The organism is Actinocorallia sp. API 0066 (genome assembly GCF_020991275.1).
Taxonomy (GTDB): Bacteria; Actinomycetota; Actinomycetes; order Streptosporangiales; family Streptosporangiaceae; genus Actinocorallia.
This window is the reverse complement of the sequence record NZ_JAJLQY010000006.1, coordinates 169,783-225,550: the sequence shown is the minus strand read 5'-3', so window position 1 is coordinate 225,550 and position 55,768 is coordinate 169,783. Positions and strand designations below refer to the sequence as shown.

Here is a 55,768-nt window from a genome sequence, read left to right as displayed (position 1 = left end):
CGGACGGTGGGCAGCCGTCCCGAGGGCCCCCGATAGGAGATGGAGAGGTCGCGCAGCGAAAGCAGGGGAGCGTCCTTCATCGGTGCAGCCTTTCGCCGTCGAGCGCGCGCGCTATCCGGTTGAGGGAGAGCACGGTGGCCACCACCACGAGGCCGGGCAGGGTGGACAGCCACCAGGCGTTCGCGAGGTAGTCGCGGCCGCCGGAGATGAGGGTGCCCCACTCCGGCGCGGGCGGAGGCGCCCCGTACCCGAGGAAGCCCAGGGACGCGACGGCCAGCACCGCCGTCCCGAGGTCGAGGGTGGCCAGCGCGATCACCGGCCCCCGCGCGTTCGGGAGCACGTGCCGGAACAGCACGCCGCCCCAGCGCACCCCGCAGACCCGCGCGGCGTCCACGTAAGCGGCCTGCCTTACTCGCAGCACCTCGGCCCGCATGACGCGGGAGAAGGCCGCCACACTCGCGGCCCCGACCGCCACGGCGACGTTCAGGGTGCCGCGGCCGAGCGCCGTCACGAGGGCGAGCGACAGGAACAGCGCCGGGATGGACAGCAGCACGTCCACGGCACGCATCAGGACGCCGTCGATCCGGCCGCCCGCGAAGCCCGCGACGCCGCCGATCGCCCCGCCCGCGACGAACGCGACGGCGACGGCCACCAGCGTCGCCTTGAGCGAGAGGGCGGCGCCGTGCACGACGCGGGCGTACAGGTCGCGGCCGAGCTCGTCGGTGCCGAACCAGTGGCTCGCGCTGGGCGGCTGGAAGCGCTGCTCGGGGACGCCGCGCAGCGGGTCGGCCGGGGCGAGCAGGCCGGGCAGGCACGCGGCGAGGACGACGAGCGCCACCACGAGGACGGAAAGGGCGAGCCCGGGACGTCTCAGGAGGGATGTGGTCATGTCCGGCCTCCCGTACCGGTCAGCACGATGCGCGGATCGACCAGCGGGGAGAGCAGGTCGACGATGAGGTTCACGACGACGAAGACGGCGGCGCTGAGCACGACCACGCCCTGGACGACGGGCACGTCCTGGGCCGTGACGGCCGCGACGATGACGCGTCCCAGGCCGTTGCGCGAGAACACCGTCTCGACCAGCACGGAGTTGGCCAGGAGGCCGCCGACGAGCAGGCCCGCCACGGTGAGGGCAGGCAGCGACGCGTTACGCAGCGCGTGCCTTAGATGGACCCGGACGGGGCCAGCCCCCTTGGCCCGTGCGGTTCGCACGTACGGTTCGGCCAAGGCCGTCGTCAGGCTACGGGCGAGGACCTGCGCGACGATCGCCGCCGTCGGCACCGCGAGGGTGAGCGCCGGAAGCACAAGGCCGCGCCATCCGTCGTCGCCGAACGCCGGGAAGATCCGGAAGCGGAACGACAGGAACTGGATCAGCATGAGCCCCACCCAGAAAGCGGGAACGGAGCCTACGAGGGGCGGGAGCGACAGCAGGAGCTGACGCAGCCAGGGCCGCGACCCGTAGGTCGCGGCGAGGGCGACGCCCGCGCCCAGGACGAGCGCGAGCGCCAGTGCGGTCAACGTCAGCGTCAGCGTCTGCGGGAGCGCCTCGGCGATGAGGGAGCCCACCGGGCGGCCGGTGGCGAACGACGCGCCGAAGTCGCCCCGGACGGCGTCCGCGAGGTGCGTGCCGTACTGGACGAGGACCGGCTTGTCGACGCCGTACTCGCGCCGCAGCTCGGCCAGCCGCTCGGGGCTGACCGAGGCCGCGGCGCCTCCGGCTCCGGTGAGCGCCGCGATGGCGTCACCCGGAAGGAGCACCAGGATGAGGAAGGAGACCGTGTAAGCGGCCCAGAGGACCACGGCCGCCTGCCCCATCCGGTGAAGGACGTACAAGCGCATTCAGCTCTTCCAGGCGTCGTGCAGGTGGATGTCACCCGAGCCCGCGAACCGGAGGTCGTGGACCTTGCCGGAGACGCCCAGCACCGTCCGCTGGTCCACCACGGGCACCACGTAGGCGTTCGTGACGATCAGCCGCTGCGCCTCGGCGACAAGACCGTCGCGCCGGGCCGGGTCGGGCTCGGCCGCCTGCTGGTCGAGCAGGGCGTCGAGGGGGGACGCCGGGACGCGGTAGGCGTTGACGAGCTTGGTCGAGTACAGGGTGCGCAGGGCGTCCGGGTCGGCCCGGTTGTAGTTGCCGCCCCAGAAGGCGTCGAAGTCGCCCGACTTGAGCAGCGCCGGGAACTGGGCGACCTGGAGCTCGGTGAGGGCGAGGTCGATCCCCACGTCCTTGAGCTGCTGCTGGAGGAGCTCAAGGGCGGGCTTGAAGACGGCGACGTTGCTGAACCAGACCGTCTTGAGCGTCAGCTTGGCGCCGTCCTTGGTGCGGATGCCGTCCGGGCCGGGGGTCCATCCGGCGTCGTCCAGGAGCTTCTTCGCCTGCTCGGAGTCGTAGGCGAGCTCCGCGCTCAGGTCGGTGTAGCCGGGGGTGTTCTCGGCCAGGACGCTCGTCGCGGGCCGGGTGCCGCTGGAGAAGACCGTCTCGACGATCTGCTTGCGGTTGATCGCGACCTTGACGGCCTGGCGCACCTTGACGTCCTGCAAGGCGGGCTTGCTGCTGTTGAGGCCCAGGTTGTAGCCGATGCCCGGGATCGTGTAGCCGACCAGGCCCGCGCCCGCGCCCTTGATGGCGGCTTCTTCGGCTTGCGCGAGCCTGCCTATCGCGTCCACCTGGCCGGAGGTAAGGCTGCCGGTGCGCACGCCCGACTCAGGTACGACGGTGAAGACGAGCTTGTCCAGGTAGGCCGCGCCCTCCTTCTTCCAGAGGGACGAGCCCCAGGCGTAGTCGTCGCGCCGGGTGAGGGTGGCCGACTGGTTGGGCGTGTAGTCCGCGAGCACGAATGGACCGGTCCCGACGACGCCGTCGGTGCAGCGCTCCTGCGGTGTCCTCTTGGCGCTCGCGGACGAGACGACGGCCAGCGCGGACGTCGTCGTCGCCTGGAGGAACTGGGCGTTGGGCTGCTTGAAGGAGATCGCGGCGGTGAGGTCGTCGACGACCTCGGTGCCCGCGTAGCCCTCCACGTAGCCGGTCGCCTGGACGGCGAGGGCGCCCAGCTTCGGCACGGCGTCGAAGCTGTCCTTGACGGCCTGGGCGGTCAGCGGCGTGCCGTCGCTGAACGTGACGCCGGGACGCAGCCGGAACGTGAACGTCTTGGCGTCCTTGCTGACCTCCCAGCTGGCGGCGAGCCAGGGCACGATCTCGCCGGTCTCGGGGTTCTGGTCGGTCAGCGAGTCGACCGTCTGGCGGAGCGAGTACAGCGTGTCGCTGCTGCCGACCTGCTGGGGGTCGGCGCATCCGGCGTCGGTGGCGACGGCGAACGTCAGGGTCCCGCCCGGCCGCGCGGTGGTGGCGCCGCCGTCGTCGTCGGCCCCGCCCGAGGCGCAGGCGGCGAGGGGCAGCAGCGCCACGAGCGCGATCGGCAGGGCGTGAAGCCGCCGCCCACGACGGGCGGTCCGGCACACAGGGGTTCGACTCACGGGTCTTCCTGTTCGTTGAGCTAATTGAACTTTTCAGACCAAATAAGTTGACTTACTGGTCCAGCCTGAAAGTAGTCCCGACTGGACTCATGAGTCAACATTCATAGACCCCTAGTTCTACCCCAGGATGTGACAAGGCCCGCACCCCCTCGGGGCGCGGGCCTTGGCTGACGGCTCGGGTCAGGCGTCGGTGACGGGCAGGTAGACGCGGTTGCCCGCCGCGTTGAACTCGGCGGACTTCGCGCGCATACCCGCTGCCGCCGCCTCACGCAGGTCGGCCGAGATGCGCATCGAGCAGAACTTCGGCCCGCACATCGAGCAGAAGTGCGCCGTCTTCGCGGGCGCCGCGGGCAGCGTCGCGTCATGGAACGCGCGCGCGGTGTCCGGGTCGAGCGCCAGGTTGAACTGGTCCTCCCAGCGGAACTCGAACCGCGCCTCCGACAGCGCGTCGTCCCAACGCTGCGCCCCCGGATGCCCCTTGGCCAGGTCGGCCGCGTGCGCGGCGATCTTGTACGCGATGACGCCCGCCTTGACGTCGTCCTTGTCCGGAAGCCCGAGATGCTCCTTGGGCGTGACGTAGCAGAGCATCGCGGTACCGAACCAGCCGATCATCGCCGCGCCGATCGCGCTCGTGATGTGGTCGTAGCCCGGCGCGACGTCCGTGGTGAGCGGGCCCAGCGTGTAGAACGGCGCCCCGTCGCACAGCTCCTTCTGCAGGTCCACGTTCTCCTTGATCTTGTGCATCGGGACGTGGCCGGGACCCTCGTTCATCACCTGGTTGTCGTACTCGGCGGCGATCTTGGTGAGTTCGCCCTGGGTGCGCAGCTCGGCGAACTGGGCCTCGTCGTTGGCGTCCGCGATGCAGCCAGGACGCAGCCCGTCACCGAGCGACCAGGTGATGTCGTAGGCGGCGAAGATCTCACACAGCTCACGGAAGTGCGTGTAGAGGAAGTTCTCCTCGTGGTGCGCAAGGCACCAGGCCGCCATGATGCTCCCGCCACGCGAGACGATGCCCGTCTTGCGCTCGGCCGTCAGCGGGACGTACTCCAGCAGCACGCCCGCGTGCACCGTCATGTAGTCCACGCCCTGCTCGGCCTGCTCCACGACCGTGTCGCGGAACAGCTCCCAGGTGAGGTCGGTCGGATCGCCTCCGACCTTCTCCAGCGCCTGGTAGAGCGGGACGGTGCCTACCGGGACGGGGGAGTTGCGGAGGATCCACTCGCGGGTGGTGTGGATGTCACGGCCCGTCGAGAGGTCCATGATCGTGTCGGCGCCCCAGCGGGTCGCCCACGTCATCTTGTCCACCTCCTCCTGGATCGAGGACGCCACCGCCGAGTTCCCGATGTTGGCGTTCACCTTCACCAGGAACCGCGAACCGATGATCATCGGCTCGATCTCGGGATGGTTGACGTTCGCGGGCAGCACCGCCCGTCCCGCCGCCAACTCCTCGACGACGACGCTAACGTCAACGCCCTCCCGCAGCGCCACGTACTCCATCTCAGGCGTCACGACCCCCCGCCGCGCATAAGCCCGCTGCGTGACAGCCGCCCCCTTCGCCCGCCGCGGCCGCCTCTCGGAGAACGCCTCCGCGGGCTTCTCCCAGTTCCTCCTCCCGTCATCAAGCGCCTGACGTTCCCGCCCCGCATACCCCTCGGTGTCCCCCCGCTCGGCGATCCACCCGGCCCGCAACGCGGGCAGCCCCCGCCGAACATCGATGCTCACCCCAGGATCGGTGTAAGCCCCCGAAGTGTCATACAGCTCAACAGCCTCCCCATTCGTCAGATGCACCACCCGATGCGGAACCCTCAAGTCGTCCCTGGACCCAATGCGATACGCCTTATGCCACGAAACAGACAAAAAGCCCGCCTCTCCCTACGCCGGCATGACCCGGTCAGGTTCAAGCGGTCGGAGGCCGCAACAGCCACCCTCTCAGCCCGGTGCACCGGACTCCCGCGGTATCGGTCCCCCCGACGCTAACCCACCCACCCCACCCCAAACCACCCCACCCCCCGAGCAACCGGACACGCCGCCCGGTGTCGATCCGCCGCGCCCCGCCGCCTCACCGACGCCGGGCCAGCCCCGAGAAGCCTTCACCCACCACCGTCGTCAACGACGCCGCCCGGCCATGGGACGGCGTCCAGCGCCAGATGCCAGGGAAAGGCCGCGAGCCGACTGCCACCCGCACCCGGCGCGTGGGGCTCGAACTGCCCAGCCCCGTACAGCACGGTGACGCCCAAACGCCGCAGGTAGGCGATGCTCTCCGAGAAGACCGGATTGGAGGCCAGCGCCGAGTTGACGAACGGCAGAACCGCTGTCGGAACGCCCAGCGGCACCAGTTCGGCCAGCAGGGTGAGCGCGTAGGTGTCGGCGATGCCATGCGCCCACTTGTTGACGGTGTTGTAGGTGGCAGGCGCGACGACGACCGCCCGCGCCCGCGGCAGCCCCCGCGCCTCTCCCGGCCTCCGGTGACGGCTGCGCACGGGATACCCGGTGAGCGCCTCAAGCCCGGCAACGTCCACAAACCCCACCGCCGAGGGCGTAAGAACCACACACACCCTCCACCCCCGCTCCTGCGCCCCCCGAACCGCGTCGGCAACCCGCACCGCCGGCCCAGCAGCACACACCACGAGGTACAGAACAGAACCGTGCCGCGTCACCTTCACGCCACCAGTCCAGCGCGCACCGCGACCTGACGCAAACTCACCGACCGACTGGTCTCCTCCTCAGCGAGCAGCGCCGCAATGAGGTCCCGGCCGAGCGGACGACGACGTACTTCCTGCGGAGAGGTCAGGTCCGCGAGCACCAGCGCTTTGACGGCCGGTGTGGGTTGCCCGCACTGGCGGTGCGCCTCGGCCAGGTCGAGAAGGTAGTTGGCCTTCCGTTCCCGCGGAAGCCGGTTGAGGTGCTCGTCGCTGACCTGCTCGGCGTAGGCGACCGCTAGGGGCCCGTTCCCGAGCCGGACGAGCGATGCGAGGCGATGGGCTTCGACGTTCGGCATGCCGAACGCCGTCAGAGGGTGGTCGTAATCGTCACCCAGACGGGCGGCGAGCGTTGCGGCCCTCTCATGCATGTCCATGCAGGTCTCGGCGTCGCCCTCCCTCGCCGCGGCGATCTCGGCCGCGAGCAGCATCATGCCCACAAGCGCCAGGAGTTCGGGTGAGGCTGTGGCCAGGTCCGGTTCAAGCTGCCCGAAGGCTGTGTTGACGAGTTCGACGGCTTCTTTGCGCTGACCCACCGACATCAACGCACGAGCGGCGCACCGGGTACCGCGAGCGAGCGAGACGGGGTCTCCGGCCTGGGAAGCCGCACTCATGGCCCGGTCGGCGGCCAGCCAAGCGATCTCGTGAGACCCGAACTTGTGCAGCGTAGAACTTGCGATCTTGTAGACCATGACGGCGAGGGCGGCGGCTTCTCGGCCAGCTCCGCCACCGTACCCCAGCGCTTTCTGGGCGTCGGTGATCAAGCTGGGGAGCATTCTGCCGACCGTCGCGAAGTCGGAAGCGAGGAAGGCGGTGTTCGCGTATTCGATCCTACGTTTGAGGGACTCGACATCGACCGGTGGGCCGGCGTCCGCAAAGAGCACGCCGTAGGAACCGAGCGCGGACTTGATCGCTGAGACCTCCACAGCGCCGGGCTTGGCCTCGGCCTCCGTGGCCGCGTCGCTGATCAGCGTGGTGACGTTGACCTGGAGAACCTCGGCCACCCGCTCCAACATGGGCAGGCGGACAACCTCACGCTGACCACTTTCGATCTTCTCGGCCCAGCTCTGGGATCTGCCGACCAGATCCGCGAAGTGGCGCACAGTCATGCCCCGCTTCCGGCGCCAGTAAGCGATACGGCGAGCGATGTCTTGGCTTCTTGTCATCGGTTCCAAGCCTCCTGCGGGGCCGCCAGGACAACCACACAAATTGTACGGTCACGCCCTGTCGCCAATCCCTAACTTCAGACCGAACAAACGACGATGGCCGCACATCGCGGCCTCCGTCAACAGAACGGCCCCGAAAGTGGTGATCTCACGCACCGGCCGGGGCCGTGACCAGTCGCTGAGATTCTCGGGAGGGCGTGATGGCCGATGCGGGGAGGCAGGGGGAAGCTGTCGACTTGGCGGTGTTGCAGGAGCGATTTCCTGGGTGGACTTTTGCGGCCACCGCCACGGATGTGTCGGCTCGGCGGCGGCGGGCGCTCACGTGGGATGAGATGCACGCCGGGCTCGTCGTCTACGTGGCGGCTGTGACCGTGGGCGAGTTGGAGGCGTTGTTGACGGTGCAGTCCGGGATTGAGGCGCGGGAGGCGGGGCGGTGACGGATCTGATCGTGGTGGGGATCATCGGTCTGTTGCTGTGGGTCGTCCTGGTGGTCGGTCTGGTCGTCTACGTGAGGTCAGGCCGGTGAGACGCGGTGAGCCGGAGCCGTCGTTTCGGCGGGGGGTGGCGGCGGTGGAGTTGCTGCGGCGGGTGCGGCAGAAAGCGGGTGTTACCGCAGAGTTCGGGTGGGCGGTTTCGGTGGATTCGGTGGTGGTGGCCGGGCCGGGTGGGACGTTGTTGGTGTGGGTGTCGCAGCCGGACGACGAGCCCGCGCGGTATTGGGCGGACGTGCCGGGCGGGGAGGTCAACGACTACCTCGGGGCCGGTGAGGGGGCCGACGGGCTTCCGCAGATCCTCGGGATCATCTGGCGGCGGGTGGGCTGCGACGGGTGACCGCGTGGAAGGGGCAGGGGGCCGGGGTGGGTTTTCCACAGGGGGAAATGCGGTGGGGGCGGGTTGGTGATAGGTGTGGGGGGTGGGTGAGGACGGGTTGATTCCGGGGACGGAGGGGCTGGCGGCGGCGGGTGAGGGGGGCTTGGAGCGGGAGTCGGCGGGGGGTGGCGAAGGGGTTGTGGCGCGGGTTTTGGTGGATGTTGGGTTGGTGCATTTGGATCGGGTTTTTGACTATGTGGTGCCGGAGGGGATGGGGGTGGGGGTGGGGTGTCGGGTTCGGGTGCGGTTTCGGGGGAAGTTGCGGGATGGGTTTGTGGTGGGGGTGGGGGAGGGGAGCGGGTATGAGGGGAGGCTTGTGCCGCTGGAGCGGGTGGTGTCTTCGGAGGCGGTGTTGGTGCCGGAGATCGCCGGGCTGGCTCGGGAGGTGGCGGACCGGTATGCGGGGACGTTGGCGGATGTGGTGAGGCTGGCGGTGCCGCCACGGCACGCGCGGGCGGAGAAGCGGGAGCGGGGGGAGGCGGCGCCCGTGCCGGAGGCGCCGGACGGGCCGGGGCACTGGGCCGAGTATCCGGCGGGGCCGTCCTACCTTGCGGCGCTCGCGGAGGGGAGGTCGCCGCGGGCGGTGTGGACGGCGTTGCCGGGGCCGCACTGGCCGGGGGCGATCGCCAGGGCGGCGCGGGCGGCCGCGTCGTCGGGGCGCGGCGTGGTTGTGGTGCTCGCCGACGGGCGGCAGGCCGACCGGGTGGCCGCCGCGCTCACCGCCGAGTTCGACGGGGCGAGCCCACACGTCGTGCTGCGCGCCGACGACGGGCCGGAGAAGCGCTACGGGCGCTGGCTGCGCGCGCTCAGGGGCGAGGCGCGGATCGTCGTCGGCACCCGGGCGGCGATGTTCGCGCCCGTCCACGACCTGGGCCTCGTCGTGTTGTGGGACGACGGCGACGACGTGCACGCCGAACCGCACGCGCCCTACCCGCACGCCCGCGAGGTGCTGGCGCTGCGCGCGCACCGGAGCGGCGCGGCCGTCCTGTTCGGCGGCCTCACCCGCACCGCCGAGACGACCCGGCTCGTCGAGACGGGCTGGGCGCACCCGCTCACCGCGCCGCGCGAGACGGTCCGGAGGTTCATGCCGCTGGTCCGCCCCACCGGCGAGGACGCCGAACTGGCCCGTGACGAGGCGGCCCGCACGGCCCGGCTACCGGCGCTCGCCTTCCGCACCGCGCGCGAGGCGCTGGCCGACGGCCCGGTTCTCGTCCAGGTGCCACGACGGGGCTACCTCCCGGCGCTGGCTTGCGCGCAGTGCCGGGAGCCCGCCCGCTGCCCGGCCTGCGCGGGCCCGCTCGCGCTCGGCTCGGCGGGCGGCGCGCCCGCGTGCCGCTGGTGCGGCGCGATCGCCGGGGCCTGGCGCTGCGCCGAGTGCGGCGGGACGCGGGTGCGCGCGGTCGTCGTCGGCGCGGGCCGCACCGCCGAGGAGCTGGGCCGCGCCTTCCCCGGCGTGACGGTCCGCACCTCCGGACGGGACGCGGTGCTCGCCGAGGTCGGCGCGGAGCCCTGTCTCGTCGTGGCGACGCCCGGGGCCGAGCCCGTCGCGGCGGAGGGGTACGCGGCGGCGCTGCTGCTCGACGGCTGGGCCATGCTGGGCCGTCCCGACCTGCGCGTCAACGAGGAGGCGCTGCGCCGCTGGCTGACCGCGGCCGGGCTGGTCCGCCCCCAGGGCAGGGTCGTGCTGGCCGCCGACGCGGGGCTCCCGGTCGTCCAGGCGGTGGTCCGCTGGGACCCTGTGACGTTCGCCGAACGCGAGCTGGCCGAACGCCGCGAACTCCGGTTCCCGCCCGCCGCCCGGATGGCGTCGCTCACCGGCACGCCCGCCGCGATCCGCGACCTCCTCGACCACGCCCGCCTCCCCGAGACCGCCGAACTGCTCGGCCCCGTCCCGCACGGCGACCCCCGCCACGGCGAGACCCGCGAACGCGCCCTCCTGCGCGTCCCCCGCCGCGACTCCACCGCCCTCGCCCGAGCCCTCAAGGAGGCCCAGTCCATCCGAGCCGCCCGCCGCGCCCCCGACCCCGTCCGCATCCAACTCGACCCCCTCGAACTCCTCTGACCCGGCCGACCACCCGAAAGACGGAGGCCAACAGCCGAGCGGTACCGCCTTCTTGACCGACACCAGCGGCCCGCCTTCGGCCGAGCCGGGCCGCGACAGGTGGCGCTCGGCGGCGGAGGATCGGGTCAGGTCGCTTTTGGGCGGTGGCTGGCGGCGTGTCTTCGTTCGGGCTGGGCCGCGACAGGTGGCGCTCGGCGGCGGAGGATCGGGTCAGGTCGTTTCTGGGTGGCGGCTGGTGGCCTGGCTTCGGCCGGGGTTGGGCCGTCGTGTGATGGTGGGGGTGGGGGGACTGACGTGGGGACGGGGGGTTAACGGTTGGGTGGGGAGAGAGCGGGAGGGTGGGGAACTCCTCTAGGGTTGTCGGGTGGCTGAGAAGTGGGTGGAGAAGACCGTCGCCGGGTTCGAGAAGTGGGCCGGGGAGCGCGGCGGGACGGACCTGCACGGGGCACGGATCATCGTGTCGCTGCTGGATCTGAACGAGACGGGCGAACTGACCGTCGAGCTGCTGGAAGAGACGCTGCTTGAGGACTTCCCCGAGAACGTCCTCGCGGGGCCGGACGACGCGCCCGCCGTGCTCAGCGCGGCCCGCGCGCTGGTGGAGTACCTGGCGCGCGGCGAACTCGACGCCGCCGTCGCCCAGGGCTGCCGCGAGCTCCTCGACGGGATCGGGCCGCGCCTCACCGAGGCGCTCGCCCAGTCCGGCGGCGACGAGGGCGACGCGATGGAGTTCCTCGGCCGGATGATGGCCGCCGAAGGCATCGACCTCGACGACGAGGCGGCGGTGTCGGCGTGGATCGCCGAGTTCGAGTCGCTGTCGGAGGAGGAGCAGATGGCGCGCGGCATGCGCCACTTCGCCTCCGAGAACGTGGTGCCGCCGGTGAAGCTCGCGCCCGTCCCGGAGCTGGCCGCCGCCGCCCGCGAGTCGAACCTGCTGCGCGAGGCGCTCGGCCTCGCCGACTGGATCGGCGAGCGCCCCGTCGTGAACGGCCGCCTCACCGCCGCCGACGCCCAGGCCGCCGCGCAGGCGCTGGCGCTGCCGGCCCCCCGCGCGGGCGGCGACGTGGTGCCCGAGGTCGAGCGGATGTGGGACGCGCTCGGCGAGGTCGGCCTGATCGAGAGGGACGGCGCGGCCGTCGCCCAGGGCAAGCGCCCCGACATCGCCGTGGACGAGGAGGTGCTCCGCCTCTGGATCTCCCTGCTGGACGGCCTCGTCGGGCAGGAGTACGCCGAGGGCGAGGCGCTCAGCCCCGTCGAGGTCGTGTGGAGCGAGCTGCCCGGCGTGCTGCTGCGCCTGTACGAGCACGGCACCCCCGTCGCGATCGGCCAGCTCGTGACGGACCTGCTGGAGCACATCCAGGCCGGATACGACGTGGCCGACGGCGAGGTGTTCGCCGAGGGCGTCCCGCAGGCGCTCCGCCTCGACCTGGAGGACCTCGCCCGCTGGGGCGCCGTCGAGTTCGTCACCGCCGACGAGGCCCGCCTGACGCCGCTCGGCGTGTTCGCCGTCCGGGAGCTGCTGCTGGCCGAGGGTTACACCGCGCCGCTGATCGGCGAGCTGGCCGCCTCGACGGCCGCGGACCTGGTGCAGGGCCTGGCCTTCCACCGGGAGGATACCGCCGAGGAGGAGGTCGCCCTCTGGCTGGCCCGCCGCTCGGCGGAGGAGGCGGCCCAGCAGCTCCTCACCCTCATGCGGGAGGGACGCCCGTCGCAGCGCAACATCGCGGCCGTGGTGCTCAGCCAGGTGGACCGCCCGGCCGAGCAGCTCATCCGGGGCGCGCTGGACTTCCCCGAGACCCGCCCGTACGCGCTGATGTGGCTGACCGGCCAGGGCCACGAGGACGTCGCCCCGTCGGACGCCGACATGCAGTGGATGTTCGTCGACACCGTCGCCGGGATGACCGAGGCGCTCGGCGCGCACGACGCCGTCCACCTGGCCCTGTCCGACACCCCGCCGGACGCCGACCTCACCGGCCTGATCTCCGACATCTGGCGCCTCCCCCACCCGGACGTCGCCGACGTCCTGGAGGCCATCGGCGACCACCACCACGACCGCGAACTGGCCAAACTGGCCCGAAAGTCCGTCTTCAAGGCAAGGTCCAAGTAAGACTTCAAGGCGAGGCCGAAGTCAGACGAAACCCGGGAGGGTTCTTCGTCCACCCAAGCCACAGGCTCGTGGTGGAACACCCCCGGACATAGATCGGGCGCCTTCGGGCCGGTTCGAACGCCCCCAGGGCGGTCGGACCGGCCCGAAGCTTGAAAGCGCCCGATCCGCGGCGACGAAGGAGCCGCCAGAAAACACAGCAGTCGCGCTTAGACTGGGTGCTGATCCGGAGAACCTTTGAGCTGGGAGCCGTCGTGTCTGTGAAGCCGATTCGTCTGTTCGGGGATCCTGTTCTGCGTACGCCCGCGGAGCCCGTGGTGGACTTCGACAGGGAGTTGCGGACGCTGGTGAAGGATCTGACCGACACCATGATCGAGGCGCCCGGGGCGGGGTTGGCGGCGCCGCAGCTGGGGGTGAGCCTGCGGGTGTTCACCTACTTCGTGGACGATGTGCTGGGCCATCTGGTGAATCCGTCGCTGGACCTGTCGGAGGAGATCCAGGAGGGCGACGAGGGCTGCCTGTCCATGCCGGGTCTGGCTTTCCCGACGAAGCGGGCGTATGGCGTCGTCGCCAAGGGCTTCAACATGTACGGCGAGCCGATCACGGTCGAGGGCACCGAGCTGCTGGCGCGCTGTGTGCAGCACGAGACGGACCATCTGGACGGCGTCCTGTTCATCGACCGGATGGATCCGGAGCAGCGGAAGCTGGCGATGAAGGCGATCCGGGAGGCCGAGTGGTTCGGCGACCCGGCCCCGGTGGTGAAGGCGTCGCCGCACCGCACCTTCGGCCGGGCGCTCTGAGGCGCCGGTGAGACTCGTTTTTGCGGGCACCCCCGAGACGGCGGTGCCTTCGCTCAAGGCCCTGTTGGAGTCGTCGCACGAGGTGGCGGCGGTCGTCACCCGGCCGGACGCGCCCGCCGGACGCGGCCGGAGGCTGGCCGCGAGCCCGGTCGGCGAGGTCGCGGAGGCGGCGGGCGTCGAGGTGCTGAAGCCCGCCCGCGCGAGCGATCCGGAGTTTTTGGCCCGGCTCACCGAGCTCGCGCCCGACTGCTGCCCGGTCGTCGCCTATGGGGCGATCCTCCGCAAGGAGGCGCTGGCGATCCCGCGCCTGGGCTGGGTGAACCTGCACTTCTCGCTGCTGCCCGCGTGGCGCGGCGCCGCCCCGGTCCAGCACGCGATCCTCGCGGGCGACGAGATCACCGGCGCGATGACGTTCCAGATCGAGGAGGGCCTGGACACCGGGCCCGTCTTCGGCCACCTGACCGAGCCGGTCCGCGCCGACGACACCAGCGGCGCCCTGCTGGAGCGGCTCGCGGTGGTGGGCGCCCGGCTGCTCGTGGACACGATGGACGGCCTGGAGCTGGGCGCGCTGCGTGCCGTCCCGCAGTCCGAGGAGGGCGTCTCCTACGCGGCGAAGCTGACCCCGGACGCGGCCCGCGTCGACTGGACGGCCCCCGCGATGCGGGTGGACCGCCTGTGCCGCGCCTGCACCCCGTCCCCGGGCCCCTGGACGACGCTGCGGGGCGACCGGATCAAGCTCGGCCCGGTCCGTCCGGCGGCGGGCGGCGGTCCGCTGGCGCCGGGTGAGATGAAGGTCACCCGTGGGGAGGTGCTGGTGGGCACCGGCACCCACCCGGTGGCGCTGACCGAGGTGCAGCCCCCCGGAAAGAAGCGTATGAGGGCGGCGGACTGGGTCCGTGGCCTGCGGCCCGCCGCCGACGAGCGGTTCGCCTGATGCGCGCCACGACGACGGGGGGACACCGTGCCTGAACAGCGCCGCTCCAGCGCGCACCGCGCCCGGCCGCACGACAACCGTAGGCCGGCCCGGCAGGCCAAGCGCCGTATGCCGGGTGACGCGGTACGCCGCGCCGCCTACGACGTGCTCCGAGCCGTCGATACACGTGACGCCTACGCGAACCTGCTCCTACCGCGTGTCCTGCGCGAGAAGGAACTGAGCGGCCGGGACGCCGCGCTGGCCACCGAGCTGACCTACGGCACGCTCCGGGGCCGCGGCACCTACGACGCGATCCTCGACCTGTGCAGCGACCGCCCGGTCGCGAAGATCGATCCGCCGCTGCGCGATCTGTTGCGGCTGGGCGTCCACCAGCTCCTGCGGACCCGGATCCCGGCGCACGCGGCCGTCTCCACGACGGTCGATCTGGTCCGCTCGGTCGCGGGGCCGGGCCAGGCGAAGTTCGCGAACGCGGTGCTGCGCCGCGTCACCTCGCGGGACCTGCCCGGCTGGCTCGTGGTGATCGCGCCCGACGACGAGCTGGGCAGGCTGTCGGTCGTGCACAGCCATCCGAGGTGGATGGTCTCGGCGCTGCGCGACGCGGTGGGCCCCGCCGAGATCGAGGACCTCCTCGCGGCGGACAACGAGCGTCCCGGCGTGACCCTGGTGGCCAGGCCGGGCCGAATCCCCGTCGAGGAGCTGTACGGCCTGGGCGCGGGCCCGGCCGCCTACTCCCCGTACGCCGCCTACCTCGCCGAGGGCGATCCGGGCGAGCTCGCGCCGGTCCGCGACGGCCGCGCCGGGGTGCAGGACGAGGGCAGCCAGCTCGTCGCGCTCGCCCTGGCCGCCGCGCCCCTGGACGGCCCTGACGCCTCCTGGCTGGACGTGTGCGCGGGCCCCGGCGGCAAGGCGGCGCTGCTGTCGGCGGTCGGCGCCGAGCGCGGCGCGCACCTGCTGGCCTGCGACGTCCAGCCGCACCGCGCCGACCTGATCACCCGCGTCGTGGGCGCCAACACCACGGTGCTGGTCGCGGACGGCACCGAGCCCGCCTGGACGCCGGGGTCGTTCGACCGGGTCCTGGTGGACGTGCCGTGCTCGGGCCTGGGCGCGCTCCGCCGCCGTCCCGAGGCCCGCTGGCGGCGCACCCCGCAGACCGTCGCCGAACTCGGCCCGTTGCAACGCGCGCTGCTGTCGAGCGCGCTCGACGCGGCGCGGCCCGGCGGCGTCGTGGCGTACGTCACGTGCTCCCCGCACCTCGCCGAGACCCGCGTCGTCGTGGACGACGTGCTGCGCGGCCGTACCGACGCCGTCCGGCTGGACGCGGTGGACGTGCTCAGCGGCGTCGCGCCCGGCCTGTCCGGCCTGGGCACCGGCCCGTACGCGCAGTTCTGGCCGCACCGGCACGGCACCGACGCGATGTTCCTCGCGCTGCTGCGCCGCACCGCCTGAGCTGGGGTTTCCCGGCCGGTGCGGGGTCCGCCCTCACCGGCCGGTTCCCCCGGCCGGGGGACGGCCGGGCGCCGCGCGGACCCTAGACTCGACACCACCATGGGCATTCAGATCTCTCCCAGCATCCTGTCCGCCGACTTCGCGCGCCTGGCCGAGGAGGTGGCCGTCATCTCCGACGCCGCCGACTGGGTGCACGTCGACGTGATGGACAACCACTTCGTCCCCAACCTGACGCTCGGCCTCCCCGTGGTGGAGGCCCTGCTCAGGCACAGCGCGCTCCCGCTGGACTGCCACCTCATGATCGAGGACCCGGACCGGTGGGCCCCCGCCTACGCCGAGGCGGGCGCCAAGAGCGTCACGATCCACGCCGAGGCCGCCAAGGCGCCCGTCCGGACGCTGCGGATGATCCGCGCGGCGGGCGCGCGGGCCAGCCTCGCGCTCAACCCGGCCACCCCGATCGACGCCTACGAGGACCTGCTCGACGAGGTGGACATGATCCTCCTCATGACGGTCGAGCCCGGCTTCGGCGGCCAGCGGTTCCTCGACCTCGTGCTCCCGAAGATCCGCCGCGCCCGCGACCTCATCCGGGGCCGCGACCTGGACATCTGGCTCCAGGTGGACGGCGGTGTGGCGGCCGACACGATCGAACGCGCCGCCGAGGCGGGCGCCGACGTGTTCGTCGCGGGCAACGCCGTCTACGGCGCCGCCGACCCCGCCGCCGCCATCGAGGACCTCCGCGCCCTCGCCGAAAAGAAGGCAGCCCACCCCCGCCCCATCGGTTTCGGAAGGGCCTGAAGGCACGCCCTGTTTGATCGCGGCTCCTTCGTCGCCGCGGATCGGGCGCTTACGAGCCCGTCGCCCGCCCCTCCGGCCTGGCGGCCTGCGGGGCGGACGCCGGGGCGCCCGATCGTGCGTGTGGCTGTCTTTTGTGGCGTCGGATCCGACCCACTCGCCCAAGCGAGCGCTTGGTTGGCCCGATGTGGCCGTGGCGGGGGGTCGGTATGGCGACCGGAACATCTGTCATGGCAGACTTGTTACCGAGTCATAAGACCCACGAGAAGGTGCCCGGCGGGTCACAGCGCCGGTCCGGGTGCCGCTCCGCGGTCCGTGAACTCCAAGCAGTGCAGCAAGGACGTGGCGCGCAGACAGCGCGGCACGAGCGTGCTCCGGGGTCGGTGCAATTCCGAACCGGCGGTAAAGTCCGCGACCCGGCCGAAGCCATCGGCCGGCTGATCCGGTGAGATTCCGGTACCGACGGTGACAGTCCGGATGGGAGGCAGCGCGCACAGCCAGGCATGCCCGCGTGGGCGTGTCGGGCTATTCCTCTACCCCCGGAGCTCCCCAACCAGATCAGGGAGGACTGGGGAGTGTTCACCGGAATCGTCGAAGAGCTCGGCGAGATCGTCAGCAAGACCGAGGGCCCGGAGTCGGCGGTGCTCGCCATCCGTGGGCCCCTCGTCACCTCCGACGCGTCCCACGGCGCGTCCATCGCGGTCAACGGCGTCTGCCTGACCGTCGTCGACCTCAAGGAAGACGTCTTCACCGCCGACGTGATGCGCGAGACGCTGGAGCGATCCAGCCTCGGCGCCCTCACGCCGGGCGACGGCGTCAACCTGGAGCGGCCCGTCCGGCTCGCGGACCGGCTCGGCGGCCACCTCGTCCAGGGCCACGTGGACGGCGTGGGCAGGATCACCGAGCGGATCCCGGCCGAGAAGTGGGAGATCGTCAGGGTCTCCCTTCCGGCCGACCTGTCCCGTTATGTGGTGGAGAAGGGCTCGATCACGGTCGACGGCATCAGCCTCACCGTCGTGGAGGCCGCCGCCGACTCCTTCACCGTCAGCCTCATCCCCACCACCCTTGAGCTCACCACGCTGGGCCGCAAGGTCGTGGGTGACCCCGTCAACCTGGAAGTCGACGTCGTCGCCAAGTACGTCGAGCGCCTGATCGGAGAGCGGAAGTGACGACGTTCAACACCATCGAGGAGGCCCTGGCCGACATCGCCCTGGGCCGTCCGGTCGTCGTCGTGGACGACGAGGACCGGGAGAACGAGGGCGACCTGATCTTCGCCGCCGAGAAGGCGACGCCCGAGGTCATGGCCTTCATGATCCGCTACACCTCCGGTTACGTGTGCGTCGCGCTGCCCGAGAGCGACTGCGTGCGCCTCGACCTGCCCCCGATGCACCACACCAACCAGGACGCCCGGGGCACCGCCTACACCGTCACCGTGGACGCGGCCGAGGGCGTCTCCACAGGAATCTCCGCCGCCGACCGCGCGCGCACGACCCGGCTCCTGGCTTCGGCCGACACCGTGCCGTCCGACCTGCGCCGCCCCGGCCACGTGGTGCCGCTGCGTGCGCGCGAGCACGGCGTGCTGGCCCGGCGCGGCCACACCGAGGCGACGGTCGACCTGGCCCGGCTCGCGGGCCTGCGCCCGGCGGGCGCGCTCTGCGAGATCGTCAACGACGACGGCACCATGGCCCGCCTCCCGCAGTTGGAGATCTTCGCCAAGGAGCACGACCTCAAGCTGATCTCGATCGAGCAGCTCGTCGAGTACCGCAAGCGCACCGAGAGCCTCGTGGTGCGGGCCGCCGAGACGGTGATCCCGAACCGGTTCGGCACCTGGCGCGCCGTCGGCTTCGCCTCCAGCGTGGACGGCGGCGAACACATCGCCCTCGTGCTCGGCGACCTCGGCGACGGCACCGACGTGCTCACCCGCGTCCACTCCGAGTGCCTCACCGGCGACGTGCTGCACTCCGACCGCTGCGACTGCGGCACCCAGCTCGACGCCGCGATGGCCGAGATCTCCGCCCAGGGCCGCGGCGTCGTCGTCTACCTGCGCGGCCAGGAGGGGCGCGGCATCGGCCTCATAGCCAAGCTGCGCGCCTACGCCCTGCAGGACGGCGGCGTGGACACCGTGGACGCCAACCTGGAACTCGGCCACCCGGTCGACGCCCGCGACTACACCAACGCCGCGCACATCCTCGCCGACCTCGGCGTCTCCTCGGTGCGGCTGCTGACGAACAACCCCGACAAGGTCGCCGCGCTGCACCGCTTCGGCCTCGACGTGACGGGCCGGGCCGCGCTGCCCGTCCACGTCACCGAGCACAACCTGCGCTACCTGACGGTCAAGCGCGACCGTCTCGGACACCAGATCGAGGGATTGGCATGAGCGGAGCGGGACGTCCGGAGGACACCACGGTCGAGGCGTCGGGCCTGACCGTCGGCATCGTCGCGGCGCGCTGGCACGGCGAGATCACCGACCAGCTCCTCGCCCGCGCCGTCGAGGCGGCCAAGGCGTGCGGCGCCCAGCCCGTCGTCGCGCGGGTCGCGGGCACCCTGGAGCTGGCGGTCGTGGCGCAGCAGTTCGCCCGCGACCACGACGCCGCGGTCGCGCTCGGCTGCGTCGTCCGGGGTGAGACCGCTCACTTCGACTACGTCTGCGACTCGGTGACGGCGGGCCTGACCAGGATCGCGCTGGACGAGGCCACGCCGGTCGGCAACGGCGTGCTCACCTGCGACGACCTCGACCAGGCACGGGCCCGCGCGGGCCTGCCCGGCAGCACCGAGGACAAGGGCTGGGAGTCGGTCGTGGCCGCCCTCGACGCCGCGCTGACCCTCCGCGACCTGCGGGGTCGCGGCGACGTCCGCTGAGCCTGCGGTAAAGTTACGTGCCCGCAGTGTTGCGGGCACGTAACTCCGTCCGCGCCACTCAAAGGCGCGGCGGCGACCACGGTAGGGGAGGCGAAGTGACCGCGCTCGGCATGGCATTCGACCTGCGAGGCACGCGGCACGGTGGGCACGCCGGCCATGGCCGGGAGCATCACCGCTCCTGACGCGTCACCCGGAACCCACGAAGACCTCCATCGAAAGGCATCTACCGTGCTGTCCCTCGTTCTGCCCAAGGGCTCCCTGGAGAAGGCGACGTTCGAGCTGTTCGGCGCCGCCGACCTGGCCGTCCGCCGCGCCAGCGACCGCGACTACCGCGCCCAGATCGACGACCCGCGCATCGACAAGGTGCGGGTGCTGCGCCCCCAGGAGATCCCGACCTACCTCGAACAAGGCCTGTTCGACCTCGGCATCACCGGCCGCGACTGGATCACCGAGACCAACGCGGACGTCGTGTCGCTCGGCGAGCTGCGCTACTCCAAGGCCACGTCCAACCCCGTCCGGGTGATCATGGCGGTGCCGCAGGACGCGCCGTGGCAGACCGTCGCCGACCTGCCCGACGGCGTCCGGATCTCCACCGAGTTCCCCGCCCTCACCGACCGCTTCCTCGCCCAGCACGGCGTCAAGGCCAAGGTCTTCCCGTCCTACGGCGCGACCGAGGCGAAGGTCCCGGACATCGTCGACGTGATCGTCGACCTGACCGAGACGGGCTCGTCGCTGCGCAAGAACGGGCTGCGCATCCTCGACACGCTGCTCACCAGCTACACCGAGCTGGTCGCCAACCGCGAGGCGTACGAGAACCCGGAGAAGCGGGCCGCGATGGAGGACATCGCGCTGCTGCTCCAGGGCGTCATCCGGGCCCGCGGCCAGGTGCTGATCAAGCTGAACGTGCCGGCCGCGCAGCTCGACGCCGTGCTCAACGTCGTCCCGTCGATGGCGTCGCCGACGGTGACGCCGCTGGCGGGCGGCGAGATGTACGCGGTCGAGAGCGTCGTCGCGAAGGTCGGCATCAACGAGCTCATCCCGAACGTGAAGGCCGCGGGCGGCCGCGACATCCTGGAGATCCCGATCTCCAAGATCATTGACTAGCACCGTGTCCACGCCGGCGACCTGGCGGCCACGGCGCACCGTGGCCGCCGCGGCGGTGATGGCCGTCGCGATCCTCACCACCATGGTGTGGCTCGCGATCGCCATCTCCGACACCTTCCAGCTCGCCGACAGGATCGGCATCGTGCTGTTCGGCGTCTTCTTCGCCTGGGTGCTGTCGCTGCTGGCGCGGGTCAAGGTCGTCGCGGACGAAGCCGGGCTGACGGTCGTCAACCCGCTGCGCACGCACCGGTACACGTGGCCGGAGATCGTCGGGATCAGCCTCGGCGTCGGCGCCCCCTGGCCCTACCTCGACCTCGCCGACGGCACCACCAAGGGCGTCGTCGGCATCCAGGGCTCGGAGGGCGACGACGCGCGCGCCGCCGTCCTGGCGCTGCGGGAGCTCATCGCCGAGCGCGGGCAGGCCCAAGAACCGCGCTGACACCGGTCAAGATCACCCTAAGCGGGGCTCGCCGCGCCCGGCGCCGGGGAAAACCCGCTGGGTGATCTTCCAGCCGAACGACGACCTCCGTCTGGACGTCAACGCGATCGACTACCTGATGCTGGCGATCTACTTCGTCACCGTCCTCGGCATCGGGTTCGCGGCACGCCTCACGGTGCGCTCCAGCGTCGACTTCTTCCTGTCCGGACGGTCGATGCCCGCGTGGATCACGGGCCTGGCGTTCCTGTCGGCCAACCTCGGCGCGACCGAGATCCTCGGCATGGCCGCCAACGGCGCCCAGTACGGGCTGATGACGACGCACTACTACTGGATCGGCGCCGTCCCGGCGATGGTGTTCCTCGGCATCGTCATGATGCCGTTCTACTACAAGTCCGGCGTGCACAGCGTGCCCGAGTTCCTGCGCCGCCGCTTCAACCCGGCGACGCAACTGCTCAACGCCGTCTCGTTCGCGATCGCGCAGGTGCTCATCGCGGGCATCAACCTGTACGCGCTGGCGCTGGTGATGCGGGCGCTCGTCGGGTGGCCGCTGCCGGTGTCGGTGGTGGTCGCCGCGGTGTTCGTCCTCATCTACATCACCCTTGGTGGTCTGTCCTCGGCGATCTACAACGAGGTGCTCCAGTTCTTCGTGATCGTCGCGGGGCTGATCCCCGTCGTCATCCTGGGGCTGAAGAAGGTCGGCGGCGTCTCCGGGCTGAAGGAGAAGATCGAGGGGAGCCCGCTCGGTGATCCCGGCCTGCACACGTGGGCCGACACCGGGTTCGGGCAGGCCAACCCGATGCAGGCGAGCTGGCTGGGGATCGTGCTGGGCCTCGGCTTTGTCCTGTCGTTCGGCTACTGGACGACGAACTTCGCCGAAGTCCAGCGCGGCCTTTCGGCGAAGAACAACACGGCGGCCCGGTTGACGCCGATCGTCGCGGCCTTCCCGAAGATCTTCATCCCGATCCTCACCGTGGTGCCCGGCATGATCGCGCTCGTGGTGTTCCCGCAGCTCAGCCAGCCCGGCGCGGACTACAACTACTCGATTCCGCTGCTCATGGGCGAGGTGCTGCCCAACGGCGTCCTCGGGGTCGCGCTGACGGGCCTGCTGGCGTCGTTCATGGCGGGGATGGCGGCCAACATCTCCGGCTTCAACACGGTGTTCACCTACGACATCTGGAAGCCCTACATCGTGAAGGGCCGCCCGGACCGCTACTACCTGAGCACCGGCCGCTGGATCACCGTCGTCGGCGTCGGCTGCGGCATCTTCACCGCGTTCATCGCCGCGCAGTACGCCAACATCATGGCCTACATGCAGCAGCTGTTCTCGTTCTTCAACGCGCCGCTGTTCGCCACCTTCATCGTCGGCCTCCTGTGGCGCAAGATGACGCCGTGGGCCGGTTTCTGGGGCCTGCTCATCGGGACGCTCAGCGCCGTCACGTCCTACCTGCTGTTCCAGACCGGCGTGCTGCGCGACACCTACGGCACCGAACTGAACGCGAGCTTCTGGGGCGCGGGCATCGCGTTCACCGTCGACGTCATCGTGTCCATCGTGGTCTCGAAGATGACGTCCCGGACGGCCAAGAGCACCGAGGAACTCCGCGGCCTCGTCCGCGGCATCCCGTCCGACCGCCCCGACGACTCCGTGGCAGGCGACGACCGCTGGTACCGCTCCCCGGTCAAGCTCGGCCTGGGCGCCCTGGTCCTGTCCCTGGCCTGCTACATCCCCTTCTGGTAGGAGCCCTCACGTGCGCAAACTACTCGCCAACCTGCTGGACATCCGCACCGTCATCGGCGGCATCTTCACCCTCTACGGCCTCATCCTGACCATCCTCGGCCTCATCGACGACGCCGCCGCCCGAGCCAAAGCCGAAGGCGTAGACATCAACCTCTGGGTCGGCCTAGCCATGCTCCTCTTCGGCCTGTGCTTCCTAGCCTGGACCTTCGTCAAACCCCGCCAGGGCCCCACCGAAAAAACCGGCCCCGACCCCCTCGACGAAGGCGCCCCCGAACCCGGCGGCCTCACCAACCCCAACCCCCCCAACCCCCCAGACACCTCCGGCAGCACCGCCCCGGAGTGAGCCAGGCGATCAACGCCGCCTTGTCAGTAGCGTCCCGCCACCCGCCACGCCGTCCCGGCCTGCGGCGGAGCAAGCATCAACTCACGAAGCCGACCCAAGGACGACGCCTCCACCAGCCGATCCGTAGCCCGAGTAGGCCCGGCGACAAACCCGAACCACGTCCCACAGGCGTCCCCCCACCACACCCGCGCGCCGCGGATCTCCCGCTCCAACGCGGCGGCCTGGCGCCGCCGCGTGCGCCGTGCCTCGTCCTGCGCGACGCCCTCCCGGCTCAGCCGCACCATCACCGGCCACCTCCCGCCGCGCGCAGCCGCCCCACGAGCGCGGGCATCGACGTCTCCCACACGATCAGCGCCAGCAGCGCCCGCATGTTCGATATTGGGCACTCCACGTACCCGTCTTCCCCGACTTCGAGCACGAACCGGTTACCCGACGTCCGCCGCGGATACACCCCGGTCCCGACCGTCGCCCCCCGGCGACACACCAACAGGTAGGGCCGCCGCCCCTCCCACCGCAGCCGTGCCCGCACCCCCAGCACCGCCAGCGGCACCCGCAGCAGCGACAGCACCGCCCACTCGACCCGCGCCCGACGAACCGGGCATCCCATGTCCCCGGGCACTGCTGACCTGTCGGCGTCGCGCATGTGGAGGCCCCTCGTCTAACGTCTAACGTCTGGTGTCATAAGATTGCACGGTGATCTCGGGATGCGTCAACCGGAACGTCTAACGTTTCTGGTCTCGTATGCTGCTACCAGGGAGGCAAGGATGACCAAATACCGAGATATCGCCGCAATTCTCCGCGACGAGATCATGACGGGCGCGTACCCACGGGGTGCGACGCTGCCTCCTGAGCCCGAACTCGCTGAGCGTTTCGGGACCACACGAGCAACGTTGAACAACGTCCTCAGGGTGCTGCGCACCGAGGGGCTAATCTCCACCCGGCAGGGGAAGGGGACCTTTGTGACCGCCATGCCGCGTAAGATCCGCCGCGACGCGATGACCCGCTACACGAAGGCCGCCCGCGAGCAGGGGGGTGGGCGCGTTCGACACCGAGATCAGGGCGCTCGGGATGACCCCGCGTTCCCAGCTCACCGTGAGCCGGGCCGTCCCACCGCCGGAGGTCGCGGAGATCCTCGGTACGCCGGACGGTGAAGAGGTACTCGTCCGCCACCGCCGGATGTTCGCCGACGACACGCCCGTCCAGATCGCCCCGTCCTACATACCGCTCGACATCGCGGCCGGAACGGTCCTCGAAGAGGTCGAACAGGGTCAGGGCGGCATGATCAGTCGGCTCGCCGAACTCGGCCACGCCCAGCGGCGCATGACCGAACGCGTCACCGTCAGGCCGCCGACCGAAGAGGAGATGGCCTTCCTCGACATGTCAGCGGACCAACGCGTCTTCGTCATCACCCACGTCGGCTGGACCGCCGAAGGCCGCCCCGTCGAAGTCTGCCTCCACGTCATGCCCACCCACTACTGGGAGATCGACTACGCCTGGGAAATCGACACCTGACCCCCCAAGCCCAGCGACCGCCGCCCACCCGACGGTCCCCCCACCCGTCACCACCGCCCAGGAGCTCGGGTGCGAGGGAATGGCGGACGCCGTCCGGCGTCCGGAAGAAGCCGATCTTGGTGGAGACGGTGAAGCGGCCGAGGAGGTCGGCGGCGACGTCGGCGAGAGTCTCGTGTGAGGTGAAAGCCCGGTAGCTGAAGCCGGTGTCGAGATGGGTGACGCCGAGGTCCAGCGCTCCGGTCAGGGTGTCGCGGCGGTGACGAGATCGGTGTAGCCCGAGGACAATTCCGGGGTCAGCCATGCGCACAGCTCCTCTTCGACCAGGATCTCCGCGACCCGCTCGGACGCGCTTCCGGCGACGGCCACGGCGTCGGCGAGTGGCACCGGATCTCCGCCCAGAAGCAGCCGAAGCGAGGGCAGCGCCTCATGAGCGAAGGTGAGCCGCTTCCCCGCAGCCAGAACCTCGACGGTGTTCTCATGGCTTTCGATCCGCGGCGGGAAGTCGGTGACGCACACGACGGAACGGAGCGGGCCGAGAACGGCCAGGTGACGGACGTGGCGTGATGCGCCGGTCTCCTGCTCATGGGCCGTGAGGTAGGCGGCCGGGCCGCGGGACCGTATGAGTGCGGCGGCCTCGTCACCGAGCCGTCGGCACTGATGTTCCCGCTCCCGCGGGTCGGCCCACCGCTGGAGATCCTCACGGAACAGGTCGGTGTCGCGGGACCAGTCGGCGAGCCAGGACATCCAGTGGACGCCTGTGCGCTGCACGAGACCGAAGGTCACGTGCATGCTGAGGCCGGTGCCGAGCCCCTTTCGGGTGGCCTTGTGCCAGGAACCGCGCGGGATGTGCATCACCTCGCCAGGGCGCAGGACGCCGGTCCAGACGACGTCCGCGCCGGGCGTGGAGTTCCGCGCGGCGTCCCGGTACATAGGTGCGCGGCGGGAGCCGCCGCGCACCTCCCAGCGTTTCTCTCCGGCGAGCTGGACGATCAGGACGTCGTGGTCGTCCCAGTGCAGGTCGAAGCCCGTGGCGTCGTTGGTGGTCAGGTAGACGTTGGCCTGGACGCGCTCCCGGGACCACCATTGCAGTGCCCGGCAGGCGGCTTCCAGGGTCGGATCGAAGACGTTCACCTGGTCCACGACCAGGGTCGCGCCGCCGTCGAGGAGACCGGCCAGACGGCGCATGTCGACCATCCCGATGCTCTGGCCGCGGCGCGTCACACCTCGCGTGACGTAGGCGTTCGGATGCAGTTCTGTCCCGTCGCGGAAGCAGCGCAACTGCGGGTCGGCCAGGCTGCGCCGCATCACCAGGTCCAGCAGGCGCGACGGCGTCAGGAGGCGTTCGACGAGGTCTGTCCCGGCCCCGCCCCCCACGGCGAAATCCCGGCCGAGGCGTTCGGGGCCGGCCCAGCCGAGCGCCTTCTCCACGTGGTCGATCAGCCGATGGGTCATGACGGTGATGCCCTCTCTGCGCTGGGGGAGGGGCCGTGCCCGTCAGCACGGCCCGGGTGGTTCAGGCCGGGTGGTTCAGGGCGTCGCCTTCGGGCCACGAGCTGTCGCCGCCGCCGTCCGGTGGCGGGTCGGACTGGCCGGTGTCGTACCGGTCGTGGATGGCGCCGAGGACCTCCACGGCCACCAACAGGTCGTCATGCATGAGCTACCGCCTTCCGACAGAGGACGGGCGCGGCCTCGCGACGGCCGCAGCCCCGTGCCTTCTCGAGGATGGCGCGTCGGCGGCTGCCCGGCCAACGAACTTGCGGCTCCTTGCGGCCCGGCGTCTACGCGGAGAGGTCCCGGAGCGCCCCTTCGATCAGATCCGCCGCCGCGTCGCCGTAGGCGGCGAGTTCGGACAGCCCGGCGAAGGTCTCGGCGTACATGGCGATCTCGGCCGGAGCGGTGACGTTGAGGAATCCGGATACCAGCTCGACGCTGACCCGGGCGTCATCGAACATGAAGAACATCTCCACGCCCCACTGCCGCTCGCTCCGGTCGGTGCCGGACGGGATGATGCCGAGGGAGACGGCGGGCAGTCGCCGCACGTCCAGGAGGCGGCGCAGCTGGCCTGCCTGGACGCGGGGGCCGCCGACCTGCATGCCGAGCGCCGCCTGTTCCAGGACGAGGTGAAACCGGTGCCCGCCCCGGCTGAACAGTGATTCCTGCCGGTTGACGCGCTCGGCGACCGCGGCCTCGACGTCGTTGACGGCCACCCGGCGACGTGCTCGGACCGAGGTCAGGATCGCGCGGATGGCGTCCTCGGTCTGTACCGGGCCGGGAACGAAGGTGGGCGAGTAGACACGGAACAGGTTGGTCCGTTCGTAGAGGTCGCGGACCTGGACGTTCAGGTGCTTGAGGCCGGTCCGCTCGGCTCGCCGCCACTCCAGCCACGTCGAATCCACCGCGCGGACGGTCGCGATGAGTTCGGGGGCGAGGCCGGGCACGCCGCACGCATCGCACCAGCGCCGGACGTCCTGCTCCGAGGGGGTCTTCTTGGCGTTCTCAATACGTGAGGTCTTCGCCTCGTGCCAGCCCGCGGCAGCGGACAGCTGTCGTGCGGACAGGTTGGCGTCGAGCCTGAGGTCACGGAGCCGGTCGGCGAGTGCCTGCCGGGCGGCCTGGGCTGTGGAGGACGAAGCGGGGGGCGTCAAAGGGGAGTCAGACCTTGAACTCCCCGTGCGGGATCGCCCGCTTCCAGGCGGCGGAGAAGGCCGTCACGACCGGGGCGACCGTGGCCTTGTCGGTCACGACGTCCGAGCCGACGAGATCGCCCTCCCCGGAGAAGTGAAGGAACAGCGCGGTCTTCCCGTCCACCGCCCAGACGTCCACGGCCGGGATGAGGAGGTCGCGGGCCTCACGCCGGGCGAGCCAGCGGATCTCCTCCCCTCCGGCGAGATTGACGGCGGGCGTCACCGCGTGCTCGAACCTGACGTACTCGGACACGGGCTCGGAGACCACGCGCACCCGCCGTATCCGCACGCCGCGTGACACCGTCGCCCGGACCAGGCTGGTCCAGTCCTCGTACTCCGCGCTGACCTTCTCGACCGGCTCACCCGCCAGCCAGCCCAGATAGGCGGGATCGGAGGTCAGGTAGGCGTCGCGCAGCTCGAACTTCACGGCCTCGTGCTCCGCGCCGTCCAGCAGGTCCTCAAACGACACCTCGGACATCACATGCCTCCACGATCTCGACGGTCGCGGTCTCCGGCAGCCACACGACCAGTTCGTCAGCGAGGATCGGGCTATCCGCCGCGATCTTTGCCAGTATCTCCGGGTCCGCCACGATCGTGCCCTGAATATGGAAACCGTCGTCCGTGCGCGTCGCCTGCCCGGTCCCGGCCGTCTTCCCGTCGCCGTGCGTCCCAGCGGAGGGGTGGACATCGCACGCCGCCCGGATGATCTCCGTCATCGACTCCGGCAACCAGACGAGCGCCCGGCCATTCGGAACCGGTCGCCGCTCCACGATCTTGCCCTGGAAGTAATAACCGCCCCCGGGCTCCGCAGCCCGGAACACGGCGGGACAAGCACCTCCGGGGTTGTCGGGCATGATCCCCACAAAGATCACGGGCACGCGCTTCCTCCAAGCCTCGCGACGCGCGGATGCGCACGCCAGAAGACCTAGGCCGCCAACCGCACAGACAAACCCCCTTGACCCGGTGTGGACACACTTCAGCTCCCGGACCCCGGTACCGCGTGGCGATCACGCCAGGTCAGAGGCCAGCGGCACGGGTGGCGTGTTCGAGGGAGGGGAGTGTGTGGGGTGGGGGTGGTGTTAGTTCGGGGTTGGGGGGATTGCGTCCATGAGGAGTTCGTTGCAGCGCTCGCCGTTCCAGATGCCGCTGTTTCGGCGGGTGCCGACGACGCTGAAACCGGCGCGGCGGTAGGCGCGGACGGCTGGCGTGTTGGGGGCAAGGACGGTCAGCATGACGTTGTGCAGGCGCAGGATGTTGAAAGCGTGGTCCAGGGCGGCGCGCGTGGCGGGGGCGGCCAGCCCGCGTCCCCGGCCTTCGGGCCCGAGCGCGATGAAGAACTCGGCGGTGCGGACCGCGTGGTCGATCGCCAGGGTGATCGTCCCGATCGGCAGGTCCTCGCCGTCATAGACGGTGAAATGGGCGTTGTCCCCGCTCATCTGGGCGTGCAGCCCGGCGAGGCGTTCCGCCCGGGACACGGGCTCGGCGCGCCCATGCCCCTCCATGATCCGAGGATCGTTGTCCCACCGCACATAAGCGTCGATGAGCCCGACCTCCAACGCCCCGAGCCGCACCCCCGCGCTCACCGCACCGCCCCCGTCCTCACCCGTGGCACCCTACCGCCGTCCGGGGACGCGGAGCGAGGACGAGTGCCGCGGCGGTCGTAGCCTTCGGGCGGTGTGGGGTGGGATTGGTCGGAGGGGGTTAGTTAGGTGATGGTGATGGGGTGGCGGACTACGCCGGACCAGAGGTAGCCCTTGTTGTTGTAGGGGGAGCCTAGGGGTTCGGTGACGCCGGTGGTGTCGGTGGCTCGGGCCATGAGGGTGGCGGGGCCACGGGTGGTGGGGCGCCAGGGGAACTGCCACTGGGACCAGGTGTGGGGGAGGCGGGGGCCGACCAGGTGGGCGGGGGTCCAGCCTTGGCCGTTGTCGGTGCTGATCTCCACCGAGCGGATGGCGCCGTTGCCGGACCAGGAGCGGCCGGTGAGGAGGACTTCCTCGCCGCGCGGCAACCTGGCGCCGGGGGCCAACTCGAAGGCGCTCTTGACTGGCATCGTGGTGAGGGGGGCGCTGCCCTCCGGGGGGAAGCCCAGGCCGAACAGGCGGTAGAAGTCGGTGTTCCAGGGGGAGTGCAGGGGGGAGGTCGAGACCTCGATGTCGCCTAGCCACTTGATGGAGGCGACGCCGACCCAGTCGGGGACGATCAGGCGGATCGGGAAGCCGTGGGCGGGCGTCAGAGGGGCGCCGTTCATCTCCCAGACGACCAGGACGTCCTTCATCGCCTTGGCGACCGGCAGCGGCCTGCGCATCCGCCCGTAGTCCACACCGGCCTCGACGTAGGCGGGGTCAAGGCCGCGCGGCAGGAGGTCCACGGCGTCGTCGCGCAGGCCCGCGCGTTCCAGGACGAGGGAGAGCGGGGTGCCCGTCCATTCGGCGACGCCGATCGCGCCGAGGCCCCACGGGGTGCCGGAGACGCGCTGGTTCTGCTGCGACGTGTACAGGGTGCGGCCGTTGCCCGCGCATTCGAGGAACGCGGTGACCGTCCGGGAGGGCATCTCCCGCAGCGTGGGGTAGTCGAACGTGACGGGGTCGCCGCGTAGGCCGTCGCCGTGCAGGGTGAGCGTCCAGGAGTCGACGTCGATCTCGGGCACGCCGGTGTGGCTGTGCACGAAGAAGTGCTCGGTGGGCGTGAGATGTCCGACGCCGCGCATGTCCTCCCAGTTCATCTCCCAGGCGCCGTCGCCCTTGCGAAGTTCTTCCCGCAGCACGGTCTCAGCATGAACCCTAATCCCTACATAGTCAATCGACATTGCGGAAATCTCGCGCCGCCCACCTCCGAGCCGGGACGAACCCGTGCCGTGATGGCGCCGTGATCGTCATGTGATCGGACCGGCCCGGCGTTCGGCGGCTTCCCGGCGTCGAAGATAGCGCGAAGGATTCGCCAGTGATCGCGGAGGTGTGCAAGATTGGCTGCCATGCGCGGCGGATTCCCCCTGTTGTCCAGTGCGGTCGCGGTCGCCCTCGCCCTCGCGGCGGGTGTGTGGCCCACGGTGCGCGTCGCCGCGCTCGGCGGCCCGGACGCCGCCGAGATCACCGCCCAGGCGCGGATCCCGGACCAGACCTGGCCCACCCCCGCCAAGGGCTCCTACACGGTGCCGCAGCCCGCTGACGACGGCCTGCCGCCGGTGCTCACCAAGATCGAGACGCAGGAGAAGGTCGTCTTCCTGACGATCGACGACGGTTACGAGTACGACGCCGAGTTCGTGCAGATCGTCCGCGACCGGAAGGTCCCGATCCTCACGTTCCTCACCAGTACCTACATCTCCCAGCACGGGCCGTACTTCTGGGCGCTCCAGCACGCGGGCTCCCGGATGGAGAACCACTCGGTCAGCCACCCCAACCTGCCGTCGCTCGGCCCGGAGGGGCAGAAGCAGCAGGTCTGTGGCGCGTCCGACACGATCGAGCAGCAGTACGGCCGCCGCCCTACGCTGTTCCGCCCGCCGTTCGGCTCCTACAACGACATCACCAAGCAGGTCGTCAAGGACTGCGGGATGAAGTCGATCCTGCTCTGGTCGGCCGAGTACTACAACGGGACGACGTCGCCGCAGGGCGTCCGCGACGCGTTCGTGCGCGGCGACGGCGGCACCGGCTTCAAGCCCGGCGACATCGTCCTCATGCACTACCGCAAGGGCCTCGCCCAGCAGATGACGACGATCCTCGGCTGGATCGAGGAGCAGGGGTTCAAGCCCGCCGCGCTGGAGAACTACCTGCCGGAATCGCTCGGCGGCAACGCGCCGGGCTGAGCCGTCAGATGCCGCGCATCCGCAGGACCCGCAGCGCCAGGTTCAGGTTGAGCTGGAGGTGCGGGTCCTCGGTGAACGGGCCGAGCATCCGCTCCAGCTTGCCGATCCGGTAGCGCAGCGTGTTGTAGTGGAAGTGCAGCCTGCGCGCCGTCTCGGCGACGTTCAGGTTGGTCTCCAGAAGCACCTGGAGGGTGCGGCGTAGGTCGGCGGCCTCAGGGTCGGCGTCCTCGGCGAGGTCGCCCAGCGTCTCGGCGACGAACGCGTGCAGCTCGGCGGTGTCCTCCACCAGGCTGAGCAGCCGGTACACGCCGAGCGCGTCAAAATGTGCCGTCTCGCCGGGCCCGTGCAGTTGCCTGCCCACCCGGACGGCCTTGACGGCCTGGTCGTAGCACTCCGGCAGCCCCGCCGGATCGGCCGCGACCCGGCTGACGCCCGTGGTGAACACCAGGCCCTCGGCCGTCGAGACCTCGCGGACGAGCCCCGACACGAGGTCCGGCAGCGAGCCGTCCTCGGCGGGCAGCCCGACCACCGCGACCACCTCGTGCGCGAACGAGGCCACGGCGGCGTCCCGGTCGCGGCGGCGTACCGCGGCCGTCCAGGAGGCCGCGAGGCGCTCCTGGGCGTTCTTGGCGCTCTCCTGCGACCGCTCCGCGTCGTCGAGGTCGAGGGACGCGACGACGACCGCCACCGGCCGGGTGAGATCCCAGCCGAACCCGGCGCAGTGCGCGACGACACGGGCGGCGTCCCCGGCCCGTCCGGCCAGGACGTCGCGTAGGAAGTCCGCCCGGTACTTGCTCTCGACGGCGGCAACCGCCTGTTGTTTGGTGATGACGAGCGCGGCGACCGTGGCGGCCCGCTCCAGGATCCCGACCTCGGTGTCCGAAAGGCCCCGGCCCGGGAAGAACGCGGCGATCAGCCCGTGGTCGAGGCCGCCCGCCGCGACGGGCACGACGACCCTGTCGCCGTGCAGGCCGATCCCGTGGTCGTGCTCCAGCCACTCCTCCAGGGCGGCGAGGTCGGCCGGGGTGCCCGCACGGGCCAGGACGCGTTCGTCGCCGTCGAGGGTGACCACCGCGCCGTCCAGGAGTTCGGCGAGTTCCGCCGTCACCTCCGGCAGCCCGCCCCCGCACAGCACGATCTGGACGAGCGCGCGGTGCACCTCCTCGGTGCGGGCGAGGATCGCGGCCTGCCTGTTGAGGATGTCGGTGAGCACCTGGTTGAGGATGTCGTCGAAGCCGACGTGCTCAGGGAGCTGGATCAGGGGGAAGCCCAGCCTGTCAGCTCTTGCCAGCATCTCCTCCGGCAGCCGGTCAAGGTAGGCGCCCGGCTTGACGGCGAGGGCGGCGACCCCGCGCTCGTTCAGGCCCGTCACGAGGTGGCCGAGCGCCTCGGGCCGGTTCCGCAGCGGATAGCCGGTGGTCAGAAGCAACTCGTTCGGCTTCACCCAGGCCAGGACGTCGGGCACCTCCATGACGTTGAGGCGCTGCACGACGCGGTCCAGCCCGGCGGCGCCCGCGACGAGTTCGGCGTCGGCGAGCGTGGACACGCCGAGGACGTCGCGGACGGGCAGCCCGTAGGTGAGGGTCCCCGTGCTCGCGAGGCGCAGGCGGGGCGGGACGGTGTGGGTCTCGCCGGACCTGCGGGTCCAGAGGTCGGTGCGTGTTTCCATCGCCGGATAACCCTCACAAGAAAGACGAAGGATGACAAGTATCCTTGGCAACTTTCCCCATACGGCGATCGTGTGAACGAGCGTTAACGTCCGTTCGACGTCGTCGCCATGGAGAAGGGAAAACCGTGACGGACCGCCCGGCCCCCCGGCTGCTCGTGACCGAACCGGTCGAGCGGAGCGCTGCCCGTCCCCCCGCCCCCGGCGCCGCCAGCCTCGCCCTCCGCGACGCCCTGGAGCGGCCGCGCCGCGCCGCCCGCGTCGTCGCGGTGTTCCCCTCGGCCGTCTACCTCCTGCTCGGCTCCGGCGGCGAACCCCGGGTCGTCGCCCTTGTGGGGGCGGACGAGGGGCGTCCCGCCAACTCCGTCGTCGTCCCGTCCGTTTCCGGCCGCCAGCCCTTCACCGGGGTCGCCGAAGGCGACGAGGGCTGGGTCGGCGACGGCCACGTCGAGGCGGGCGGTGTCTCCGTGCGCGTCAAACGCTGGTGGGACCCGCGACCCGTCCTCGGCCCGCTGCCCGCCGCCCGGCTCCGCCACGCGATCATGACCCTGGAGAACTCGCTCGACTTCTCCACCTGCGGCCTCGCCGGACACCCCGGACCGCCCGCCCTCGCCGCCCACTGCGCCGCCGGCGACCTCGCCAAGGCCGTCCCGGCCGCCGAGCGGATCGTCGGCCTCGGGCCCGGCCTCACGCCCAGCGGCGACGACGTCCTGGCCGGGCTGCTGCTCTCGCTGCGCCTGCTCGGCTCCGTCCTGGACGGCGGCAACCGCGCCGTCTGGCTCGCCGGATGGCTCGCCGCCGCCGTCACCGCCGACGCCGACACCCGCACCACCGCGCCGGGCGCCTCGCTCCTGCACTGCGCCGCCGCCGGACAGCCCACCGCCGAGGCCGCCGCCGTGCTGCGCGGCCTCGCCGGACGGGAACCGCTCGTGCCCGCCGTCCGGCGGCTCGCGCTCGCCGGCCGCAACGGCGGACCCGACCTCGCCTGGGGCCTCCTCGCCGGCGCGGGGGCGGCCCTCGCGCTGCGCGGGGAGGCGGTCGGGAGGGCGACCGCGTGACCCCACCCGTCCGGGTCGGGGGGCCCGGCGCGTACGGCGCGGCGCTGGCGGCGCTGCACGGGGGACGGGACGTGCTGCTCGACGGTGAGGACGTCAACGTCGCACAGGAGATAGCGCTCAAGGACGAGGCGGCCAGACTCGGCCGGCTGGTGCTCGGCCCGTGCGCCTGCCCCGGCAGCCTGCCTCCCGGACCGTACGGGGTTGTCGCGGTGTCCCCGCAGGCCACCGAAGAGGTGATCGCCGTCCTGACGCGGCAGGGCAGGGGCGGCAGGGTGCTGCCCGTGGGGGAGCGCGACCTCTCGGCGGCCGTGTGCGGCCGGGCCACCCTCCAGGCACTCGCCGTCTGCGACGCCGACCCGGCGATCGAAGCGATCGTGCTCGCCGCCGAACGGCCCGCCGGGACCGTCGCCGCGCTGCTGCGCGAGGCGGCGCGCCGGCTCGGCAAACCCGTCGTGTCCGCCGCGCCCGGCGAGGCGGCTTCCGTGCTGGCCCGGCTCGACGCGCTCTAGGACGTCCCCTCGCCCCGAGGTCACGGAAATGTGGCAGCCACAGGGATCTTGCACCGCGGCGGTTCCGGGAGAATGCTGCCATGACGCTTTCGGGGAACCAGTACACCATCACCGCCGGCGGCTACCGGGCGACGGTCACCGAGCAGGGCGCCACCCTGCGCGAGCTGACCCACGAGGGACACCCCCTGGTGCTCGGGTTCGCCGAGGACGAGGTGGTCTCCGGGGCCGCGGGACAGATCCTCGCGCCCTGGCCCAACCGCATCGCCCACGGCACCTACGTCTTCGAGGGCGTCGAGCAGCGCACACCGATCACCGAGCCCGACCGCGACTGCGCGATCCACGGCCTGGTGCGGTGGGAGCCGTGGACGGTCACCGCGCAGGGCGACGCGAGCGTCACGCTCACGCACCGGCTGCTCGGCCGCCCCGGCTACCCCTACCGGCTCGACCTCTCCGTCACCTACACCCTCGACGCCCGCACCGGCCTGACCGTCCGGCTCGGCGCGGCCAACACCGGAACCCGCAACGCCCCCTACGGGCAGAGCTCCCACCCGTACCTCACCGTCGGCCTGCCCCTGGACGAGTGCACCGTGACGTTCGGGGCCACCCACTACCAGCCCGTCAACGAGCGGCTCATCCCGTCCGGCGCGCCCGTGCCCGTCGCCGGGACGCCCTACGACCTCAGCTCCGGCGGCGTCTTCGGCGACCGCGTCATCGACACCGCCTACACCGGCCTGGAGTTCGCCGAACGGCGCGCCTGGGTCGGGCTGTCCGGGGGTGGCCGCACCGTCGGACTGTGGGCCGACGACGCCCACCCGTGGCTCCAGCTCTACACCGCCGACCACCTGGCGGGACGCCCGCGCACCGGCCTCGCCGCCGAACCCATGACCTGCCCGCCCAACGCGTTCAACACAGGAGTCGACCTCATCACCCTCAAACCCGGTGACGCGTTCGCCAGTTCTTGGGGGATCATCTCCTTGTGAACCTGAGCGTCTCGAAGACCGACGATCTGGCGGAGCGGGTGCGCGCGCTGACCGCCGAAAACGCCGGCCGTCCGGGGCCCGCGTCCGCCGAGGGCCGTCAGCCCGTGCACACGGTGTTCGTCCCGGCCGACCGCTTCTCGCGCACGACCACCGCCGACTGGGGCGCGCAGGCGCTGCGGCTGCTCAACAAACACACGCCGGGCGACGGCTCGTTCGGCGCGTCCTTCGAGCTCGACCCGACCCTGGCCGGGCAGATCAGGTCCAGGGTCGCGGCCAAGCTCGCCCGCGAACCCATCGAGGACCTGCGGATCGACTTCGCCGACGGGTACGGGGAGCGTTCCGACACCGAGGAGGACGGGCACGTCGAGCAGGTCGTCGAGGCCGTCGCGACGTCCTACAACGCCCAGCAGCTCCCGCACTTCTGGGGCGTGCGCGTCAAGTCGTTCTCCGGCGGCGGGCACGTGCGCGCGATGCGCACCCTCGACGGGTTCCTCACCTCGCTGCGCGATCGGCTCGGCAGGCTGCCCGGCGGCTTCACCATCACGCTGCCCGGCGTCACCGGCGCCGAGCAGGTCACCGTCTTCGCCGACTTCCTCGACCGGCTCGAAGGCGCGCTCGGCCTGCCGAACGCGACGCTGCGCTGTGAGATCCAGATCGACGCCCCCGAGGGCCTCGCCGACCACCGGGGCGGGCTCGGCGTCCGGCGGATCCTGCTCGCCGGGCAGGGACGTATCCAGACCGTCCACTTCGGCGGGCTCACCTACGCCGCCGCGCTCGGCCTGCCCGAGGAGGAGCAGCGGCTTACGCATCCCGTCTGCGACTTCGCCCGGCACGTCCTCCAGACGACGACGGCGGGATGGGGCGTCCGGCTCTCCGACGGGCCCCCGCACCTCGTCCCGCGCGACGACTCCGCCGACGAGGTCGTCCCGGCCTGGCAGGCGCACGCCAACGAGGTCAGGCACGCGCTCGCGCACGGCTTCTACCAGGGCTGGGACACCGACCCGGCGCACCTGCCCGCCCGCTACGCCGCCGTCTTCGACTTCCACCTGAGCGGTGTCGAGGCGGCCATCGGGCGGCTGCGCGCCACCCCGAACCCGCCGCGCGCCCTGCTGGACCGGTTGAACCGCGGCGTCGCCTGCGGCGCGCTCGACCCCGAGGTGCTGAAGGGCTGACGCACGAGGGCCCGCGCTGTCGGCGGGCCCTCGGTCCTGCTCACGCGGTCGATGCGGTGCGCGCTCAGCTCACGCCGAGCAGGTCGACCACAAAGATCAGCGTCTCGCCGGGGCGGATCGCGGCGCCCGCGCCGCGCTGCCCGTAGCCCAGGTGCGGCGGGATGACGAGCTTGCGGCGCCCGCCGACCTTCATCCCGGCGACGCCCATGTCCCACCCCTTGATGACCCGGCCGCCGCCGAGCGGGAACTCGAACGTGTCGCCGCGGTTCCAGGACGCGTCGAACTCCTCGCCCGTCGAGAAGGCGACGCCGACGTAGTGCACGGACACCAGGTGGCCGGGCTTGGCCTCCTCGCCGTCACCCACGATGAGATCGGTGATCTCCAGGTTGGCGGGCGGAGCGCCCTCGGGAAAGTCGATCTCGGGCTTGGTCAGCGCCATGGGGTTCTCCTCGCTGGTTTTTCCGGACCGCACGAGGCTACCGCCCCGACCCGCGCGGCGAACGGAGAACGGGGTGCGTCCGGCGTCGCGGTGGGGTGGCGCGACGCCGGGGAATGCGGCGGAGGTGTGGAGTGTTCGCGTTGGGGTGAAAGTCGAGATCTATTCAGATGTGGTGTGTCCGTGGTGCTATCTCGGACAGGCCAGGTTCCTCAAGGCCGTCGAGGCGTTCCCCGGCGACGTCGAGATCGTGTGGCGGCCGTTCCAGCTCGACCCGGCGGCGCCGACGGACGAGTCAGGGCTCGCCGACGCGGTGCTCGCGGCGAAGTTCGGCGGCGCCGACAAGGTGCGCGCCGCGCACGCCCGGCTGCGCGCCCTCACCGCCGACGAGGGGCTGCCCTACGAGCCTGAGGCGGCGCACCATGTCAACACCTTCCAGGCCCACCGCGTGCTGTGGCTCGCCGGTGAACTCGGCCTCCAGGACGCCCTGGCGGCCCGCCTCTTCCGCGCCCACCACGCCGAGGGCGCCGACCTCAACTCCGCCGCGACCCTGACCGCGCTGGCCGCCGAAGCGGGACTGCCCGCCGACCGTGTCCGCGCCCTCCTGGACTCCGACGAGGGCGCCGCCGAGGTCTCCGCCCAACTCGCCGAGGCCCGCGCCATCGGCGTCAGCGGCGTCCCCTTCTTCCTCTTCGAAGGCAAGTGGGCCGTCTCCGGCGGCCAACCCACCGAAGTCTTCACCGCAGCCCTCCAGGAAGTCGCCTCCCACCTCTGATCCCCTCCGTTTAGGGGGTGGGTGGGGTGGTGGGGGTGGGCGGGGGAGGACAGGATGGGGGATATGGGACTGCTGGGTGGGGAACGTGACGGGGTGCTGAGCGTCGCGGGGGAGGTGGTCGGGCGGGCCGAGCTGGCCGCGCGGGCGCGCGGGGTGGCCGGGCGGATCGGCGGGGCGAAGAGCGTCGCGGTGCGGGCCACGGCGAGCGTGGACACCGTTGTCGCGGTGGTCGGCGGGCTGCTGGCGGGCGTGCCCGTGGTGCCGGTGCCGCCGGACTCCGGGCCCGCCGAACTGGCGCACATCCTGGGCGACTCGGGCGCGGAACTCCTCGTCGGCGCGGGTGACTACGGCCTGCCCACGGTGCCCGTCACCGGGGACTTCTCGGGCGGCCTGCCGGAACCCTCCGACGACGCCACGGCGCTCATCCTGTACACCTCCGGCACGACGGGCGCGCCGAAGGGCGTGATGGTCTCGCGGGCCGCCGTCGCCGCCGACCTCGACGCGCTCGCCGAAGCGTGGGCGTGGACCGCCGACGACGTGCTCGTGCACGGCCTGCCGCTGTTCCACGTGCACGGTCTCGTGCTGGGCGTGCTCGGCGCGCTGCGCACCGGCTCCGGCCTCGTGCACACCGGGCGGCCCACGCCCGAGGCGTACGCGGCGGCGGGCGGCAGCCTCTACTTCGGCGTGCCGACCGTGTGGTCGCGCGTCGTGGAGTCGGGCGCGGCCGAGGCGCTGCGCGGCGCGCGGCTGCTGGTCTCCGGCAGCGCGGGCCTGCCCGCCCCCGTCTTCGACGCGCTCGCCGCCGCCAGCGGCCACCGGGCCGTCGAGCGCTACGGCATGACCGAGACGCTCATCACGGTGAGCGCCCGGCACGACGGCGAGCGCCGGGCCGGACAGGTCGGCCTCCCGCTGCGCGGCGTGCAGACCCGCCTCGTCGGCGAGCACGGCGAGGCCGTCCCGCACGACGGCGCGACCCCCGGCGAGCTGCTCGTGCGCACCCCGACCGTCTTCCAGGGGTATCTCGGCCGCCCGGAGGCCACCGCCGAGGCACTGCGCGACGGCTGGTTCCACACCGGCGACATCGCGACCATCGCGCCCGACGGCTGGCACCGGATCGTCGGGCGGGCCTCGACCGACCTCATCAAGAGCGGCGGCTACCGCATCGGCGCGGGCGAGATCGAAGCGGCGCTGCTGGCGCACCCGGCCGTCCGCGAGGCAGCCGTGATCGGCACCCCGCACGCCGACCTCGGCGAGCAGGTGACCGCCTTCGTCATCGCCGACGGCGTGACCGCCGCCGACCTCATCGACTTTGTGGCCCGCGACCTCTCCATCCACAAACGCCCCCGTACCGTCCACTTTGTCGACTCCCTCCCCCGCAACGCCCTCGGCAAGGTCCAGAAAAAACTCCTGCCGTCCTGACCCACCCAACACCACGCCTCTGACAAAACGCGACCGCCCGGCTCCGGACCGTCGTCGTTGGGCGGTGATGGGGTGGTCTGGGGGTGTTTGGTGTAATCGGGGGGTGGCAGACGGGAGTGGGGCGGCGCGGGACGTCATCGGCGCGGTGTTGGATCCGGGGACGTGGGAGTCCTGGGACGTCGCGCCGCGCGAGCCCGACGCGGCGGTGGGGCCGGGCGGGTACGCGGGGGCGTTGGCGGCGGCGCGCGAGCGGTCGGGGAGCGACGAGGCGGTCCTGACGGGCGCGGGACGGCTCGGGGGACGGCGGGTCGCGCTGATCGTCAGCGAGTTCGCGTTCCTCGCCGGGTCGATCGGGGTGGCGGCGGCCGACCGGATCACCGCCGCCGTCGCGCGCGCCACCCGCGAGGGGCTGCCGCTGCTCGCCGCGCCCGCCTCGGGCGGCACCCGTATGCAGGAGGGCACCTTCGCGTTTGTGCAGATGGCGCGGATCACCGCCGCCGTCATGGCGCACAAGGCCGCCCACCTGCCCTACCTCGTGTACCTCCGCCACCCCACGACCGGCGGCGTCCTCGCCTCCTGGGGCTCGTTGGGCCACGTCACCGTGGCCGAACCCGGCGCCCTCATCGGCTTCCTCGGTCCCCGCGTGTACGCCGCCCTGCACGGCGAACCCTTCCCGCCCGACGTCCAGACCGCCGAGAACCTCGCCGCCCGCGGCCTCATCGACGCCGTCCTCCCCGTGGCCGCCCTCCGCCCGGCCCTCCTCCGCGCTCTCTCCGTCCTGTGCGCCCCCGAACTCCCCACGCCCGCCGCACCGACCCCCGCCGAGCCGGGACGTGCGGACGGTCCGGGGGCGGAGGACGGGCGGTCGGCTTGGGAGATCGTGGCGGCGAGCCGGGAGGACGGGCGGGTGGGGGTGCGGGAGGTGCTGGCGGCGGCGGGGGAGGTGACGGCGCTGTCGGGGACGGGGGCGGGGGAGAGCGATCCGGGGGTGCGGCTGGCGTTGGCGAGGTTCGGGCGGGCCGGGTGTGTGGTGGTCGGGCAGGACAGGGCGAGCCAGCGGGAGGGGCATCCGATCGGGCCCGCCGGGCTGCGGGTGGCGCGGCGCGGCATGCGCCTGGCCGCCGACCTGCGACTGCCGCTGCTGACCGTCGTGGACACGCCGGGCGCCGTCCTGTCCGCCGACGCGGAGAACGGGGGACTCGCCGGGGAGATCGCAAGGTGCCTCGCCGACCTCATCACCCTGGACGCCCCGACCGTCTGCCTGCTGCTCGGCGAGGGCACCGGCGGCGCCGCCCTCGCGCTGCTACCGGCCGACCGGGTGCTCGTCGCACGGAGCGGCTGGCTCATGCCGCTGCCGCCCGAGGGCGCCTCCGTCATCGTGCACCGCACCCCCGACCGCGCCGCCGAACTGGCCGCCGCCCAGGGCATCACTGCCGCCGACCTCCTCGCCCGAGGCATCGCCGACGACCTCGCCCCCGAAACCCCCGAAGCCCTTGTCTCCGCCCTCGAACACGCCTTCCTCACAGCACGAGCCCTCCCCACCACCGCCCGCCCCACCACCCGCACCGCGCGCTTCACCCCGTGACCCTTCGAAGGCCACCGGGGAGAGCCGGTGGCCCGGCTCACCCGGACGCGTCAACGATCGCCGGCTGACGTCGGCGGCCCTGTCCGCGCCGTGCGCTTCGCCGCTGGGCCCGTCAAAGGGACGGGGTCAGAGGCGGCGGTGGTCGAGGGAGGGGAGGACGGCGCGCACCCGGGTGGTGAGGGAGAGGTCGACCGGGACGGTGCGGACGGCGGGGAAGGGGCCCAGGTCGGCGGTGACGGTGCCCATGGGGTCGACGGCGAGGGAGCGGCCCACGCCGGTGCGGGCGCCGCGCGGCGGGTCGGTGAGGTCGGGGGCGCGGTCCACGGCGAGGGTCCACAGGGTGTTCTCGATGGCGCGGGCACGGACCAGCGTGGTCCAGTGCTCCTCCTTGAAGGGCCCCTGCGCCCACGCGGCCGTGATGACGAGCATCTGGGCGCCCCGGTCCACCAACGCGCGCGCCAGCTCCGGGAAGCGCACGTCGTAGCAGGTGATGAGCCCTATCCGGGCGCCCGCGAGCTCGACCACGACGGGTTCGTCACCGGCCGCGACGTTCTTGGACTCCTTGTAGGCGAACGCGTCGAACAGGTGGATCTTGCGGTAGGAGCCGACGAGGGCGCCCGTCGCGTCGATCGCGACGACGGTGTTGTGCACCCGCCCGTCGCCGGACGGCTCGAAGGTGCCCGCGACGATCGCCGTCCCGTGCGCGGCGGCCTCGGCGCGCAGCGCGGTGACGAACGGCCCGTCCAGCGGCTCGGCGACCGGCTTCAGGCTGTTGCCGAACCGGATGAGCGTCGCCTCGGGGAACACCGCGAGGTCGGCGCCCTCGGCCTCGGCGAGGGCCGCCCTGACGTTCGCGAGGTTGGCGGCCGGGTCGTCGGTGACGTCGATCTGGCACAGTGCGGCACGCATGCCCGCCAGTCTAGGGTTGCCGGGTGACCGAACCACTGGTCGGCCGGATGCGCGGCTTCGGCACGACGATCTTCGCGGAGATGTCCGCGCTCGCCGCCGCGACGGGGGCGATCAACCTGGGCCAGGGCTTCCCCGACGAGGACGGCCCGGAAGGCGTCCTGCGCCGGGCCGTCCTGGCGATCGAGGGCGGCCGCAACCAGTACCCGCCGGGGCCGGGCCTGCCGGTGCTGCGCGAGGCCGTCGCCGCGCAGCGCCTGGAGAGGTACGGGCAGTCCTACGACCCCGACAGCGAGATCCTCATCACGGTCGGCGCGACCGAGGCGATAGCGGCGTCCGTCCTGGCGCTGGCGGGGCCGGGCGACGAGGTGATCGCCTTCGAGCCGTTCTATGACTCCTACGCGGCTACGGTCGCGCTGTCGGGGGCCACCCTGCGTCCGGTGACCTTGCGTCCCGTAGGCGGCCGCTTCACCTTCGATCCGGACGAGCTGCGCGCCGCTGTCACGCCGCGCACGCGGGTGATCCTGGTGAACTCTCCGCACAACCCGTGCGGCACCGTCTTCACGCGCGAGGAGCTGGCCGCGATAGCCGCGCTCTGTGTGGAGCGCGACCTCCTGGCGATCACCGACGAGGTGTACGAGTACCTGGTCTTCGACGACGCCGCGCACCTCCCCCTCGCGACCTTCCCCGGGATGCGGGAGCGGACGGTGACGATCTCGTCGGCGGGCAAGACCTTCTCCGTCACCGGGTGGAAGACGGGCTGGGTGTGCGCGCCGCCGCCCCTGGTCGCCGCCGTCCGGACGGTCAAGCAGTTCCTCACCTACGTCGGCTCCGGGCCCTGGCAGGAGGCCGTCGCCTATGGGCTCGCACACGAGGGCCCGTGGGTGGCGGGCCTGCGGGCGACGTTGCAGGCGAAGCGGGACCGGCTCATGGAAGGGCTGGAATCCGCGGGGTTTCAGGTCTTTCGTCCTGAAGGCACCTATTTTGTGCAGGCGGATCTGCGGCCGCTCGGCCACGACGACGGGCTCGCCTTCGCCCGCTCGCTGCCCGAGCGCTGCGGTGTCGTGTGCGTCCCGACGCAGGTCTTCTACGCCGACCCCGCGCGCGGCAGGCACTATGTCCGGTTCGCCTTCTGCAAGCGGGCCGAGGTGATCGACGCCGCCGTCGCCCGGCTGAAGGGGAGCGGGCCCGCCGCCTCCGCGTGATGCGGGTGACGCCCAAGGCACCCTCGGTGACCGGCGATGGCTATACCCTTCCGTGGGTGTCCGCACCGAAGCTCATCAAGCCGCAGTTCCCCGACGACGACGGTTCCGCCGACCCCCGGCTCCAGGCCGCGCTGACCGCCTACGCGGGCGGGCGCGCCGCCGAGCACACCGTGCTGGAGGCGCTGTCGCACGCCAGGCTGCTCGTGCCGATCGTCGCGGTGCTCAACCAGGAGGAGACCGTCCACGGCCTGCGCCGCGAGAAGGAGAGCGACATGGCGTTGCCGACGCTCATCGGCGCGGACGGCAGGCGCGGCGTGCTCGGCTTCACCTCGCTGAAGACCCTCCAGCTCTGGCAGGCCGACGCCCGGCCGGTGCCGGTGCGCTCGCGCGACGCCTGCCGGACCGCCCTGGACGAGGGCGCCGACGCGCTCGTCGTGGACGTCGCGGGCCCCGTGCCGTTCGCGGTGGACGGCGTCCGGCTGCACCTGCTCGCCGAGGGCGCGCCCGTCCCGCCGCCGCACCGTGACCCGGACGTGCTCGCCGCGATCGAGGCGGCGTTCCGCCCCGAGCCGGGCGTCACCGGCGTCCGCGTCGGCCCCGGCAACGACACCGAGCTGTCCGTCCGCTTCCACGTGGACCCCGGCATGGACGAGCAGGCCGCCGTCCGCCGCGTCGGCGACCGCCTCGCCGACGTCCTGCGCGGCCGCATCGTCGGCGGCGTGGAACTCACCGTCGCCCGCCGCTGACCCGCCCGGATCCGCGGTGGGGGAGGGGTTCGCGGGGTTTTCCACAGGGGCGCGAGCGGGATTTCTCGCGGCGGGTTAGCTTGTCGGCATGAGTGAGATCGCGGTGCACTGGAGCGGCCCGGTCCGCGCGCGGCCGGTCGTCGTCGCGGCGGTGGCGGCGGGCGTGCTCGGGCTGCTGGGCTGGCGGGTGGGGGCGCGGCCGGAGTTCGCCGCGTACGCGGTGCTGGCGCTGGTCGGCACGGTGCTGGCGTTTGTGGACGCGGCGCTGAAGATCCTGCCGGAGCCGCTGACGCTGCCGCTGCCGGTCGCGCTCGGCGCGCTGCTGTGGCTGGCCGCGCCGCAGCCGGGGCGCAGCCTCGGGTGGGCGTTCGGCGGGGCCGCGCTCCTCGCCGCGTTCTACGGCGTGCTGTGGCTCCTGTCGCCCAACCGGGGGATCGGCTTCGGCGACGTGGTGCTCGCCCCGTCGCTCGGCCTCGCCCTCGGCTGGCTCGGCCCCACCGCCCTCATCACGGGCCTGGCCGCCATCCACGTGCTGGGCGCGCTGTGGGCGATCGGCCTCGTGGTGACGCGCCGCGCCGGACGCGACACCGAGATCCCCTACGGCCCGTTCCTCCTCACCGGCACCCTCGTCGCCGTCCTCCTGCACGCCTTATCCCGGGCCGGCCGTGCCGGGTGGTCACGGGAGGGGGTGGGGAGGTGGAAGAATTACCGGCATGTTGCGCTGGTTGACCGCTGGGGAGTCGCACGGGCCCGCTCTCGTCGCGATCGTCGAGGGCATGCCCGCCGGGGTGCGGGTGACGTCCGGGGACGTCGCCGAGGGGCTGCGGCGGCGCAGGCTCGGCCACGGGCGGGGCGCCCGGATGAAGTTCGAGCAGGACAAGGTGACGATCCTCGGGGGGGTCAGGCACGGGCAGACGCTCGGCGGGCCCGTCGCGATCGAGGTCGGCAACACCGAGTGGCCCAAGTGGGAGACCGTCATGGCGGCCGACCCGGTGGACCCGGACGTGCTGGCCGCCCAGGCGCGCAACGCCCCGCTGTCGCGGCCGCGCCCCGGCCACGCCGACCTGTCGGGCATCCAGAAGTACGGCTTCGACGACGCCAGGCCCGTCCTGGAGCGGGCGAGCGCCCGCGAGACGGCGGCCCGGGTCGCGCTCGGCGAGGTCGCCAGGGCGTTCCTGCGCCAGGCGCTCGGCGTCGAGGTGCTCAGCCACGTGGTGTCGCTCGGCGAGATCGCCGTGCCCGAGGACGCGCCGCTGCCCGGCCCCACGGACCTGGAGGCGATCGACGCCACCCCGGCGCGCTGCTTCCACCCGGAGACGGACGCGGCGATGGTCGAGCACGTGGACGAGCTGAAGAGGGCGGGCGACACCCTCGGCGGCGTCGTGGAGGTCCTCGCCTACAACCTGCCGCCGGGCCTGGGCAGCTACGTCCACTGGGACCGCCGCCTGGACGCGCGCCTGGCCGGGATCCTCATGGGCATCCAGGCGATCAAGGGCGTCGAGGTCGGCGACGGCTTCGAGACGGCCCGCCGCCCCGGCACCCGCGCGCACGACGAGATCGAGGGCACCGCCGAGGGCGTGCGCCGCCGCACCAACCGCGCGGGCGGCATCGAGGGCGGCATGACCAACGGCGAGGTGCTGCGGGTGCGCGCCGCGATGAAGCCGATCTCGACGGTGCCGCGCCAGCTCGACACGATCGACGTGCTCACCGGCGAGCCCGCCAAGGCCATCAACCAGCGCAGCGACGTCACCGCGGTGCCCGCCGCCGGGGTGGTCGCCGAGGCGATGGTGGCGCTGTGCCTGGCGGACGCGGTGCTGGAGAAGTTCGGCGGCGACCACGTGGAGGAGACCGCGCGCAACGCCCGCGCCTACCTCCAGTCGCTGGTGGTGAAATGAGGCCGCGCGCGGTGCTCATCGGGGCGCCGGGCAGCGGCAAGAGCACGATCGGCGTGGCGCTCGCCGAGGCGCTCGGTGTGCCGTTCCGCGACACCGACGCCGACATCGTCGAGGTGGCGGGCAAGCCCGTCGGCGAGATCTTCGTCGACGACGGCGAGGCGCGCTTCCGCGAACTGGAGCGGGCGGCGGTGCGCGCCGCGCTGGACGAGCACGCGGGCGTCCTGGCGCTGGGCGGCGGCGCGCCGCTGGCCCCGGAGACCCAGGAGGCGCTCGCCGGGCACCGGGTGGTGTACCTGGAGGTGTCGCTGGAGGAGGCCGTCAAGCGGGTCGGGCTCGCTTCGGCGCGGCCGCTGCTGGTGTTCAACCCGAGGTCGCAGTTGCGCAAGCTGATGGCCGAGCGGCTGCCCGTCTACGAGCGGCTCGCCGAGATCACCGCGGTCACCACGGGCCGCACCGAGGAGGAGGTCGTCGCCGAGCTGGTGGCGGCCCTGGAGGGCAGGCCATGAGCGAGGCGTCCAGGATCACCGTGAAGGGCGAGAGCCCCTACGACGTGGTGATCGGCACCGGTGTGCTGGACGAGCTGCCGGGCCTGGTCGGCGGGCGGGCGCGGACGGTCGCGGTCATCTACTCGGGCGCGACCCCGCGACTGGCCACGCCGGTCCTGGAGGCGCTGGAGAAGGCCGGGTACACCGCGCACGGCCTGCCGGTGCCCGACGGCGAGGGCGCGAAGTCCGTCGAGGTGCTGGCGGGGCTGTGGACGTCGTTCGCGGCGCTGGGCGTGACCCGCTCGGACGCGGTCGTCGGGGTCGGCGGCGGCGCGGTCACCGACCTCGCCGGGTTCGCCGCCGCGTCCTGGCTGCGCGGGGTGCGCTGCGTGCTGGTCCCGACGACGCTGCTGGCGATGGTGGACGCCGCGGTCGGCGGCAAGACCGGCATCAACATCGCCGCGGGCAAGAACCTCGTGGGCGCGTTCGCGCCTCCCGCGGGCGTGCTGTGCGAGCTGGACGCGCTCGCGACCGTCCCGCACGAGGACTACATCTCCGGCCTCGCCGAGACGATCAAGGCGGGGTTCATCCGCGACCCGCGCGTCCTCGAACTCGTCGAGGAGGATCCGGCGGGCGCCGCCTCCCCGCACGGCCCGCACACCCGTGAGCTGGTCGAGCGCGCCGTCCGGGTGAAGGCCGACGTGGTGGGCGCAGACCTCAAGGAGGCGGGCCTGCGCGAGATCCTCAACTACGGCCACACCCTCGCGCACGCCATCGAGAAGATCGAGGACTACCGGTTCCGGCACGGCCACGCCGTCGCGATCGGCTGTGTGTACGCGGCCGAGCTGTCCCGGCTGGACGGCAGGATCGACGCCGACCTCGTGGCCAGGCACCGCGCCGTGTTCGCCTCGGTCGGCCTCCCGGTGACGTACAAGGCGGAGGCGTGGCCCGCCCTGCGCTCGGTCATGAACGTGGACAAGAAGACCCGTGGCGCGACGCTCCGCTTTGTCGTGCTGGACTCGCTGGCCGAGTGCGGGCGGCTTGAGGGCCCGGCCGAGGAGCTGCTCCAGGCGGCCTACCTGGAGGTGGCGCGGTGAGCCGGGTGCTCGTCCTGAACGGCCCGAACCTGCGGCGCCTGGGCACCCGCGAGCCGGACGTGTACGGCGCCCAGACGTTCGACGACCTGGTGGACCTGTGCCGTCGCACCGGCGCCGAACTCGGCCTGCGGGTCGAGGTCAGGCAGACCGACGACGAGGCTCAGATGGTGGCGTGGGCGCACGAGGCGGCCGACGAGCGCCTCCCGGTCGTCCTGAACCCGGCGGCCTTCACGCACTACTCCTACGCGCTGCACGACGCGCTCGCCCAGCGCACCGCGCCGCTCATCGAGGTGCACATCTCCAACCCGCACGCGCGCGAGGAGTTCCGCCACACCTCGGTCGTCTCCTCGGTGGCCACCGGCACCATCGCGGGCTTCGGCCTGAACTCCTACGTCCTGGCCCTGCACGCCCTCAAGACCCTGCTGTAGCCGCGCCCGCGCGCCCCCCGAACACCCTTTGACGGGAAGCGCCGAGCGAGGCCCGTCAAGCCGCCCCGTCGGATGTGGCGGGTTTTTCGGCACGGGTGCCCTCCGGCTCGCCGAGAGCCGCCCGCACGAGTGCCTCAAGTTCACTGGCCACGTCATCGAGCGCGTCCGTGTTCTTCGCCGCCCGGCACAGGATCGTCGCGCCCTCCACGGCCGAGACGATGAGCGTCGCCAGCGTCGCCGCGCGAGCCGGTGCGCACCCGCCCGACACCAGCCCCGACGCCAGTGTCTCCCGCCACTTCGCGAACGCCGCCGCCGCGGCCTCGGCGAGCTGCGGCGCCTCCTCGTGCGACTCGATCGTCACCGCGGCGATGGGGCATCCGGCCTGGAAGCCGCTGCGCACGAGCACGTGCCGCCACCAGCCGATGAACGCGTGCATGGCGGCGCGCGGGTCCTCGCTGATGGCCGACTCGGTGCCCGCCGCGATGAAGTCGCCCGCGTAGCGCATGGCCTCGACCGCGAGTTGGACCTTGCCGCCGGGGAAGTGGTGGTAGATGGAGCCGCGGGGCGCGCCGCTGTGCGCGATGACGTCGCGGAAGCCGGTGCCGCTGTAGCCCCGTTCGCGGAACAGGTAGGCGGCGCTGCGCACCATGCGTTGCTTGGCACTCATTGTCGCATTATGTCAGTATTCCTATGACAGTCATCATAATTCGGTAGCACCACCCGCACGATCTTCCGGCCGGAGGGCACATGATCGACATCGAGAACACCGGGTCAGGGGTCTTCGTCCTGCGCCTCACGCAAGGGGAGAACCGGTTCCACCCGGACTTCCTCGACGCGTTCGAGAAGGCGCTCGACGGGATCGCCGGGGAGGCCCGCGCCGTCGTGACCACCGGCGAAGGCAAGTTCTACTCCAACGGCCTCGACCTGGAGTGGCTGACCGCCAACGGCGACCGCCTCGACTGGTACGTCGGCCGCATCCACGGCCTGTACGCGCGGTTCCTGACGCAGAACCTGCCGTCGGTCGCGGCGGTCAACGGGCACGCGTTCGCGGGCGGCGGCATGCTCGCGCTCGCGCACGACTTCACCGTGATGCGCGCCGACCGTGGCTGGTTCTGCCTGCCCGAGGTGGACATCAACATCCCGTTCACGCCCGGGATGGCCGCGCTGATCCAGGGCAAGCTGCCCACCGAGGCCGCGCACGAGGCGATGCTGACGGGCCGCCGTTTCACCGGCCCGGAGTCGGTCGCCGCGGGGATCGCGCACCACGCCGTCGCCGAGGACGAGGTGCTGGGCAAGGCGGTGGAGATCGCCACGCTGCTCGCCGCCAAGGAGGGCAAGACCTTCGGCGCGATCCGCCGGACGATGTACCGCCCGGCGATCATCGCGCTCTCGGGCGAGGCGACGCTAGACGTACCCGCCTGAACCACCCCATTATGACGAGCGGCATACTGAACTCCGTTCGGTACGTCGGCAGGATCCCGCAACGAGGAGTGACCATGCGCATCGGCATGCCCCTGGGCTACGCGGGCGGCTTCAAGGAAGCCGTCGAAGAGCTCATCGACTTCGAGAGGGCCGGACTCGACATCGTGTACGTCGCCGAGGCGTACAGCTTCGACGCCGTCAGCCAGCTCGGCTACATCGCCGCCAGGACCGAGCGGCTGGAGATCGCCTCCGGCATCTTCAACATCTACTCGCGCACCCCCGCGCTCATGGCGATGACCGCCGCGGGCATCGACTACGTCTCCGACGGCCGCTTCACGCTCGGCCTGGGCGCGTCCGGCCCGCAGGTCATCGAGGGCTTCCACGGCGTGCCGTACCACGCGCCGCTCGGCCGCACCCGCGAGGTCATCGAGATCTGCCGCAAGGTCTGGAAGCGTGAGGAGCGCCTCTCCTACGAGGGCAAGTACTACACGCTGCCGCTTCCGCCCGAGAAGGGCACCGGCCTGGGCAAGCCGCTGAAGATCATCAACCACCCGGTGCGCCCGGCGATCCCGATCGAGATCGCCGCGATCGGCGAGAAGAACGTCGAGCTGGCCGCCGAGATCGCCAACGGCTGGCAGCCGATCTTCTTCCTGCCGGAGAAGGCCGCCGACGTGTGGGGCGAGTCGATCGCGCGCGGCAAGGCCAAGCGCGACCCCGAGCTGGGCGACCTCGGCATCTCGGTGATGGCGACCCTCGCGATCGGCGACGACGTCCAGGACTACCTCGACTTCGGCCGCCCCCACCTCGCCCTCTACATCGGCGGCATGGGCGCCAAGGGCAAGAACTTCTACAACTCCCTGTGCCGCCGCTACGGCTGGGAGAAGGAGGCCGAGGAGATCCAGGAGCTGTACCTGGCGGGCAAGAAGAACGAGGCGGCCGAGAAGGTCCCGTTCGAGCTGCTGAAGAACATGTCGCTCGTCGGCCCCGAGTCCTGGGTCAAGGAGCGCGTCGCCGCGTTCAAGGAGGCCGGGGTGACGACGCTCAACATCACGCCGATCGCCGCCGACCACGCGGGCAAGGTCAAGCTCATCGAGCGGATCAAGGAGCTCGTCGCCGACGCGTGACGCCGCCACCTGCCGAGGGCCCCGCGCACAGCGTCGTGCGCGGGGCCCTCACGCGGCTACAGCAGCGGCAGCAGCTCGGCGGCGACCCGCTCGCCCGAGCGCACCGCGCCGTCCATGTAGCCGGTCCAGTAGTCGGACGTCTCGGTGCCCGCCCAGTGCACGAGGCCGTGCGGGGCGCGCAGCGCGGGCCCGAACTCGGTGAGCACGCCGGGCGCGGTGATCCCGGTCGGGCCGCCGCCGCTCCACGGCTCGTCGTCCCAGATCTGGTGGGCGGTGCGGGTCGGCGCGCCCGCCTGGGCGCCGAACAGCTTCGTGAACGAGGCGAGGCACGCCGCCGTGAGGTCGGCGGCGGAGCCCGCGCGCAGCGACCGCAGGTTCGTCTGGCTGACGAAGCCCATGAGGATGCCGCGTGAGCCGTCCGGCGGGCTGTTGTCGAACGTCGCGTCGATCGCGCCGGAGTCCGCGACGGCCTGGCCGGTCAGCCCTTCGGCCCGCCAGAACGGCGTCGGGTAGACCGCGACGAACTTGGCCACCGACCCCATCGGGAACCGCTGCGCGAGCTGGGCGCGCGCGGCGGGCAGGCCCGGCAGGAACTCGATCTTCGCGGTGACGGCGGGGGACATCGCGACCACGGCCCGCTTCGCCGAGACCGTCACGCCGTCGGCCGTGACGACCACCCTGTCGCCCTCCTGGGCGATCCGCCGGACGGGCGCCGAGAGCCGCACCCGGTCGCCCAGCGCCGCCGCCAGCCGGACGGGCACCTCCTGGGAGCCGCCCACGAACCGCGACTCCTGGCCGCCGCCCGCGGTGTTGATGAGCCGGTCGACGTCACCGGGGTTGCCCGCGTTGCCCGCGGCGGCGATGTAGTTCAGCACGTACAGGAGGGACACCTCCTTGGCCCGTACCGACAGCGTGGTCGAGATGAACGCGTCGAGCAGGAACCGCGCCCCCGACGAGAGCGTGTTGGCCCGCGACCACGTGTGGAACGTCTGGGAGTCCCAGTCCTCCGCGCCCTGCGCCGTCCACGGCGTCCCGGGGGTGATCTTGTTCGCGGCGTTGCCGAGCCGGGTGAGCGCCAGTTCCAGGTCGATGACGCCCCAGTCCGGCGGCACCGCGCCGAGCAGGCCGTCCGTCGCGTACAGCGAGCGCCTGCCGTTGCGGTGGTAGACGTTCTTGCCGGTGTTGTAGGTCTTGAAGGTCGCCACACCCAGGCTCTGCGCCAGCGCGGCGATCCGGTCCTGGGTCGGGCCGATGAACTCGGCGCCGCCCTCGCTCGTCGTGCCGTCGCCCAGCGGCAGGCCGTACACCCGGCCGCCGGGACGGTCGCGCGCCTCCAGCACGACCACGGAACGGCCCGCCGCGACCAGGTCGCGGGCCGCGGTCAGCCCCGACAGGCCGCCGCCCACGATCGCGACGTCCACCTCCAGGGGCTCGGCCGGGTCGCCCGGCGCGGCGGCCGCGCGGGCGGAGGGCAGGGAGGCGAGCGCTGCGGCGGAGGCGACGGCGCCTCCGAGCATCCGCCTGCGGCTTACTGACGTCATGGTGCCGATCCTTGGGGGGTTGAGGGGCTACTGACGTGAAGAAGACTCGCGTTGAACGGCACAAGCTAGGGGAAAGCCCGGAGTCGATCAAGCAGCGCACGTCGCAGGGTGTCCGTCCCCGCGCACCGCGTAGGTTCGGGGACATGCCGCAGATCCACGAACGGCGCCGCGCCGCGCTCGCCGCCCGCCTCCCCGCGCCCGCCGCGCTCATCACCCGCCTCGTCAACGTCCGCTACCTGACCGGCCTGGCCTCCTCCCACGCCGCCGTGCTCGTCTTCGCCGACGGCCGCGCCGTCCTCGCCACCGACGCCCGCTACGCCGGGACGGCCGCCGCCGTCGCGCCCGACCTGGAACTCCTCGTCACCCCGCACGTCGCCGCCGAACTCGTCGACCGCGCGGGCGGCGAGGTCGCCTTCGAGGCGCACGACATCACCGTGGAGGACCACGCCGCCCTGTTCGAGAACGTCCGCGCGGTGCCGCTCGGCCGCCTCGTGGAGGAGCTGCGGACCGTCAAGGACGAGGAGGAGATCGCCCTCCTGCGCCGCGCCTGCGCCCTCACCGACCGGACGTTCGGCCTCGTCCTGCCCAAGATCGCGCCCGGCGTCACCGAGAAGGAGATCGCCCGCGCGCTGGAGCGCGGCATGGTCGACCTCGGCGCCGACGGGCCCGCCTTCGCCTCGATCGTCGCGAGCGGCCCCAACGGCGCGGTGCCCCACCACGTCGCCGGCGACCGGCCCGTCGCGGACGGCGACCTCGTGACGATGGACTTCGGCGCGCTCGTCGAGGGCTACCACGCCGACATGACGCGGACCGTGGCCGTCGGGTCCGTCGCGGGCTGGCAGCGCGAGATCTACGGCCTCGTCGCCGAGGCGCAGGCCGCCGCCGTCGCCGCCTGCCTCCCGGACGCCGCCGTGCCGGACGTGGACGCCGCCGCCCGCGACGTGATCAAGGCGGGCGGCCACGCCGCCGACTTCACCCACGGACTCGGCCACGGAGTGGGCCTGGAGATCCACGAGGCTCCGATGCTCGGCCCCACCCGGACCGGTAGACTGACAGATCGAGTTCCCGTCACCGCCGAACCGGGCGTCTACCTCGCCGGCCGCGGCGGTGTCCGGATCGAGGACACGCTCGTGGTCCGCGCGGGCGGCCCGGAACTCCTCACCCAGACCACCAAGGAACTGCTCGTCCTCTGACTGACGCTGAGGCGGGCGGCCGACGAACGAAAGACGATTCGAGTGGCGACGACGAACGACCTCAAGAACGGCCTTGTACTCAAGCTGGACAACGGCGAGCTGTGGTCGGTGGTGGAGTTCCAGCACGTCAAGCCGGGCAAGGGTCCCGCCTTCGTCCGCACCAAGATCAAGCACGTCAAGTCCGGCAAGATCGTCGACAAGACCTTCAACGCCGGCACCAAGGTGGAGACGGCCACCGTCGACAAGCGCGACATGCAGTTCTCCTACAAGGACGGCGAAGACTACGTCTTCATGGACAACGAGACGTACGAGATGCTGCACGTCTCGCCCGCCGTCCTGGGCGACGCCGCCAAGTACCTGCTCGACAACGGCGGCGCGATGCTGGCGATCCACGAGGGCGAGGTGCTCTACGTGGAGCTGCCCGTCACCGTCGAGATCGTCGTCCAGCACACCGATCCGGGCCTGCAGGGCGACCGCTCCACCGGCGGCACCAAGCCCGCCACCCTGGAGACGGGCGCGGAGATCAAGGTCCCGCTGTTCATCACGACCGGCGAGAAGATCAAGGTCGACACCCGGACCGGCGACTACCTCGGCCGCGCCTGATGGCCGCTCGCACCAAGGCCCGCAGGTACGCCTTCGAGATCCTCTTCGAGGCGCAGCAGCGGGACATCTCACCGGGCGAGGTGGCGCTGCGGCGCGGCAAGCCCAAGGGTGAGGAACTGGCCGAGCACGGCCACGCGGTACGGATCATCGAGGGCGTGACCAGGCACCGCGAGCGGATCGACGAGCTGCTCGCCACCTACGCCGTCGGCTGGACGCTCGACCGGATGCCCGCGGTGGACCTCACCGTCCTGCGGATCGGCGCGTTCGAACTGCTGTGGGCCGACGACGTCCCGGACGGCGTCGCCATCGCCGAGGCCGTCGCCCTGGCCACCGACTTCTCCACCGAGGAGTCGCCCAAGTTCGTCAACGGCCTGCTCTCCCGACTCCAGGAGCTCAAGCCCAGCCTCGCCCTCTGACACCTGTGCGCCCGGCCCGCCTCGTGCGGGCCGGGCGTTCGCGTCCTTCGGGCGCGCGGCGGCCCAGGGGCGCTCCCCGACGCAGTCGGGCTCGCTAGAGCGCCCCTGGGCCGAGTCGAACACAGCCCTCCTGTGGATTGTCACCGAGCCTGGCTAGGGTGGGGGCATGAGCGTGCACGAGGGCCTGCGCGACCGGGCCACCACCGAGCGGGGCGCGCCGCGGTCCGCCGCGGGCCCGCTGGCCGCCGTCCGCGAGGCGCTGGCGCCCGTGCTGTCCCAAGGCCCCCTGGACGTGCTGGACGTGGGCGGCGGCACCGGCCACTACGCCGTCCCGCTGGCCGCCGCCGGGCACCGCGTCACCGTCGTGGACGCCAGCCCGGACGCGCTGGCGATGCTGGAGCGCCGGGCCGCCGAGGCGGGCGTGTCCGTGCGCGGCGTCCAGGGCGACGCCGCCGACGTGGCCGCGCTGGTCGGCCCCGATGCCGCCGATCTTGTCCTGTGCCACAGCGTGCTGGAGTACCTGGACGACGTGGCGGCCGTCGTCGCCGCGCTCGTCGCGGTCACCCGGCCCGGCGGCACCGTGAGCGTGCTCGTGCCGGGCGCGCTCGCCGCGGTGGTGCACCGGGCCGCGGCCGGGCAGTTCGCGGAGGCGCTGAAGGCGCTCAGCGCCGCCGAGGGCGGTTCCGGCCAGGGCCGGGCCCCGAGCCGCCGGTTCACCCGGGCCGCGCTGCTCGGCCTCGCGGACGCCGCGGGCCTCGCCGAGCCGCGCATCCACGGCGTCCGGGTCTTCACCGATCTTGTCGCCGCCCCCGACACCGACCCGCGCGCCGCCGAGGCGCTGCGCGCCCTGGACGAGGCGGCCGCCGTCCACCCGGTGCTCGCCGATCTCGCCGCCCAGCTGCACCTCACCGCGGTGCGGCCGGGCTAGCCGTGTCCCGCAAACAGCAGCTCCACCGGCCGGGCCCGGTGCGCGGCCCGCTCGCCGACGACACCGGCTGCCCGGTCCTGCACGTGGACATGGACGCCTTCTTCGTCTCGGTCGAGCTGCTGGAGCGGCCGGAGCTGCGCGGCAGGCCCGTCCTGGTCGGCGGTGTCGGCAACCGGGCGGTCGTCTCGGCGGCGTCCTACGAGGCGCGGACGTTCGGCGTGCACTCGGCGATGCCGATGTCGCGGGCGCTGCGGCTGTGCCCCCGCGCGGTGGTGCTGCGGCCCAGGCACGAGAAGTACGGGGCGATGTCCCGGCGGGTGATGGAGATCCTGCGGTCGCTCACCCCGCTGGTGGAGCCGCTGTCGGTGGACGAGGCGTTCCTGGACGTCTCCGGCGCCCGCAACCTCTTCGGCCGCCCCGCCGAGATCGCCGCGCTGATCCGCCGCCGGGTCGCCGACGAACTCGGCCTGACCTGCTCGGTCGGGGTGGCCCCGACCAAGTTCCTCGCCAAGCTGGCCTCCACCCGGTGCAAGCCGGACGGCCTGCTCGTCGTCCCGGCCGACGGCGTCCTGGAGTTCCTGCACCCGCTGCCGATCGCGCACCTGTGGGGCGTCGGGGAGCGCACCGAGGAGCGGCTGCGCTCCCTGGGCCTGCGCACGGTCGGCGAGCTGGCGAGGTTCCCGGTGGCGGCGCTCCGGGCCGAGCTGGGCAACGCCCTGGGCGCGCACCTGCACGAGCTGTCCTGGGCCCGCGACCCCCGGTCGGTCACCCCCGAGAGCACCGACCGCAGCGTGGGCGCCGAGGAGACGTTCGAGACCGACGTCACCGATCCGGCCGAGGTGCGGCGCGAGCTGCTCCGCCTCGCCGAGCGGACGGGCGAGCGGCTGCGCGCGGCGGGCCTGCGCGGCCGGACGATCAGCGTCAAGCTGCGCGAACCCGACTTCCAGACGATCACCAGGGCGCGCACCCTGCCCGAGCCGACCGACCTCTCCCGTGTGATTTATCTCACAGCGTGCGAGCTGTTCGCGGCCTCCGGACGGGAGCGGGTACCCCTCAGACTGATCGGTGTCCGCGTGGAGAACCTCGCACCCGCGGGCGAGGCACCCCGTCAGCTGGCCCTGGACGAGCCGGAGACGGGCTGGCGAGAGGCCGAGCAGGCGATGGACGAGGCGGCGCGGCGGTTCGGCAGGGGGGCGATCAGGCCCGCGGCGCTGCTGCCGCCGACGCCCCGCGGGCCCGGACGTGAAGCCGGTGCCGCGTGGGACGGCAGTAACGCAAGGGGAGGCACCGATGCATAGGTTGTGGTCCTACCGCCGGAGTTTTCTTCACTCAGGTCGTTCCGGCTCGTATTCTGGGCATA

59 protein-coding genes, 1 pseudogene and 2 riboswitches (1 of these 62 cut by a window edge) are annotated in these 55,768 nt (G+C 72.2%); of the genes and pseudogenes, 38 read left to right on the top strand and 22 right to left on the bottom strand.

Translation table 11 applies throughout. The features are described from left to right. From LO762_RS17200 to LO762_RS17170, 7 genes are all read right to left on the bottom strand, one after another. Positions 1 to 80: the 5' end (the start) of an ABC transporter ATP-binding protein gene (locus LO762_RS17200; RefSeq protein ID WP_230616353.1), read on the bottom strand. Its footprint begins 1,540 nt before the window's first position; the window shows 80 of its 1,620 coding nt (coding positions 1-80); its start codon is at positions 78 to 80; its stop codon lies beyond the left edge, outside the window. Beyond that, the gene (locus LO762_RS17195) at positions 77 to 889 is read right to left on the bottom strand and encodes an ABC transporter permease (RefSeq protein WP_230616352.1); all 813 of its coding nucleotides are present in this window, start codon (positions 887 to 889) and stop codon (positions 77 to 79) included. Before LO762_RS17195 ends, LO762_RS17200 begins: the two co-directional genes overlap by 4 nt. Continuing rightward, complete coding sequence (locus tag LO762_RS17190; RefSeq protein WP_230616351.1) at positions 886 to 1,839, bottom strand: ABC transporter permease; 954 nt, start codon at positions 1,837 to 1,839, stop codon at positions 886 to 888. The genes LO762_RS17195 and LO762_RS17190 overlap by 4 nt, the downstream gene beginning before the upstream one ends. Continuing rightward, positions 1,840 to 3,474 (bottom strand): ABC transporter substrate-binding protein, encoded by a 1,635-nt coding sequence (locus LO762_RS17185; RefSeq protein ID WP_230616350.1) that lies wholly within the window; start codon positions 3,472 to 3,474, stop codon positions 1,840 to 1,842. 180 nt (positions 3,475 to 3,654) lie between these two features. Beyond that, the gene (thiC, locus tag LO762_RS17180; RefSeq protein WP_255686217.1) at positions 3,655 to 5,331 is read right to left on the bottom strand and encodes a phosphomethylpyrimidine synthase ThiC; all 1,677 of its coding nucleotides are present in this window, start codon (positions 5,329 to 5,331) and stop codon (positions 3,655 to 3,657) included. Continuing rightward, positions 5,325 to 5,438, bottom strand: a riboswitch (TPP riboswitch). (Overlaps the previous gene by 7 nt.) A gap of 126 nt (positions 5,439 to 5,564) precedes the next feature. Beyond that, positions 5,565 to 6,098: a flavoprotein gene (locus tag LO762_RS17175; protein ID WP_308104130.1), complete on the bottom strand. Its 534-nt coding sequence runs from the start codon at positions 6,096 to 6,098 to the stop codon at positions 5,565 to 5,567. A 35-nt stretch (positions 6,099 to 6,133) separates the two neighbouring features. Beyond that, a complete protein-coding gene (locus tag LO762_RS17170) occupies positions 6,134 to 7,339 on the bottom strand; it encodes a helix-turn-helix domain-containing protein (protein ID WP_255686215.1) in 1,206 nt (401 codons plus the stop codon). Positions 7,340 to 7,861: 522 nt separating this feature from the next. Between LO762_RS17170 and LO762_RS17165 the strand changes: the two genes are divergently transcribed. The 14 genes from LO762_RS17165 to LO762_RS17100 all read left to right on the top strand — a co-directional run bounded on the left by LO762_RS17165 (position 7,862) and on the right by LO762_RS17100 (position 22,824). Beyond that, entirely contained in the window at positions 7,862 to 8,170 is a 309-nt protein-coding gene (locus LO762_RS17165; RefSeq protein WP_230616347.1) for a hypothetical protein, read from the top strand. Positions 8,171 to 8,288: 118 nt separating this feature from the next. Next, complete coding sequence (locus LO762_RS17160; protein WP_374201577.1) at positions 8,289 to 10,271, top strand: primosomal protein N'; 1,983 nt, start codon at positions 8,289 to 8,291, stop codon at positions 10,269 to 10,271. A gap of 364 nt (positions 10,272 to 10,635) precedes the next feature. Continuing rightward, entirely contained in the window at positions 10,636 to 12,375 is a 1,740-nt protein-coding gene (locus tag LO762_RS17155) for a hypothetical protein (RefSeq protein ID WP_230616346.1), read from the top strand. A gap of 251 nt (positions 12,376 to 12,626) precedes the next feature. Beyond that, the gene (def, locus tag LO762_RS17150) at positions 12,627 to 13,172 is read left to right on the top strand and encodes a peptide deformylase (RefSeq protein WP_374201573.1); all 546 of its coding nucleotides are present in this window, start codon (positions 12,627 to 12,629) and stop codon (positions 13,170 to 13,172) included. A 7-nt stretch (positions 13,173 to 13,179) separates the two neighbouring features. Beyond that, entirely contained in the window at positions 13,180 to 14,106 is a 927-nt protein-coding gene (fmt, locus tag LO762_RS17145; protein ID WP_230616344.1) for a methionyl-tRNA formyltransferase, read from the top strand. Between the two features lie 27 nt (positions 14,107 to 14,133). Next, the gene (locus LO762_RS17140; protein ID WP_374201572.1) at positions 14,134 to 15,552 is read left to right on the top strand and encodes an RsmB/NOP family class I SAM-dependent RNA methyltransferase; all 1,419 of its coding nucleotides are present in this window, start codon (positions 14,134 to 14,136) and stop codon (positions 15,550 to 15,552) included. Between the two features lie 99 nt (positions 15,553 to 15,651). Continuing rightward, positions 15,652 to 16,347 carry a ribulose-phosphate 3-epimerase gene (rpe, locus tag LO762_RS17135; RefSeq protein WP_230616343.1) on the top strand — a complete coding sequence of 232 codons (696 nt, stop codon included), beginning with the start codon at positions 15,652 to 15,654 and terminating at the stop codon, positions 16,345 to 16,347. Between the two features lie 362 nt (positions 16,348 to 16,709). Further along, positions 16,710 to 16,839: riboswitch (FMN riboswitch) on the top strand. 80 nt (positions 16,840 to 16,919) lie between these two features. Beyond that, positions 16,920 to 17,513 (top strand): riboflavin synthase, encoded by a 594-nt coding sequence (locus tag LO762_RS17130; protein WP_230616342.1) that lies wholly within the window; start codon positions 16,920 to 16,922, stop codon positions 17,511 to 17,513. Next, positions 17,510 to 18,721, top strand: coding sequence for a bifunctional 3,4-dihydroxy-2-butanone-4-phosphate synthase/GTP cyclohydrolase II (locus tag LO762_RS17125; RefSeq protein ID WP_230616341.1), 1,212 nt, complete (start codon positions 17,510 to 17,512; stop codon positions 18,719 to 18,721). Before LO762_RS17130 ends, LO762_RS17125 begins: the two co-directional genes overlap by 4 nt. Then, the gene (gene ribH / locus LO762_RS17120) at positions 18,718 to 19,203 is read left to right on the top strand and encodes a 6,7-dimethyl-8-ribityllumazine synthase (RefSeq protein WP_230616340.1); all 486 of its coding nucleotides are present in this window, start codon (positions 18,718 to 18,720) and stop codon (positions 19,201 to 19,203) included. The genes LO762_RS17125 and ribH overlap by 4 nt, the downstream gene beginning before the upstream one ends. A gap of 228 nt (positions 19,204 to 19,431) precedes the next feature. Next, positions 19,432 to 20,307, top strand: a complete 876-nt coding sequence (gene hisG, locus LO762_RS17115) for an ATP phosphoribosyltransferase (RefSeq protein ID WP_230616339.1) — start codon at positions 19,432 to 19,434, stop codon at positions 20,305 to 20,307. A gap of 4 nt (positions 20,308 to 20,311) precedes the next feature. After that, entirely contained in the window at positions 20,312 to 20,746 is a 435-nt protein-coding gene (locus LO762_RS17110; RefSeq protein WP_230616338.1) for a PH domain-containing protein, read from the top strand. 61 nt (positions 20,747 to 20,807) lie between these two features. Beyond that, positions 20,808 to 22,481 (top strand): sodium:solute symporter family protein, encoded by a 1,674-nt coding sequence (locus LO762_RS17105; RefSeq protein WP_230616337.1) that lies wholly within the window; start codon positions 20,808 to 20,810, stop codon positions 22,479 to 22,481. Positions 22,482 to 22,491: 10 nt separating this feature from the next. Further along, positions 22,492 to 22,824 (top strand): hypothetical protein, encoded by a 333-nt coding sequence (locus LO762_RS17100; protein ID WP_230616336.1) that lies wholly within the window; start codon positions 22,492 to 22,494, stop codon positions 22,822 to 22,824. Between the two features lie 23 nt (positions 22,825 to 22,847). On the opposite strand, the gene LO762_RS17095 is transcribed toward LO762_RS17100, so the two are convergent. Both LO762_RS17095 and LO762_RS17090 read right to left on the bottom strand, forming a co-directional pair. Beyond that, positions 22,848 to 23,108, bottom strand: coding sequence for a hypothetical protein (locus tag LO762_RS17095; protein WP_230616335.1), 261 nt, complete (start codon positions 23,106 to 23,108; stop codon positions 22,848 to 22,850). Then, complete coding sequence (locus LO762_RS17090; RefSeq protein WP_230616334.1) at positions 23,108 to 23,467, bottom strand: hypothetical protein; 360 nt, start codon at positions 23,465 to 23,467, stop codon at positions 23,108 to 23,110. The genes LO762_RS17095 and LO762_RS17090 overlap by 1 nt, the downstream gene beginning before the upstream one ends. A 61-nt stretch (positions 23,468 to 23,528) precedes the next feature. Between LO762_RS17090 and LO762_RS33950 the strand changes: the two genes are divergently transcribed. Both LO762_RS33950 and LO762_RS17085 read left to right on the top strand, forming a co-directional pair. Next, on the top strand, positions 23,529 to 23,975 hold the full coding sequence (locus tag LO762_RS33950) for a GntR family transcriptional regulator (RefSeq protein WP_374201571.1): 447 nt from the start codon (positions 23,529 to 23,531) through the stop codon (positions 23,973 to 23,975). Next, positions 23,857 to 24,336 carry a GntR family transcriptional regulator gene (locus tag LO762_RS17085; RefSeq protein WP_230616333.1) on the top strand — a complete coding sequence of 160 codons (480 nt, stop codon included), beginning with the start codon at positions 23,857 to 23,859 and terminating at the stop codon, positions 24,334 to 24,336. Before LO762_RS33950 ends, LO762_RS17085 begins: the two co-directional genes overlap by 119 nt. 240 nt (positions 24,337 to 24,576) lie before the next feature. Here the strand turns inward: LO762_RS17085 and LO762_RS17080 are convergent, their stop codons facing one another. The 7 genes from LO762_RS17080 to LO762_RS17050 all read right to left on the bottom strand — a co-directional run bounded on the left by LO762_RS17080 (position 24,577) and on the right by LO762_RS17050 (position 29,784). Further along, positions 24,577 to 25,788, bottom strand: a complete 1,212-nt coding sequence (locus LO762_RS17080; protein WP_230616332.1) for a cupin domain-containing protein — start codon at positions 25,786 to 25,788, stop codon at positions 24,577 to 24,579. A 61-nt stretch (positions 25,789 to 25,849) separates the two neighbouring features. After that, entirely contained in the window at positions 25,850 to 25,990 is a 141-nt protein-coding gene (locus tag LO762_RS17075) for a hypothetical protein (protein WP_230616331.1), read from the bottom strand. Between the two features lie 124 nt (positions 25,991 to 26,114). Then, on the bottom strand, positions 26,115 to 26,981 hold the full coding sequence (locus LO762_RS17070) for a helix-turn-helix transcriptional regulator (protein ID WP_230616330.1): 867 nt from the start codon (positions 26,979 to 26,981) through the stop codon (positions 26,115 to 26,117). A gap of 7 nt (positions 26,982 to 26,988) precedes the next feature. Beyond that, positions 26,989 to 27,498 (bottom strand): DUF6879 family protein, encoded by a 510-nt coding sequence (locus tag LO762_RS17065; protein WP_230616329.1) that lies wholly within the window; start codon positions 27,496 to 27,498, stop codon positions 26,989 to 26,991. After that, positions 27,479 to 27,898 (bottom strand): hypothetical protein, encoded by a 420-nt coding sequence (locus LO762_RS17060; protein ID WP_230616328.1) that lies wholly within the window; start codon positions 27,896 to 27,898, stop codon positions 27,479 to 27,481. Before LO762_RS17060 ends, LO762_RS17065 begins: the two co-directional genes overlap by 20 nt. A gap of 201 nt (positions 27,899 to 28,099) precedes the next feature. Continuing rightward, positions 28,100 to 28,603 carry a GNAT family N-acetyltransferase gene (locus tag LO762_RS17055; protein WP_230616327.1) on the bottom strand — a complete coding sequence of 168 codons (504 nt, stop codon included), beginning with the start codon at positions 28,601 to 28,603 and terminating at the stop codon, positions 28,100 to 28,102. 122 nt (positions 28,604 to 28,725) lie between these two features. Continuing rightward, positions 28,726 to 29,784: a sulfite oxidase gene (locus tag LO762_RS17050; protein WP_230616326.1), complete on the bottom strand. Its 1,059-nt coding sequence runs from the start codon at positions 29,782 to 29,784 to the stop codon at positions 28,726 to 28,728. 207 nt (positions 29,785 to 29,991) lie between these two features. Between LO762_RS17050 and LO762_RS17045 the strand changes: the two genes are divergently transcribed. Then, positions 29,992 to 30,819, top strand: coding sequence for a polysaccharide deacetylase family protein (locus LO762_RS17045; protein WP_230616325.1), 828 nt, complete (start codon positions 29,992 to 29,994; stop codon positions 30,817 to 30,819). A gap of 4 nt (positions 30,820 to 30,823) precedes the next feature. Here LO762_RS17045 and LO762_RS17040 read toward each other — a convergent pair whose 3' ends face one another. After that, a complete protein-coding gene (locus LO762_RS17040) occupies positions 30,824 to 32,488 on the bottom strand; it encodes a PucR family transcriptional regulator (RefSeq protein WP_230616324.1) in 1,665 nt (554 codons plus the stop codon). A 125-nt stretch (positions 32,489 to 32,613) separates the two neighbouring features. Between LO762_RS17040 and LO762_RS17035 the strand changes: the two genes are divergently transcribed. The 4 genes from LO762_RS17035 to LO762_RS17020 all read left to right on the top strand — a co-directional run bounded on the left by LO762_RS17035 (position 32,614) and on the right by LO762_RS17020 (position 36,204). Further along, positions 32,614 to 33,543, top strand: a complete 930-nt coding sequence (locus LO762_RS17035) for a DUF2877 domain-containing protein (RefSeq protein ID WP_230616323.1) — start codon at positions 32,614 to 32,616, stop codon at positions 33,541 to 33,543. Then, on the top strand, positions 33,540 to 34,052 hold the full coding sequence (locus LO762_RS17030; RefSeq protein WP_230616322.1) for a hypothetical protein: 513 nt from the start codon (positions 33,540 to 33,542) through the stop codon (positions 34,050 to 34,052). Before LO762_RS17035 ends, LO762_RS17030 begins: the two co-directional genes overlap by 4 nt. 80 nt (positions 34,053 to 34,132) lie before the next feature. After that, on the top strand, positions 34,133 to 35,032 hold the full coding sequence (locus LO762_RS17025) for an aldose 1-epimerase family protein (protein ID WP_230616321.1): 900 nt from the start codon (positions 34,133 to 34,135) through the stop codon (positions 35,030 to 35,032). Next, a complete protein-coding gene (locus tag LO762_RS17020; RefSeq protein WP_230616320.1) occupies positions 35,029 to 36,204 on the top strand; it encodes an aldolase in 1,176 nt (391 codons plus the stop codon). The genes LO762_RS17025 and LO762_RS17020 overlap by 4 nt, the downstream gene beginning before the upstream one ends. Before the next feature lie 64 nt (positions 36,205 to 36,268). Here LO762_RS17020 and LO762_RS17015 read toward each other — a convergent pair whose 3' ends face one another. Continuing rightward, entirely contained in the window at positions 36,269 to 36,643 is a 375-nt protein-coding gene (locus LO762_RS17015) for an FKBP-type peptidyl-prolyl cis-trans isomerase (RefSeq protein ID WP_304523663.1), read from the bottom strand. 145 nt (positions 36,644 to 36,788) lie between these two features. Here LO762_RS17015 and LO762_RS17010 point away from each other — a divergent pair, with 145 nt between their 5' ends. The 3 genes from LO762_RS17010 (at position 36,789) to LO762_RS17000 (ending at position 40,419) form a co-directional block, all read left to right on the top strand. Then, positions 36,789 to 37,415 carry a DsbA family protein gene (locus tag LO762_RS17010; RefSeq protein WP_230616319.1) on the top strand — a complete coding sequence of 209 codons (627 nt, stop codon included), beginning with the start codon at positions 36,789 to 36,791 and terminating at the stop codon, positions 37,413 to 37,415. A gap of 63 nt (positions 37,416 to 37,478) precedes the next feature. Next, a complete protein-coding gene (locus LO762_RS17005) occupies positions 37,479 to 38,834 on the top strand; it encodes an acyl-CoA synthetase (RefSeq protein ID WP_230616318.1) in 1,356 nt (451 codons plus the stop codon). 103 nt (positions 38,835 to 38,937) lie between these two features. Next, a complete protein-coding gene (locus LO762_RS17000) occupies positions 38,938 to 40,419 on the top strand; it encodes an acetyl-CoA carboxylase carboxyltransferase subunit alpha/beta (RefSeq protein ID WP_230616316.1) in 1,482 nt (493 codons plus the stop codon). A gap of 126 nt (positions 40,420 to 40,545) precedes the next feature. On the opposite strand, the gene LO762_RS16995 is transcribed toward LO762_RS17000, so the two are convergent. Next, positions 40,546 to 41,328, bottom strand: coding sequence for a carbon-nitrogen hydrolase family protein (locus LO762_RS16995; RefSeq protein WP_230616314.1), 783 nt, complete (start codon positions 41,326 to 41,328; stop codon positions 40,546 to 40,548). Between the two features lie 47 nt (positions 41,329 to 41,375). On the opposite strand from LO762_RS16995, the gene LO762_RS16990 reads away from it, so the two are divergent. Beyond that, on the top strand, positions 41,376 to 42,530 hold the full coding sequence (locus tag LO762_RS16990) for a pyridoxal phosphate-dependent aminotransferase (protein ID WP_230616710.1): 1,155 nt from the start codon (positions 41,376 to 41,378) through the stop codon (positions 42,528 to 42,530). A gap of 56 nt (positions 42,531 to 42,586) precedes the next feature. After that, on the top strand, positions 42,587 to 43,276 hold the full coding sequence (locus tag LO762_RS16985) for an SseB family protein (protein ID WP_230616313.1): 690 nt from the start codon (positions 42,587 to 42,589) through the stop codon (positions 43,274 to 43,276). A 75-nt stretch (positions 43,277 to 43,351) separates the two neighbouring features. Here the strand turns inward: LO762_RS16985 and LO762_RS16980 are convergent, their stop codons facing one another. Then, entirely contained in the window at positions 43,352 to 43,516 is a 165-nt protein-coding gene (locus tag LO762_RS16980; RefSeq protein WP_230616310.1) for a hypothetical protein, read from the bottom strand. On the opposite strand from LO762_RS16980, the pseudogene LO762_RS33945 reads away from it, so the two are divergent. The 5 genes and pseudogenes from LO762_RS33945 to aroQ form a co-directional block, all read left to right on the top strand. After that, positions 43,440 to 43,769, top strand: a pseudogene (locus LO762_RS33945) (prepilin peptidase); the annotation flags it as partial. The gene LO762_RS16980 and the pseudogene LO762_RS33945 sit on opposite strands and share 77 nt — an antisense overlap. 220 nt (positions 43,770 to 43,989) lie before the next feature. Further along, complete coding sequence (gene aroC, locus LO762_RS16975; protein ID WP_230616308.1) at positions 43,990 to 45,171, top strand: chorismate synthase; 1,182 nt, start codon at positions 43,990 to 43,992, stop codon at positions 45,169 to 45,171. Continuing rightward, complete coding sequence (locus LO762_RS16970) at positions 45,168 to 45,677, top strand: shikimate kinase (protein ID WP_230616304.1); 510 nt, start codon at positions 45,168 to 45,170, stop codon at positions 45,675 to 45,677. Before aroC ends, LO762_RS16970 begins: the two co-directional genes overlap by 4 nt. Further along, positions 45,674 to 46,753, top strand: coding sequence for a 3-dehydroquinate synthase (gene aroB / locus LO762_RS16965; protein ID WP_230616302.1), 1,080 nt, complete (start codon positions 45,674 to 45,676; stop codon positions 46,751 to 46,753). The genes LO762_RS16970 and aroB overlap by 4 nt, the downstream gene beginning before the upstream one ends. Then, entirely contained in the window at positions 46,750 to 47,181 is a 432-nt protein-coding gene (gene aroQ / locus LO762_RS16960; RefSeq protein WP_230616300.1) for a type II 3-dehydroquinate dehydratase, read from the top strand. Before aroB ends, aroQ begins: the two co-directional genes overlap by 4 nt. 55 nt (positions 47,182 to 47,236) lie before the next feature. On the opposite strand, the gene LO762_RS16955 is transcribed toward aroQ, so the two are convergent. Next, positions 47,237 to 47,848: a TetR/AcrR family transcriptional regulator gene (locus LO762_RS16955; RefSeq protein ID WP_230616298.1), complete on the bottom strand. Its 612-nt coding sequence runs from the start codon at positions 47,846 to 47,848 to the stop codon at positions 47,237 to 47,239. An 80-nt stretch (positions 47,849 to 47,928) separates the two neighbouring features. Here LO762_RS16955 and LO762_RS16950 point away from each other — a divergent pair, with 80 nt between their 5' ends. Both LO762_RS16950 and LO762_RS16945 read left to right on the top strand, forming a co-directional pair. After that, a complete protein-coding gene (locus LO762_RS16950) occupies positions 47,929 to 48,603 on the top strand; it encodes an enoyl-CoA hydratase-related protein (RefSeq protein WP_230616296.1) in 675 nt (224 codons plus the stop codon). A 74-nt stretch (positions 48,604 to 48,677) separates the two neighbouring features. Beyond that, entirely contained in the window at positions 48,678 to 49,727 is a 1,050-nt protein-coding gene (locus tag LO762_RS16945) for an LLM class F420-dependent oxidoreductase (protein ID WP_230616292.1), read from the top strand. Positions 49,728 to 49,783: 56 nt separating this feature from the next. Here the strand turns inward: LO762_RS16945 and LO762_RS16940 are convergent, their stop codons facing one another. After that, positions 49,784 to 51,268 (bottom strand): FAD-dependent oxidoreductase, encoded by a 1,485-nt coding sequence (locus LO762_RS16940; RefSeq protein WP_304523662.1) that lies wholly within the window; start codon positions 51,266 to 51,268, stop codon positions 49,784 to 49,786. A 143-nt stretch (positions 51,269 to 51,411) separates the two neighbouring features. Between LO762_RS16940 and LO762_RS16935 the strand changes: the two genes are divergently transcribed. The 5 genes from LO762_RS16935 (at position 51,412) to LO762_RS16915 (ending at position 55,706) form a co-directional block, all read left to right on the top strand. Continuing rightward, the gene (locus LO762_RS16935; RefSeq protein WP_230616291.1) at positions 51,412 to 52,461 is read left to right on the top strand and encodes a Xaa-Pro peptidase family protein; all 1,050 of its coding nucleotides are present in this window, start codon (positions 51,412 to 51,414) and stop codon (positions 52,459 to 52,461) included. Between the two features lie 42 nt (positions 52,462 to 52,503). Then, positions 52,504 to 53,064, top strand: coding sequence for an elongation factor P (efp, locus tag LO762_RS16930; protein ID WP_230616289.1), 561 nt, complete (start codon positions 52,504 to 52,506; stop codon positions 53,062 to 53,064). Beyond that, positions 53,064 to 53,480, top strand: coding sequence for a transcription antitermination factor NusB (nusB, locus tag LO762_RS16925; RefSeq protein ID WP_230616288.1), 417 nt, complete (start codon positions 53,064 to 53,066; stop codon positions 53,478 to 53,480). The genes efp and nusB overlap by 1 nt, the downstream gene beginning before the upstream one ends. 166 nt (positions 53,481 to 53,646) lie before the next feature. Beyond that, a complete protein-coding gene (locus LO762_RS16920; RefSeq protein ID WP_230616286.1) occupies positions 53,647 to 54,408 on the top strand; it encodes a methyltransferase domain-containing protein in 762 nt (253 codons plus the stop codon). Between the two features lie 2 nt (positions 54,409 to 54,410). Then, positions 54,411 to 55,706, top strand: a complete 1,296-nt coding sequence (locus tag LO762_RS16915) for a DNA polymerase IV (protein WP_230616284.1) — start codon at positions 54,411 to 54,413, stop codon at positions 55,704 to 55,706. Positions 55,707 to 55,768 lie beyond the last annotated feature (62 nt).

Excerpts from the sequence above, each read along its gene's own strand:
- ribH (WP_230616340.1), top strand. The coding sequence starts at position 18,718 with ATGAGCGGAGCGGGACGTCCGGAGGACACCACGGTCGAGGCGTCGGGC.
- LO762_RS16945 (WP_230616292.1), top strand. The coding sequence starts at position 48,678 with ATGCGCATCGGCATGCCCCTGGGCTACGCGGGCGGCTTCAAGGAAGCC.
- LO762_RS16995 (WP_230616314.1), bottom strand. The coding sequence starts at position 41,328 with ATGCGTGCCGCACTGTGCCAGATCGACGTCACCGACGACCCGGCCGCC.
- LO762_RS33950 (WP_374201571.1), top strand. The coding sequence starts at position 23,529 with ATGCGTCAACCGGAACGTCTAACGTTTCTGGTCTCGTATGCTGCTACC.
- nusB (WP_230616288.1), top strand. The coding sequence starts at position 53,064 with ATGGCCGCTCGCACCAAGGCCCGCAGGTACGCCTTCGAGATCCTCTTC.
- LO762_RS16935 (WP_230616291.1), top strand. The coding sequence starts at position 51,412 with ATGCCGCAGATCCACGAACGGCGCCGCGCCGCGCTCGCCGCCCGCCTC.
- LO762_RS16950 (WP_230616296.1), top strand. The coding sequence starts at position 47,929 with ATGATCGACATCGAGAACACCGGGTCAGGGGTCTTCGTCCTGCGCCTC.
- LO762_RS17025 (WP_230616321.1), top strand. The coding sequence starts at position 34,133 with ATGACGCTTTCGGGGAACCAGTACACCATCACCGCCGGCGGCTACCGG.
- LO762_RS17190 (WP_230616351.1), bottom strand. The coding sequence starts at position 1,839 with ATGCGCTTGTACGTCCTTCACCGGATGGGGCAGGCGGCCGTGGTCCTC.
- LO762_RS17015 (WP_304523663.1), bottom strand. The coding sequence starts at position 36,643 with ATGGCGCTGACCAAGCCCGAGATCGACTTTCCCGAGGGCGCTCCGCCC.
- aroB (WP_230616302.1), top strand. The coding sequence starts at position 45,674 with ATGAGCGAGGCGTCCAGGATCACCGTGAAGGGCGAGAGCCCCTACGAC.
- LO762_RS17095 (WP_230616335.1), bottom strand. The coding sequence starts at position 23,108 with ATGGTGCGGCTGAGCCGGGAGGGCGTCGCGCAGGACGAGGCACGGCGC.
- LO762_RS17090 (WP_230616334.1), bottom strand. The coding sequence starts at position 23,467 with ATGCGCGACGCCGACAGGTCAGCAGTGCCCGGGGACATGGGATGCCCG.
- LO762_RS16920 (WP_230616286.1), top strand. The coding sequence starts at position 53,647 with ATGAGCGTGCACGAGGGCCTGCGCGACCGGGCCACCACCGAGCGGGGC.
- rpe (WP_230616343.1), top strand. The coding sequence starts at position 15,652 with ATGGGCATTCAGATCTCTCCCAGCATCCTGTCCGCCGACTTCGCGCGC.
- LO762_RS16955 (WP_230616298.1), bottom strand. The coding sequence starts at position 47,848 with ATGAGTGCCAAGCAACGCATGGTGCGCAGCGCCGCCTACCTGTTCCGC.
- LO762_RS17170 (WP_255686215.1), bottom strand. The coding sequence starts at position 7,339 with ATGACAAGAAGCCAAGACATCGCTCGCCGTATCGCTTACTGGCGCCGG.
- LO762_RS17195 (WP_230616352.1), bottom strand. The coding sequence starts at position 889 with ATGACCACATCCCTCCTGAGACGTCCCGGGCTCGCCCTTTCCGTCCTC.
- LO762_RS17065 (WP_230616329.1), bottom strand. The coding sequence starts at position 27,498 with ATGTCCGAGGTGTCGTTTGAGGACCTGCTGGACGGCGCGGAGCACGAG.
- LO762_RS17045 (WP_230616325.1), top strand. The coding sequence starts at position 29,992 with ATGCGCGGCGGATTCCCCCTGTTGTCCAGTGCGGTCGCGGTCGCCCTC.
- LO762_RS16940 (WP_304523662.1), bottom strand. The coding sequence starts at position 51,268 with ATGACGTCAGTAAGCCGCAGGCGGATGCTCGGAGGCGCCGTCGCCTCC.
- LO762_RS16970 (WP_230616304.1), top strand. The coding sequence starts at position 45,168 with ATGAGGCCGCGCGCGGTGCTCATCGGGGCGCCGGGCAGCGGCAAGAGC.
- LO762_RS17075 (WP_230616331.1), bottom strand. The coding sequence starts at position 25,990 with ATGCATGACGACCTGTTGGTGGCCGTGGAGGTCCTCGGCGCCATCCAC.
- LO762_RS17080 (WP_230616332.1), bottom strand. The coding sequence starts at position 25,788 with ATGACCCATCGGCTGATCGACCACGTGGAGAAGGCGCTCGGCTGGGCC.
- LO762_RS17040 (WP_230616324.1), bottom strand. The coding sequence starts at position 32,488 with ATGGAAACACGCACCGACCTCTGGACCCGCAGGTCCGGCGAGACCCAC.
- LO762_RS16990 (WP_230616710.1), top strand. The coding sequence starts at position 41,376 with ATGCGCGGCTTCGGCACGACGATCTTCGCGGAGATGTCCGCGCTCGCC.
- LO762_RS17005 (WP_230616318.1), top strand. The coding sequence starts at position 37,479 with ATGGGACTGCTGGGTGGGGAACGTGACGGGGTGCTGAGCGTCGCGGGG.
- aroC (WP_230616308.1), top strand. The coding sequence starts at position 43,990 with ATGTTGCGCTGGTTGACCGCTGGGGAGTCGCACGGGCCCGCTCTCGTC.